Source organism: Aeromonas sp. R7-1, from assembly GCF_040908115.1.
Taxonomy (GTDB): Bacteria; Pseudomonadota; Gammaproteobacteria; order Enterobacterales; family Aeromonadaceae; genus Aeromonas; species Aeromonas caviae.
In genome coordinates this window covers 113,163-161,993 of the sequence record NZ_JBFODD010000049.1, presented here as the reverse complement: position 1 = coordinate 161,993, position 48,831 = coordinate 113,163, and the positions used below count along the sequence as shown (strand labels likewise).

The following is a 48,831-nucleotide window of genomic DNA, read 5'->3' as shown; positions in this document are numbered from 1 at the left end:
TGGGTGGCATCCGCCTGGCAGTGGGGACAGCCGCAGCATGTGGGTAACTGGGCATGGAGGGACGTAATCGGGTGTGGAGCGGCGAGCTCATGCTGAGCGACACGGCGCTGACGCAGAGTAAGTAATGGAAAGAGGGACAACAGGTGTTGGAAGGCTGGCGTATCCATGATGAAGGTCCTCGCGGTGATGACCTACTTCCAGATGAGCCTTCCAACACATAATTGGGACAGCGCCACAAAAAAGGGCCCGAAGGCCCTTGTTTCATTTCCAATGACTGTCGCGCTTATCCGCCAAAGAGATGGTTGTTCAGCAGGAAGAGACCGCCGGAGAGCAGCATGGTGAGCGGCAACGTCAGCACCCAGGCCAGCAGAATGGTCTTGATGGTCTGGCTCTGCAGGCCGGACTTGTTGGCCACCATGGTCCCCGCCACCGCGGAGGAGAGAATGTGGGTAGTGGACACCGGCATCCCGGTTAGACTCGCAATCCCGATGGACGCGGCGGCCGTGATCTGGGCTGCAATGCCCTGGCTGTAGGTCATGCCGGAGGAACCGATCTTCTCCCCTACCGTGTAGACGATACGACGCCAGCCCACCATGGTGCCGCAACCGAGCGCCAGGGCGATGGACACGATGACCCAGGTCGGCGCATATTCGGCCGTTGCGGTCAGATCCTTGCGCCATTTGGCGAGATCGGTCAGCTCCTTGGCCGGCAGTGGCAACTTGGAGACCTTGCGGGCAGTGTCGTCGATGCACAGCAGCAGACGACGCACCTCGCGGCGATCCACCAGGTTCATCTCCTCGTAGGTGCGCACCTGGCCGAGACGCTTGTCGAGGGTAGCCATGGCCTGCAGGGCCTCCCCTGCCGCACAGTGACTCATCAGCTCTTCCTGGGCTTTGGCAGGCACACTGAAGTTCACCAGATGGGAAACCTGTTCCTGGTTACGCTGGTAGATCTCCATGATGCGCTGGTTGGCATCCTGGGTTCTGTCCAGATCATAGGAGCGGCTGTTCATGTCCAGCGCAAAATAGGCAGGCGCCATGCAGATCAGCACCAGCATCACCAGACCGATGCCTTTCTGACCATCGTTGGAGCCGTGCACGAAGCTCACCCCCATTGCGGAGCAAATCAGAGTGACACGGGCCCAGAACGGTGGATGCTTCTTGCCGTCCACCAGCAGGCGCTCTTCCGGGGTCTTGTGGATCTTGCTGCCAAGCCATACGCGCTTCATGGCGAACAGCAGCAGGGCGGCAATGATGAAGCCCACGGTGGGAGAGATGATGAGAGAGAGCATGATGTCGATGGCTTTGCCGACGTTGATACCCTCTTTCAGGGGTTGATGGCTGATCAGGGCATAGGCGCCGCCTACCCCCAGGATGGAACCGATCAGGGTGTGGGAGCTGGATGCCGGAATACCGAAGTACCAGGTTCCCAGGTTCCAGACGATGGCCGAGAACAGCAGGGAGAACACCATGATCAGACCCTGGGTAGAGTCCATGCCAAGCAGCAGATCGATGGGCAGCAGGTGAACGATGGCATAGGCCACCCCCAATCCACCCAGCATGACACCGGCGAAATTGAACAGACCGGAAGCCACCACCGCCATATGAGCCGGCATCGCCTTGGTATAGATAACCGTTGCTACCGCGTTGGCGGTATCGTGAAAGCCGTTGATGAATTCATAGGCCAGCACAAAAAAAACGGCCAATACCAAACCGATTGACCACCACAAACCCAAACCACTAAACATTTCAAACATAAAAACGAACCTGTTTATGAGTTGCGGCGGATTATGCCAGAAGGCTCGATGCGCCATACCCGTTGTTGAAATATTTCAGCAAAAAAAAAAAAGGGCATTCCGTCAGAAAATGTCTTAGGGCCTGTAGGAACGGGGCTTGTCGAGGATTAATTTAAGTCCATTCCATTGCTGTGGATAGGCGTCAATCAAAGCCTAAGCATAGCTCGATGTCCCGAAAAAGGCCGCTTTCAACCCGCTCGGCACGTCCGTTTCCTTTTGTCAGATATAAAAGAGGGTGCCCTGGCACCCTCCTCGATAGACAAGCCGCACGGTGCGGGGGTCAATCCTGGTTGATCCGGCTGGCCACAGCCCCTTGCTGACTCTTGTATTTGGCATTTTCCCGTTTGTTGTACGGGCGAGCCGCGGTACCTGACAGCATCTCGAAGTTCAGGGCACCGATCTTCATCTTGGGACGCAGGGCCAGAGGCAACTTGCCGCCGTTGTAAAACTCCAGCACGATGCGACCGGACCAGCCCGGATCGATGCGGTGGGCGGTGACGTGCACCATGAGGCCCAGGCGCGCCAGGGAGGAACGACCATCCAGCCAGCCGACGATATCGGCGGGCAAGGTAACCGATTCATAGGTCACCGCCAGCGCCAGCTGACCCGGGTGCAGATAGAAGGCTTCGCCGTCCGGCACGTGGATCTCCTCGCTCATCACCCGCTCGATGGCATCGGCCATCTCGGCACTGGTACCGCCAAGGTCGATATAAGGCGCGGTATGATCGCGAAACACCCGAAACTCGTTGCCCAGCAGCACATCGACGCTGACGCCGCTGATCCGCTCAACACCGGGCCGCGGCTCGATGACGATCTTGCCTTCATCCAGGTGCCGTTCGATATCGGTATCACAAAGACGCATTCTGCGACTCTCCTGACAAAAGATTCATTAAAAAAAGCCGGGCATCACCCGGCTTGTTTTCTCTCAACCAATCAACATATGGCGGATACGCGCCTTGAGCATGTCGATGGCGATGCGGTTCTTGCCGCCACGGGGCACGATCACGTCGGCATACTGCTTGGACGGGTCGATGAACTGCATGAACATGGGACGCACAGTCTTCTGATACTGCTTGAGCACGGAGTCCATGGTACGACCGCGCTCCTGCACATCGCGCACCAGACGGCGCAGCAAACAGATGTCGAGCGGGGTATCCATGAAGATGGAGGCGTCCATCAGTTCGCGCAGGCGGCTGTCAGTCAACAGCAGTATCCCTTCGAGGATGATGACACGGCGCGGTGCAAAGGTAGTGACCTCGGTCATGCGCGTGTGCTCGGTATAGGAGTACTGTGGGATGTTGACCGCCTCCCCTTGCGTCAGCTGGGTCAGATGCTGCACCAGCAGATCGTGATCCAGGGCATTGGGGTGGTCATAGTTGGTCTTGACCCGCTCTTCCATGGTCAGGTGGGTCTGATCACGGTAGTAGCAATCCTCGGTGATCACACCAATCTGACCCGCTCCCAGCTCGGCCACCAGCTCTTCATAGATGGTTTGGGCGATAAGACTCTTGCCGGACGCGGATGCACCAGCAATACCGATGATCACGCAGGAATGTTGAGTATCAGACATTGAAAATACCTAAAGAGAAGAGCACTGGGGATTGTTTAAACCGATCCATTATATGAAAAAGGGGTGGCCATGCCCACCCCAAATCCGTCCCCCTTGGCCGAACGCCGATTATTCGTCCAGCGCCACCGTGTAGAGCGGGGTCGCAATCGGTTTTGCGCTGAAATAGAGCTCGGCCCCTACCCGGCGAGCCAGTTTCAGGTAAGTCTGTGACAGCTCGCCATCCGGCACACCGAACACGGTGGGGCAGCCGTCATCCATGTGCTGGCGAATGTCAATATGCAGCGGCAACTGACCAAGCAGCGCCACGTGATACTGCTCCGCCATCTTCTGGCCACCGCCGGTACCGAACAACGGCTCGTGATGCCCGCAGGCACTGCAGACGTGGTAACTCATGTTCTCGACGATGCCAAGCACAGGCACATTGACCTTGTTGAACATGGCAATCCCCTTGCGGGCATCTGCCAGCGCCACATCCTGGGGCGTCGTGACGATCACCGCCGCCGTGGTGGGCACCTGCTGGGCCAGCGTCAGCTGAATATCGCCGGTGCCCGGGGGCATGTCCACCACCAGGTAGTCCACCTCGCCCCAGCGGGTCTCGTGCAGGATCTGCCCGAGTGCCTTGCTCGCCATGGGACCGCGCCAGATGGTGGCATCCTGCTCGGCCACCAGATAACCGATGCTGTTGCTCTTGATGCCGCAGGCCATCACCGGCTCCATCAACTTGCCATCAAAGCTGACAGGGCGCTCCTTGAGGGTCCCCGTCATGGTCGGGATGGAGGGGCCATAGATGTCCGCATCCAGCAGGGCGACCCGCGCCCCCTCTTTTTGCAGCGCCAGCGCCAGGTTGACCGCGGTAGTGGACTTGCCCACCCCTCCCTTGCCGGAGGCAACCACCAGGATATTGCGGATCCCCTGCACCGCCGCCAGTTGCTGCGCGCGGGGCATGCTGGCCACGTCTATCTCCCCCGTCCAGTCGATGCGGGTCGCACCGGTTGCGCTGCGCAGCCGGGAATCGAACTCCTCTTTGATCTGTTCAAACAGGGACTGGCCGGCAAAGGGCAGCACCAGCGTGATAGCCAGGGTCTGTTCGTGCCGCTCGACGGTACGCACAAAACCGGCCGCGACCAGATCCTTGCCCCATTCTGCCGGCTTAAATTCGGCCAGGATCTGTTTTACTGAATCAATCACCATTAACTCCCCATTATGTTGTCGTTATGCTGAGGTGAACGGTTACCGCACATAAATCAGTGGCTTGCCGACGTCATCGTGATGCCGCCAGTCAGGGCACCGGGGGCCACAACCCTAGGCAGGCCGCCCCCAATTCGGGTAACATGCACGGCACTGTATCATCCCAACAGGCACATAAAGAACGTATTATGGCAACTGATCCTCGTAGAATGCTGGTAACCTGCGCCCTCCCCTATGCCAACGGCTCCATCCATCTCGGCCACATGCTGGAACACATCCAGGCCGATATCTGGGTTCGTTATCAGCGAATGCGTGGCCATCAGGTGCATTTCGTCTGTGCCGACGATGCCCACGGCACGCCTATCATGCTCAAGGCGCAGCAGATGGGGATCTCGCCGGAAGAGATGATTGCCGCCGTCTCCCAGGAGCACCAGGGGGATTTTGCCGGTTTCAACATCAGCTTCGACAACTACCACTCCACCCACAGCGACGAAAACCGCGAGCTGGCGGGCGTGATCTATGGCCGCCTCAAAGAGTCCGGCAAAATCAAGATCCGCACCATCTCCCAACTGTTTGATCCGGAAAAATCCATGTTCCTGCCGGATCGCTTCGTCAAGGGCACCTGCCCCAAGTGCAAGTCCCCCGATCAGTACGGTGACAACTGCGACGCTTGCGGCGCCACCTACAGCCCGACCGAGCTGATTGATCCGAAATCCGCCGTCTCCGGTGCGACCCCGGTGATGAAGGACTCAGAACACTACTTCTTCGACCTGCCTCAGTTCGAAGCCTGGCTCGCCGACTGGGTACGCGGCTCCGGCGCCATCCAGGAAGAGATGGCCAACAAGATGCAAGAGTGGTTCGAAAGCGGCCTGCAGCAGTGGGACATCACCCGTGACGCCCCCTACTTCGGCTTCGAAATTCCCGGTGCCCCCGGCAAGTACTTCTATGTCTGGCTGGACGCCCCCATCGGCTACATGGCGTCGTTCAAGAACCTGTGCAACAAGCGCGGCGACATCGACTTCGACAGCTACTGGAAAGCGGACTCCGACGCCGAGCTCTATCACTTCATCGGCAAGGACATCGCCTACTTCCACTGCCTGTTCTGGCCAGCCATGCTGGAAGGCGCGAACTTCCGCAAGCCGACCAAGGTCAACGTGCACGGCTATGTGACCGTCAACGGCGCCAAGATGTCCAAGTCCAAGGGCACCTTCATCAAGGCGTCCACCTATCTCAAGCACCTGGATCCGGAGTGCCTGCGTTACTACTACGCTGCCAAGCTCAACAGCCGCATCGACGATCTGGACTTGAACCTCGAAGACTTCGTCTCCCGCGTCAACGCCGACGTGGTCAACAAGCTGGTCAACCTGGCCTCTCGCAACGCTGGCTTTATCGCCAAGCGTTTTGACGGCAAGCTGGCCGCCACCTGCGCCGAGCCCGCACTCTACGCCGAGTTTGCCAACGCCAGCGCCAGCATCGCCGAAGCCTATGAAGCGCGCGAATTCAGCCGCGCCATCCGCGAGATCATGGCCCTGGCCGACAAGGCCAACCGCTATGTGGACGACAAGGCTCCCTGGGTCATCGCCAAGCAGGAAGGGGCGGATGCCGAGCTGCAAGCCGTCTGCTCCGTCGGCATCAACCTGTTCCGCGTGCTGATGGCCTACTTGAAGCCCGTCATGCCGCAACTGGCCGAGCGCGCCGAAGCCTTCCTTGGCGAAACCCTGACCTGGGATGGCATCGCCGCCCCTCTGGTCGACCACGGCGTCGCCCCCTTCAAGGCACTCTTCTCCCGCATCGAGTCCGCCAAGGTGGATGCCATGGTGGAAGCGTCCAAGGAAGATCTCGCCAAGGAGCAGAGCAAGAAGCCGGCAGGCCCCCTGGTGGACGATCCCATCAGCGAGACCATCACCTACGACGACTTTGCCAAGATTGACCTGCGGGTGGCGCTGATCAAGAAAGCCGAAGCGGTGCCGGAAGCCGAGAAGCTGCTGAAGTTGCAGCTGGATATCGGCGGCGAAACCCGTCAGGTCTTTGCCGGTATCAAGTCCGCCTACAACCCGGAAGATCTGGAAGGCAAGCTGACCGTGATGGTGGCCAACCTGGCCCCGCGCAAGATGCGCTTTGGCATGTCCGAAGGTATGGTGCTGGCGGCAGGTCCGGGCGGCAAGGATCTCTGGATCCTCGAGCCCCAGGAAGGTGCCCAGCCGGGCATGCGCGTGAAGTAATACGCCCCTTCCCGGACAGTCCCAATGAAAAGAGAGGCCAATGGCCTCTCTTTTTTTATCTTGTGGGGTGCTTACTGCCCGCTCTGCAGCAATGCAATGCGAAGGCCGACCAGCTCCGCCTGATGGCAATCCAGTTGCAGTAGTTGGCAGCGGATCTCTGTTTTCAGGGCTCGCCGTTGCTGGCCCCGCCCCGTTTCGCCCCCAAGGCGTCTGAGCCATTGGCGCCTGTCCTGCAATTGCCCAAGCCGCTCCTGCCAGCTCACCAGCATGGACAACCAGGCCGGATCCCCTCCCCCCTGTGCCGTCAGCAGCTCCATCCCGTAGCGCGCCTGTTTCAGCACCAGACGCAGCCGGTGCCAGCACCGAAGTTTCGCCCTGATGCCCACAGGAAGGGAGGTGGTCTTCGCCAGTGCATCCGACAGTGACAGCGCCAGATGCAGCTGAAACAGCGGCAAGAGATCGACACCGACGGGCACCTCTTCCAGTCGGGCCAGCCAACGGGCAAGCAGGCCGGTCAACAGGGGGACCCGTGGCAAGCGGTTCTGCCGAAGCGAACCACCATGATGCTGCGCATAGACCTGGGCATCGCGCAGGGCGGAGAGCGTGCCGACGGCACGGGTCAATCGCCGCTCCAGCTCGGGCTCATGAATGAGGGGTCGCCACAGGGCGAGCAGCGCCAGCAGGCGGCGGGCCGCTATCCGGTAGGCATGCACCTCTTCCATCCCCTTGTGCTCGCGCAGTGCCAGGGTCGCCCCCCGATATTGCCCAACGAGCCGGTTGGCCTGCGCAATCCCGCTCTCCCCCATGAACCCTCCCGGCTAGTTGGTATGAAAACCGGTTCCGGTGGGTGGCAACGCCTGGGTGCACTCCATTCGGGTGACGGTGGCGGTTCGGGGCCCGTGCTCAAGCCAGCCCAGCATCATCTGTACCTTCTGTTCGGGACCGGCAATCAGGATCTCCACCGAGCCATCTTCCAGGTTGTAGGCATGCCCCCGCAGCCCCAGTTGCAGCGCCCGCTCCCGGGTGAAGTAGCGAAACCCCACCCCCTGAACCTGACCCCACACCCGCACGACAAACGATTGCTCTCCCATTTATCACACCTTTCCCTTAAGTAATTTTTCCCCGGGGCGATAATGAGCGCGACACTCTCTTCCCCTTGCAGGACGCAATACCATTATGAAAGAAGTAAAGTTTCGGTGGGTTGACCGTTATCTCATTCACCTCACGATCAGCGAGAAATTTCTTATCACCTTCTGGTGCCCCCTGGTGTTCATCGCCTTCCTCACCTGGTATCTGCTGGCCGACGGCCATGATCAGGCGATGCAGCTCAGAGTGGATCAGCTAAAAGGGCGGGTCGAGACCACGGCCCAGCTGGTGAGCCAGCAGCCGACCCTTACCCTGCCCGCGGATCTCGTACTCACGCCTGGCGCCGCCACCGGCCTTAGCCAGCAGGGGGACATCTATCGCTATGGCGCCAGCGCAGGTCAGGCGGGCGTCGTCTCCGGCACCCTGGATACGAGTCACTACGCCCTCTGGGATGGCCAGGGCACTACCCTGACCATCATCGCGGTGCTGGCCGCCCTGCTGGCCCTCATCACCCACTATCTGATGACCTTCGTCTCGGGGGCGCTCTACTCCACCAACAAGGCATTGCAGACGGTAGCGAACGGCGATCTCACCTTCCGGCTCAACTTCTTCCCGGTGCGGGACGAGTTCTCCATTCTGGCGGGCAGCATCGACACCTTCACCGACCGCCAGCACAAGATAGTGCAACTGGTGGAAGAGTCCGCCGATGCCCTTACCCTGGCCGCAGACGAATTTCGCGAGCATGCCAGCGACGGCGAGCAGCTTGCCCGTGCCCAGCGCCAGCACATGGACTCCCTGGCCGCCGCCATGGAGCAGATGTCCGCCGCCATCCGGGAAGTGGCCCGCAACGCCAACGACACCCTGCTGCAAACCCGCCAGTCCAGCGACGAGGCGACTCACGGGGCACAGCGGGTGGCACGCACCATCACCGCCATCCGCACCCTGGCGGACGAAATTGGCAATGCATCGGGCGCGGTCGAGCGGCTGACTCACAACGCCAATCGCATCAACGAAGTGGTCAACGTCATTAACGCCATCTCCCAGCAAACCAACCTGCTGGCCCTCAACGCCGCCATCGAGGCCGCCCGGGCTGGTGAACAGGGACGCGGCTTTGCGGTGGTGGCCGACGAGGTGCGCACCCTCGCCAGCCGCACCCAGCAGGCCACGGTGGAAATCCAGCAGATGATCGAGGAGCTCCAAGCCGGGACCGGGGCGCTGAACGACATCATGGAGAAGACGGTGGGGCGCGCGGCCGACAGCCAGCAGCTCATCGCCGAGGTGGGCATGGACATCGAGCGGCTCAGCAACCACAGCGATGCGGTGCTGGAGATGAGCACCCAGATCGCCACCTCCAGCGAAGAGCAGAGTTCGGTGGCAGAAGAGATCACCCGCAACCTCGACAAGGTGCGCCACGAGGCGAGCCGGGTGGAGGAGTCCGCCAGCGCGGCGGTCGCCGGCACCACCGGCCTCAAGGGAACCGCCAATGAACTCGGTCAGGCGCTCACCGGCCTGCGGATCTGACCCCCTCCGGCAGGCCATCCTCCAGATGGCCTGCCATGTCTGGGCCAGGCGCTGGGGACGCGCGAAACAGCCCGTTCGACCCTGACCGCGTGTGGATGCACGGATCCCGGTAGACGCGGCTTGCGTGCCTACCCTCACAGCCCCTACTATATGCCCCCTTCTTTTCTACCATCGGCAACTACCCATGAGCGCTTCCATCTATCTCGTCAAAGGCCGCGAAAAATCCCTGCTGCGTCGCCACCCCTGGATCTTCTCCAAGGGCATTGAGCGGGTGCAGGGCAACCCCGTTGACGGCGATACCGTCGAGATCTTCACCCATGACGGCAAATGGCTCGCCCGTGGCGCCTGGTCCGGCAGCTCCCAGATCCGTGCCCGGGTCTGGACCTTCGACAAGGATGAGAGCGTCGATCTCGACTTCTTCATCCGTCGCCTCAAATATGCGCAGGAGTCCCGCGACGGGCTCATCAAGCGTCAGGGCCTCACCGGCTATCGCCTCTGCGCCGCCGAATCCGACGGTCTGCCGGGTCTGACCATCGACCGCTACGCCGACTTCCTGGTGTGCCAGATCCTCTCCGCCGGTGCCGAGTTCCAGCGCGAGCTGATCACGCAAGCGCTGCGTACCCTCTACCCCGAGTGCAGCATCTATGAGCGCTCCGACGTGGCCGTGCGCAAGAAGGAAGGGCTGAAGGAGCGCACCGGCGTCATCCATGGCGAGACCCCGACCGACCCCGTGGTGATCGAGGAGAACGGCGGCGTCAAGATCCTGGTCGATATTCGTAACGGTCACAAGACGGGTTTCTATCTGGATCAGCGGGACAACCGCCTTGCCGCAGCGAAATACACTGAAGGCAAGCGGGTGCTCAACTGCTTCTGCTACACCGGCGGTTTCGGGGTCTATGCCCTCCAGGGCGGTGCCAAGGAGGTAGTCAACGTCGATCTCTCCCAGAATGCGCTGGACATCGCCCGCCAGAACGCCGAACTGAACGGTCTCGATACCAGCAACACCCAGTTCGTGCGTCACGACGTCTTCAAGCTCTTGCGCGAATATCGCGAAAAGGGCGAGAAGTTCGATGTCATCGTGCTGGACCCGCCCAAGTTTGCCGAGAGCAAGGCCCAGCTGCTGGGCGCCTGCCGCGGCTACAAGGACATCAACATGCTGGCGTTCCAACTGCTGGCGCCGGGTGGCGTGCTCTTGACCTACTCCTGCTCCGGCCTGATGGAACAGAGCCTGTTCCAGAAAATCGTGGCCGATGCGGCCCTCGATGCCGGTCGCGATGCCCAGATCCTGGAGCTGCTCTCCCAGGCATCCGATCACCCCATCGGCACCGCCTATCCGGAAGGCTTCTACCTCAAGGGGCTGGTGGTGCGCGCCCGCTGATCCTAGCGACGACACCAATCTGCATTGCATGAATGTCGCCAATAAAAAGGCCGCCCAACAGGCGGCCTTTTCGTTATCGGTTGTGTCAACGACGGACGATCTCCCTTGCAAGGGCCTGGTCCAGCCGTTGCAACAAGACACCACCAGCATCCTCATCGATCCGCATCACTCCCAACGCCACGGCGTCGCTGGCAGAGAGACGTCCTGCCAGCAAGGCATCAATTGCCGCCTCGCTCAGCAGCACTACCCTGTCACCCTCGACGGGCCCCTGGGTGTGACTCTGCAACAATAGTGTCTGTTTGCCCCTCAACCTGGACCAGAGCCCGGAATCCACCAGCAGAATGGACACATTGCCCGGAATGCCAGTTGTTTTCAGACTTGCTCTCAGTTGATTGAGCCACTGGTAGCTGCGGGAAAACCCCTCCTTGCCCATGATGGCGGGGATGGGGCTCAGCCTGTCCGTCGAGATGGCTGCCGAGGTCGCCATTGCGATGTCCAACGAGCCAGGCCAACTGAGCTGGAAGGGATTATCCCAAGCCATGTCGTAGCCACAGGCCCTGGTCGTGGGGGAAGTCCCCAGAACCAGGGCACAGAGCAGGAGTCGAGCCAATGGCTTGATCATGGGGTAACGATGTTGAACCAGAACTCGAAGTTGTCCAGATAGCTGAGCACTTCCTTGAGTTTATCGGCATTGCCGTCGATCTTGATGTCCCCTGCGGCCACCGCCTGTTCGAAGGTGGTCTGCTTGAGCAGCAAGTTATTGAGCACATCGCGCGAGAGCGTGATGGTCGCATCGGCCTTCTCGTCCTGGGCATTGGCGGTATTGTTGAGCACACCATTTTCCAGCTCGAGCTTGTACTTCCCTCCTTGATCCCCGAAGTCGAAGTTCAGCACCGCGTGGGCATTACCCGCCTTCTCGCCATTCAAGCGAACAGCCAGATAGTCAAAGAACATATCCAGTGACATGGCACGCACCGTATCCGGGCTGGCGGTATTCGGGGTAGCCAACTGCTTGACACCACCGCGCAGCTCCTTGGCACCGGTCAGGTAGAAGTTACGCCACGGGCCGGATTCTGCCTGATAACCCAGCTGCTCGAGGGCATCGGCTTCCAGGGCGCGAGCCGCCTGGTTATCCGGATCGGCAAAGACCACTTTGCTGGTCACCTGAGCGACCCAGCGATAATTACCCTGAGCGAAGTCTTCTTTCGCTTTTTTCAGGATATGGTCGGCACCGCCCATGTAATCGACATACTTCTTGGCGGCCTCTACCGGCGGCAGCTCATCCAGGGTAGCCGGGTTACCGTCAAACCAGCCCAGATAGAGTACATAGGTCGCCTTGACGTTGTGGCTGATGGAGCCATAGTAGCCACGGCTGGACCAGGTGTTGGCCAGGTTGTCGGGCAGTTTGAAGTTGGCGGCGATTTCGTCACGGGTATAGCCGTGGTTGATCATCCGCAGGGTTTCATCGTTGATGTAGCGATAGAGGTCGCGCTGGGACTTGAGCAGTGTCGTGACCTCCTGATTCCCCCAGGTTGGCCAGTGGTGCTGGGCGAAGATGACCTCTGCCTTGTCGCCCCACATGGTCAGAGCCTGATTCAGATATTTGGACCAGGGCAGCGGCTCGCGGATCTTGGCGCCGCGCAGGGAATAGGTGTTATGCAGGGTATGGGTGGCATCTTCAGCCGCAGAGATGGCCTTCTTCTCTTCGATATACCAAAGCATCTCGGCCGGTGCTTCGGAGCCCGGCGCCATCATGAACTCATAGGTCAGGCCATCGATACTCTCTTTCTGGCCCGTCTTGGTGATGTAATTCGTTGGTGCAATCAGGGTCACTGTACCGGCGGACGTGGTAGTACCGAGCCCGGCGCCCACCTGGCCCTTGGCATCAGGCGGCAGCAGGTTGCCATACATGTAGCTGGCGCGACGGCTCATGGCGTTGCCTGCCATGATGTTTTCGGCTACAGCAGCCTCCATGAAGCCTTCGGGGGCATAGACCTTGACCTTGCCGGACTTGACGTCCTCTTCACTGACTACCCCTTTGACACCGCCATAGTGGTCGACGTGGCTGTGGGTATAGATCACGGCCTTGACCGGTTTATTGCCGCGATGCTTGTAGTAGAGCTCCATGCCGACCTTGGCCGTCTCTGCGGAAACCAAGGGATCGACGACGGTGATGCCATCCTTGCCTTCGATGATGGTCATGTTGGACAGATCGAGGTTGCGGATCTGATAAATGCCGTCGGTCACCTCAAACAAGCCACTGATATTGATCAACTGGGCCTGGCGCCAAAGACTGGGATTGACCGTCTCAGGTGACTTTTCCCCTTCCTTGATGAAGCCGTATTTGGTGGGATCCCAGATCACATTGCCTTGCTCGCCCTTGATCACCGCATCCGGCAAGGGGGCGATGAATCCTTTGTGAGCATTGGTGAAATCTGTCTTGTTGGAGAAAGGGAGCTGCTTGTAAAGGGCGTCATTGGCTGCTTTGGTCGCCGCCGTCGCCTCTTTGGGGCTCTCTTGAGCAAAGCCAGGCATGGCCACAGTGGCGAGCATACCTGCCAATGCAACACTCTTGGCAATCAGGGTCAGTCTCATACTTGGATCCTCGATTGTTAAGCTGCTTATTGTTCATACCGATACGAATTGGTAACGAAATGATAACTGCTCAACCAATATAGTAAACCGGGTTCCAATGACAACCCTTTGTTTACATTAACTTATCGCTTTTTCACTCGATGGTGCTGGGCTTTCGCCATAAAGTGACGCCAACAACCCCTACCAAGTCCATGAGGACCGCTCATGTCAATTCAATCACGGGCCGGCGCCCCCAGGGGGAAGTAGTGGCGATAGGGTCTCGCCTCGTTCACCACCCGGACGACCGAGGGGTGACCCAGCAGACGGGCGCGATAGGCACGCAGACGGCCATAGCCAGCCGGGATCTCGTGGGCCCAGTCGGCGTAGAAGAGCGAGGGGGCGGCGGCGCAATCGGCCAGCGTGAAGTCTGCGCCGGCAATCCAGTGGCGTCCTTCCAGTCGCTGATCAAGCCAGGGGTAGATCTGATTGAGCATCTCACGGGCCTCCGCTACGCCATAGCGGTCGCGATCCGCGGCCGGGCGCAGCGCATCCAGCACCACTTTTTGCATCGGCGTCATCACATAGTTGTCGAAGACGCGATCCAGCATATGCACCTCCAGACCCGCATCGCCGGGCGGGATCAGGCTGACGGGACCCGGATGGTGCGCCTGCAGATGGGCGACGATGGTGCTGCTCTCGAGGATGCAGCGACCATCATCCAGCAACACCGGGAAGCGCTTGAGTGGCCAGAGGGCGGCAAGTTCGGCGTTCGCCGCCGGCTCTTCGAGATTCCGGTACTCGAACAGGGTGGCATTCTCGTAAAGGGCGATCAGCACTTTCTGGCTGTAGGACGAAAAGGGGTGGGCATAGAGTTTCATGGGGATGTTCCTGACGCTCAGAGGGATGACTTCCCTAGTCTAGATCCCCTCTCTATTTTCGATGCGTCCCTATCCCATGCTGGTTTTGGGATGATAAACGCCCATTCATGACGGCAATCACACCCGTATGGCTCTCTTTTAGGTAGGGTGATCCCGCCTGTGGCCGCCAAGCCGGGGCAGCCGACTCATCAGGGTTGATGAGCGGCACCACAACAAAAATCGATGTCAGGCCAAGCTGAACATCATCAAGGATCCCGTCATGAATCAATCATTGCCGCTGTTGACGCCGCTGCGGGGCATCGCTGCCCTGATGGTGGTGCTGTTCCACGCCCGCTTGCTGCTCTTCCCCCAGTGGATGGAGTCGATCGCCGGCCACACCCGACTCATCGAGAACGGCTACCTCTGGGTCGATCTCTTCTTTATCTTGAGCGGGCTGGTGCTGGCCCATGTCTACGGGGAGGCTTTCGCCCGCACGCCCCGAACCATAAGTTATGGCCGCTTCCTCTGGCTGCGGCTGACCCGGGTGTATCCCCTCTACCTGGTGACCCTGCTGCTGCTGGTGGGCTGGGAGCTCTACAAGGCCCACCATGGGATTGGCTTCTACGCCGGCCCCCTGTTCAAGATGTGGGAGTGGGAGGGGATGCCTCCTTTTGGTTCCCCCTTCACCCCCGCCGAGGCGCTGCCAAGCAGCCTGTTGCTGCTGCAGGTGGTGACCGATCACGGATTGACCTGGAACTTCGCCGCCTGGTCGCTCAGCGTGGAGTGGATTAGCTATCTGCTGTTTCCGCTGCTCATTCCCCTCGCCGTCACCCGCAGCCGCTGGAGCAACCTCGCCCCCTTGCTGGCCCTGACGGTACTGGCCTTTATCGTGAACAGCCGGGGTACCCTGGATGTCACCAGCGGAGCGCTGGCCATCGGGCGCGGGGTGAGTGAATTCGTGCTCGGCCTCTGGCTGCTGCCGAAAGTGAAGGCTGCCCGCCAGTGGCCCATGATGCAGCAAGATCTGCCGCTGCTGCTCGCCTTTTTGCTCCCCTTCGCACTGATGCAGTTCACCATGACGCCGCAGCTGACCCTGCTGCTGATCAGCGCCTATGTATTGCTGATCTGGATTGCCGCTGCCCAGGGTGATCGCCAGAGCCCGCTGCTGCGCCTCCTGGACAACCACTTCACCAACTGGCTGGGGGATCTCTCCTACTCCATCTACCTGCTCCACGCCCTGGTGTTGCTCACCGGCTGCGAGCTTGTCCACTCTCTGGCGCCGGGACTCACCGCGTGGTGGTACGCCCAGACCAACCCCTTGCTGGGGGTGCTGGCCACCCTGTTGATGCTCGCCGTGCTGATCGGGCTCTCGGCGCTGAGCTACACCCTGCTGGAGCGGCCGCTGCAACGGCGACTGCGCCGGCTAGGCAAGGCTCCCCAACCAGTGATGGAGCAAGCTGGCTAGTTTCCGTCGCCACATGCTGCCCCGATGCAAGACCGACACGCCGTCGGGGCGGCTCAAAGTGGGACTAGCCTGAGCAAGGCGAAGAGTACGGCTCTTTTTGAACCCGACAATCCCCTGCGCTTTGTGTGAATTCCCGTTCGAACCAGAGCGGCCATTTGTGGCATAATGGCCCGTCCTGTGGTCCTTGGCGGGGCTTCGCCGGCGCATCCTTGCCCTCCTCCTGTCCTGCCAGGCAGCCTGACATCACTGTGTTCACAGGCCGCCAGGGCCACCCTATTTTTGCGCGCACATTTGACGGCGCCGCAGCAGTTATTGGCACACACAAGTCTGCCCACACAAGGGGAAAGCATGTCTTCCATTCGTCTGACCCAGTACAGCCACGGCGCTGGCTGCGGTTGCAAAATCTCCCCCAAGGTGCTCGACACCATCTTGAAGAGCCAGATCCCGGGCTTTGACGACCCCACCCTGGTGGTCGGCAACAGCAGCAAAGATGACGCCGCCGTGGTCGACATCGGCAACGGCCAGGGCATCGTCTCCACCACCGACTTCTTCATGCCCATCGTCGATGACCCCTTTACCTTCGGTCGCATCGCTGCCACCAATGCCATCAGCGACATCTATGCCATGGGCGGCAAGCCCATCGTCGCCATCGCCATCCTCGGCTGGCCCATCAACACGCTGGCGCCGGAAGTGGCCCAGCAGGTGATCGACGGCGGCCGCCAGGTGTGCCACGAGGCGGGTATCTCGCTCGCCGGTGGCCACAGCATCGACGCCCCCGAGCCCATCTTCGGTCTTGCGGTGACCGGTATCGTGCCACTCGACGCCATCAAGCAGAACGACACCGCCCAGGTGGGCGACACCCTCTATCTGACCAAACCCCTTGGCATCGGCATCCTCACCACCGCCCAGAAGAAGGGCAAGCTCAAGCCCGAGCATGAACAACTGGCCCCGGATGCCATGTGCACCCTCAACAAGATTGGCCAGCGCTTCGCCGCCTTACCCGGCGTACACGCCATGACCGACGTGACCGGTTTTGGACTGGCAGGCCACCTGCTGGAGATGTGCGAAGGTTCCGGCGTCAGTGCCCGTCTGGACTTCAAGGCGCTGCCGCTGCTGGACGAGGTGGATTACTACCTGAGTGAGGGCTGCGTACCGGGCGGTACCCTGCGCAACTTCGACTCCTATGGTGACAAGCTGGGCGCCATGGATGATCGCACCCGCAACATCCTGTGCGACCCGCAGACCAGCGGCGGCCTGCTGGTAGCCGTCGGTAAAGAAAGTGAAGCCGAGCTCCTTGCCATTGCCGCACAGGCAGGGCTGACCCTCTCTCCCATCGGCCAGTTGCAGGCCCGCACCGGCAACCAGTTCATCGAGGTTGTCCAATGAGTGCCCTGCCACTGGCCACGGATTACGCCCGGATCTTTCTGGATGAGGTTCCACTCATCGATCTGCGCGCCCCCGTCGAGTTCAAGGAAGGGGCCTTTCCCACCGCCGTCAGCCTGCCGCTGATGACTGACGAGGAGCGCGCCCGGGTCGGTACCTGTTACAAGCAGGAGGGACAGGCCGCAGCCATCACCCTGGGCCATCAACTGGTAGGTGGCGCGGTGCGCGCCGCGCGCATGGAAGGCTGGCTGGCCAGGTTGCGCCAGCAACCCGACGCCCTGCTCTACTGTTTTCGCGGCGGCCTGCGCTCGCAAACCGTACAACAGTGGCTGGCCGAGGCCGGCGTCACCCGCCCCCGGGTCGCGGGCGGCTACAAGGCGCTGCGCCACTTTCTCATCGACACCCAGGCGAAGGCCAGTGCAGAGTGCGACTGGACCGTGCTGACCGGCATGACCGGCTCCGGCAAGACCCACATGCTGGCGCACATCACCCAGGCGGTGGATCTGGAAGGGCACGCCCGTCACAGGGGGTCGTCGTTTGGCCAGCTGCCGGGTGGGCAACCCGGCAACATCGACTTCGAAAACCGGCTTGCCATCGAGCTGCTTCAGCGTCGCAACCGGGGGGAATCACAGTTTGTGCTGGAAGACGAGAGCCGTCTCATCGGTCGCTGCGCCCTGCCACTCAACCTTTATGAGGCCATGTGCCGGGCTCCTCTGGTGGTGGTGGAGGTGCCGCAGGAGGCACGGGCCGAGCAGATCCGCACCGATTACGTGCAGGATCTCTGGCTGCGCTATCTGGAGTTCCATGGGCCAGATGCAGGCTGGCCGCTGTTTGCCGGCTACCTCACCGACGCCATGGCCAGGCTCAAGCGCCGACTCGGTGACAAGGATTATCGCGAACTCGATGGGCTGTTGCAGGCCGCCCTCAGGGAACAGGCCCAGAGCGGGGACACCCGCGCCCATCTGGTCTGGATCAGGCTGCTGCTGACTCGCTACTATGACCCCATGTACCGCTATCAGCTGGACAACAAGCGCGAGCGGATCCTGTTTCGTGGTGACAAGGAGGCCTGCCTCGCCTTCTTCGCCAAACGCTCCCCCCTTCAGACCCCTCAGGAGAGTCCCACATGTTGAAGTTCGAGGTGATCCCGGTCACCCAGTTCGCCCAGAATTGTTCGCTTATCTGGTGTGACGAGACCCGCCAGGCTGCCCTCGTCGATCCCGGCGGCGAGGCGGACAAGCTGCTGGCCGCCATTGCCAAACTGGGGCTGACCCTCACCCATATTCTGCTGACCCACGGCCATCTGGATCACGTGGGCGCTGCCGCCGAGCTGCGCGAGAGAACCGGTATCGCCATTACCGGCCCCCACAAGGAGGATGCCTTCTGGCTCGATATCCTGCCCCAGCAGAGCCAGATGTTCGGCTTTGCCCATACTCCGGCCTTTACACCGGATAGCTGGCTCGAACAGGGTGACAAGGTACAGGTTGGCAAATGCGAGCTGGAGGTCTATTTCTGCCCGGGCCACACTCCGGGCCACATCGTGCTGCTCTGCCAGGCAGAACGCCTCGCCTGGGTGGGGGATGTGCTCTTTGCCGGCAGCATAGGCCGCACCGATTTCCCGCGCGGGGATCACGGGACGCTGATCAAGTCGATCACCGAGACCCTGCTGCCGCTCGGGGATGAGATCGTCTTTATTCCGGGCCATGGCCCGAGCTCCACCTTTGGTCACGAACGGGCCAGCAATCCCTATCTGACACAGCCCATCTGGTAATCCCCCCGCTCCTCGCGGGCATCCCATTGAGCCTTGAGGCGCAAGATCTCCGGCATGATCTCGAGAAAACGGGAGAGCAGCCGGGGATCGAAGTGCTGGCCTGCACCATCGCGCATGGTGGCCAGCACCCGGTCCAGGGGCCAGGGCTCCTTGTAGGGACGACGCACGCTCAGGGCGTCAAAGACGTCAGCGATGGCCACTATCCGCGACGCCTCGGGGATCCCCTCACCGGTCTCGCCAGCGGGGTAGCCCGAGCCGTCCCATTTCTCGTGGTGGTGCAGGGCAATCTCCGCCGCCATGCGAAAAATGGGGGCATCGGATCGCCTCAGGATCTCGTAACCGATGCGTGGATGACTTCGCATGATGACCCACTCCTCCTCGGTGAGGGGGCCGGGCTTCTTGAGGATGTGATCGGGGATACCAATCTTGCCCATGTCGTGCATGGGGGCCGCCAGCTCCAGCAGATCCGACTGCTCCGGGCTCCAGCCAGCCGCATCAGCCAGGGCCCGGGCGTATGCGGCCATGCGCCAGATATGCACCCCGGTGTCGGTGTCGTTGTAGTGGCCCGCCTCGCTCAGCATGACGATGGCAGTGCGATAGCTGCACTCGAGCTGATCGAGGCGCACCAGGGAGAGATGATTGCGCACCCGGGCACGCACCGTGCTCGGACAGACCGGCTTGTAGATATAATCCACTCCGCCCGCCTCGAACCCCTGGCTCTCGCTGTCTGCGTTGTCGCTCGCGGTGATAAAGAGCACCGGGATCCCGGCATGAGCCGGATCGGCCTTGAGCCGACGGCACACCTCGTAACCATCCATATCGGGCATGCGCACGTCCAGCAGGATAAGTGCCGGCTCGTGACGCCCCACGGCGGCCAACCCCTCCTCTCCCCCTTTGGCAAAGAAGAGGTTGTACTCCTCCTTGAGGATTTGCCGCAGCAACCCGAGGTTGCTCGGCTCGTCGTCGATGATCAGCACGCGCGGTCGACTCATGGCGCAGGTTCCTCCCGATCCTCCAGATATGCCTCCAGCTTGCGGGTGGCGAACGGGATATCGAACAGCTCCAGGGCTGCACTTATTTCGCTCACCAGCTCGCAAGGCAAGTGACTCCTTGCCTGGCTCAGCGCCGGCTCAATCAGATCCAGATCCTCGCTCACCAGGGCCTGATGCAGGGCGTGCAGGCAGACCTCCCGCGCCTCCCCCTGGGCCAGCGGGGAGCTGACCGCGCCCGGCTCGCGCCCGGCATAGGTATCGATGGAGTGTTGCGCCCGCTCCAGGGCCTCGAGGAAGGGCGCGATAAGCTGGCTGGTGTCCCCACCCTGCTCGATGGCCTCGTTCAACTCGGCACTGATACGCGCCACATCGGTGAGCGACAGGCTGCCCGCCACCCCCTTGAGCTTGTGGGTCAGGCTCGCGGCCGCATCGGTCTCGTGCTGGGCGATGTAACCCGGCAACACGGTACCGACCGTCATGTAGTCATCGCGAAAACGCCGCAGGTATTTAAGATAGACCGAGGCTTCACCCCAGTTGCGCAGTCCGGTATCGATATCGATGCCGGCCACCGGCTCGTGGGGGAGTAGTTCGTCGTTCACGGTGAGCGGCAGGACAACGTCCGGCAGATAACGCAGCAAGGTCGCGATAAGCTGCTCCACATCGAGCGGCTTGGCGATGAAGTCGTTCATGCCAGAGGCCAATGCCGCCTCCCGCTGATCCTTGAATACCCCTGCGGTGAGAGCCAGCACGGGAGTCTCCTCCCGCCCCGGCAGCAGGCGCAGGCGACGGGTCGCCTCGTAGCCATCCATCACCGGCATCTGCACATCCATGAGCACCAGATCGATGCGCCGGGCCGGATCTGCCAGGCAGGCCAGGGCTCGCTCCCCGTCGATGGCGGTGATCACCTCGGCCCCCTCCCGTTGCAGCAAGCGGGTCGCCACCTCAAGGTTGATGTCGCTGTCATCCACCAGCAGTATGTGCACGCCCGGCAGGCGCAGACGGCGCTGGCCACTCTCAAGGGGCTCCACATGCTCGCGCTTCTCGTGGATGAGACGCGCCACCGCATTGTAAAGACTGGAGCCGGTGACCGGTTTGTGCAGTACCAGATCCACCTGATCCGAGCCGGGGCGGTGCATCAGTTCATCCTGGGAATAGGCGGTCGCCATGATGATGATGGGTGAACGCTCCTGCTGCTCGAAGGCGCGGCGAATGGCCAGGCAGGTCTCGAGCCCGTCCATGCCCGGCATGATCCAGTCGAGCAGGATCACGTCGAAACGCTCCCCCTGGCGCAGCAGATGGTGCAGCGCCTGCTCACCGGACTCCACCACCCGCGACTGCCATCCGAGGGAACCCACCGTCATCGACAGGGCGTCGCGGGTCACCTGATTGTCGTCGGCGATGAGCAGCGAGATGTGCTGCAGACGCTCGTTCAAGGCCTCGGGCCGCTCCACCTGCTCCAGCCGGACGCGGAACCAGAATTCGCTCCCCTTGCCAAGCTCGCTGGTGACGCCGATGTCCCCCCCCATCAGGTTCACCAGGCGGCGACTGATGGTCAGACCAAGCCCGGTGCCCCCGAAGCGGCGACTGGTGGAGGAGTCTGCCTGGGAGAAGGCATTGAAAATGTTGGCCTGTTGCTCGGGGGGAATGCCGATCCCGGTGTCGCGCACCCGAAACAGCAAGGTGGCCATGCCGTCTTGCTCTGCTTCCAGCACGACCTTGACCTCCACCTCGCCGCGTTCGGTAAACTTGATGGCATTGCCGGTCAGGTTGAGCAGCACCTGCTCGAGGCGCAGGGCGTCCCCAATCAGATGGGAAACCGGCTCGGGGGCACTGCTCACCACCAGTTCGAGGTGCTTCTGGCCAACGCAGGTGGACATGATGGCAGCCACGTGATCGAGCACCTCTTCGAGACTGAATGGCACCCGCTCAAGCTCGAGCCGACCCGACTCAATCTTGGAGAAATCAAGGATGTCGTTGATGATCCCGAGCAGCGCCTGCCCGGCCTGGTGGATTTTGCGCACCAGGGCATGCTGACCATCGTCGAGCCCTCCCTGTTCGAGCAGGTAGGTCAGCCCCATAATGGCGTTCATGGGGGTGCGGATCTCGTGGCTCATGTTGGCGATGAAATCACCTTTGACCTGTGCCAACCTGGCCGCTTCCTGCTGGGCCAGTTGCTCCTTGTGCCTGCTGCGCACCAGTGCAGCCACACCGGCACCAAACAACAGCAGCAGCACGGCGCTGGCGGCCAAGATGATCCCCCAGATATGAGTGCGAATGGCCTGCAGCTCGCTGTGCGGCACCAGGGACGCGGCTTTCCAGATCAGCTGATCATGATTCTGTGCCGGGTACAGGGTGGTCCAGCTCCAGAGTCCGTCGGCAGACTCCATCTGGCCGTTTGATGCGTCCCAGAACGCCTGCCAGGCCTGGGGAGAAGTCTGCTTCAGAGTCAGATCCGGGCGCTCGAGCATGAAGCCCCACTCCCGGGATGGGTCCGGGCTGCGCAGCCAGTATCCATCCTGGTTGAACAGCATGATGTGATCGGCTGCCTTGCCGCGGTTGTCGGCAAACTCCTTGAGCATACGGGCAGCCTGGACGTTGATAAGCAGCAGACCAAGATCACGTCCCCCAAGGCGCAGACGCTTGGCAATGCGGATCATGGGGTTGAAGGGGCGATCGATCACCCCGTGTTCAACGTTGAGATCGAGCGGCGAGACGTAGACCCGCTCCCAGGGCAGCGCCATGGCATCGCGAAAGTAGTAACGCTCCCCCTTGTTCTGCAACTGGTCGTCCGTCACACGCCACAGACGCTGGCCCTGGCGATCGATGCGCACCCGCTCCATGCCATCCGGGGCAAGCCAGCGCACCTGGGCATAGTCGGGATTGCGGTTCAGCAGGATGGTGAACTGGACGGCCAGGGTCTCACGGTCATTGCGAGCCGCCGCTTCGAGCAGGATGGGTTCTTCCGACATGCTGCGCACATGGCGCAGCGGCACCGCCAGCTCGCCGTCAAGGCGGCCGCTGGCAAGCGCCAGGAAGGTGCTCTCATCGCTGCGAACGCGATAGAGCTCGCGCTCGATCAGTGCATTGCCCAGCAGATAGCCACCCGCCAGGACCAACAGCAGAATAGGTGAAAACAGCAGGATATATGTCCGTACGATTCCTTTCATAACGGTCAACATCGCCCCGAAGAATGGACTTACCCGAGTACCTTTTGGACATCAGAGCACCACAACACGTGTCCTGCTGTCAATCATGCCTACAAGTAAAGACCAATAGTGCTGTTTGAGTATTTTATTTTCCCGGAAAAAATGCTGTAAAAACAAAGAGGCCACCCGATTGGGTGGCCTCTTCACAGGAAAGTTCGTTGTCGATTAGACGCGAACGAAATCCAGGTGAACCAGCTTGTAGCGAACCGGGTGACGCTGGATAGCCTTCACGTTCACTTTGACTTCTTCACCGTTGATGACCAGGGTCAGCTCGGAGGAGTAGAACTCCGGCTTCTCTTGGGCCAGGATCAGCTTTTTGTGGTCCAGGGTAACGGACACGGCTTCTTTGCCTGCACCGTAAACGATGGCAGGAACCAGGTCAGCATGACGCAGGCGGCGGCTCGCACCTTTCCCCAGGTCAGAACGGACTTCAGCTTGGAATACGAAAGACATAGTGATTATCTCTTTTAAGATGAATGTATGGTGTTGACTGCGACCGGTCAGCACCTCGCAAAACGAGCGCGAATACTAGCACGGGCCCGGAGGGGATACAAGGAAAGAACCCGCGGCACTCTTCTCTAGGCAAAAGGCACTCCACCACGCCTCTCACCATCCCCTAACGCCCCTGCTCCAGACGGGCAAACTGCTGCTGTCGCTGGGCCGGGCTCAGGGCATCGAATTGCGCCAGAGTCTGCGCTGTGGGGCAATAGAGGCGCTGCCCGGCCTGCACCTGGATCCCTTTGGCCATCCTGTCACGATTTTCCTGTACCAGCGCCAGCAGATAGCTGTAAGTATCCGAACCGCCGGTCTCCTTTGACTGAAGCTGGCTTGCGATACGCCACAGGGTCTCTCCCGCCGCCACCTGATGACAAACCCGCGAGGCCTCCCCTGCCGCCGTGGCGGAAAGAGTCAAGGTCGCCTGCTCAGGGGCAGAATCTGCGGTGGCCATGGGCTGTGCATCTCCCTGTCTTGCCAAGGCCTGGGTGGGGACCTGCCCCCCAAGCCGTGCGAGCAAGGGCTCCCCCAGGGGCATCCGCGCCTTCCTCTCCCGAGGCAGGGAGAACTCGGCGACAAAGGCGACAGCGCCCGGGACTTCGAACGAGAGGGCCGAGGAGGCGGCTTGCTGTACTGATTGGTGGGGCGCCATGCCATAGGCCATCTCATCGATGCGCTTTAGCCTGGCCAGGTAAGCCTTGGAGAGCTGGGCCTCCCCTTCGAACAGATCGAAGGGGGGCACCAGCCGGGCAGGAAAGAGGATCTGCCAGCGGCCATTCTTCTTTCTCTGTTCAAGAGGGGGAAACTGATTGCCCCGCCAGGCCGCAAAAATGGGCGGCACGGGGCGCTGCACCGGATAGTACTCCGGGTTGAGCTGCACCCAGGTTTGTTCCGCAATGGGTTGATACCCGCTGATGTTGACCAGTGCCACCCCCAACCAGATCCCCAGCATATGACGGCCTCCCTTCCCTTTGGCGTCCCGTTGCTTTCACACTATGGCTCAGAAAACAGATAGATAGCAGCTTAGCACTGGGCAATGGCGCTCTGCACCCGTTTATCCGAGATGGGGTATGGCGTCCCCAGTTGCTGGGCGAAGAAGGAGACTCGCAGCTCCTCGATCATCCAGCGGATATTGGCCACCTCGGTGGGAATAAGCTGGGATTTGGGGATCTTGGCGAGCAGTGCCTTGTACTCCGACTCCACGCTGTGCACCTTGAGCATGTAGACCCGATCCCGGTTGGGATCGATGGCCAGCTTCTCGAGGCGCCGCTCGATGGCCCGCAGGTAGCGCAGCAAGTCAGGCAACCGCTGCCAGCCGGTCTCGGTGACAAAGCCCTTGTGGATGAGGTTGCCGAGCTGCTGCTGGATGTCCGACATGGCAAAGGCGGTGTCGAGCTGCATCTTGCCCTTGAGCCGTTTCTTGATCTCATGGGAGAGGGTCAGCACGGCTTCCACCTGCTTGGCCACCTCCACCACCGCATCGTTGAGCTCGGCGCGGACATACTCCTTGAGCGCCTCGAAGCCGGCTTCGTCCCACGCCATGCCGCCGTGCTGCTCAATCAGCTTGTCACAGCCACAGGCGATGCAGTCGTCAATCAGCTCGGCCACCTTGCCAAACGGGTTGAAATAGAGCCCGAGCTTGGCCTTGTTGGGCAGCTTTTCCTGCAGGTACTTGATGGGAGATGGCACGTTGAGCAGCACCAGCCGACGCTGGCCAGCCCACATCAGCTGCTGCTGCACCACAGGACTTTCCACCAGCTGGATGGCGACCGAATCCTTCTGATCCACCAGGGCCGGATAGGCTTTCACCTCGAAACCGCCCCGCTTCTGACTGTACTCCTGGGGCAGCTCGCCAAAGCTCCACAGGGTGAGGCCAGACTGCTCGATATCGTCGTCCGCCACTTGCGACAGGGTCTCCTGCACCTTGCCGCGCAGCGACTCTTTCAATGCCTCCAGATCCTTGCCTTCCGCCACCTTCTTGTGCTTGTCGTCCACCACACGGAAGGTGAGTTTCAGGTGATCGGGCACCGCAGACCAGTCCCAGGATTCACGGGGCACGGTCACACCGGTCATGCGGCGCAGCTGACGCTCCATTTCGTCCAAGAGCGGCCCCTGTTCAGGGTTGATGCTGGCGAGCAGCGCATCGGCATAATTGGGGGCCGGCACGAAGTTCTTGCGCATCGGCTTTGGCATCGACTTGATGAGGGCCACCAACAACTCGTGACGCAGCCCGGGGATCAACCACTCGAACCCCTTCACCTCCACCTGATTCAGGAGCGGCAGCGGAATATGCAGGGTCACGCCATCGGCGGCCTCCCCCGGCTCAAACTGGTAGGTCAATTTCAGCTTGAGGCGCCCCTGCTGCCAGAAGTTGGGGTAGTCGAGATCGCTGATGTGGGCCGCGTCCCCCTTCATCAGCATCTCTTTCTCGAAGTTGAGCAGCTCGGCGTCCTGCTTTTGCGCCTCTTTCCACCACTTGTCGAAGTGGCGGCTTGATATCACCTCCTCCGGCAAACGGGCATCGTAGAAGCGGAACAGGTCCTCATCATCTACCAGAATGTCGCGCCGGCGGGACTTGTGCTCCAGCGCCTCTACTTCGGCCAGGAGCTTGCGGTTATCGCTGAAGAAACGGTGGCGGGTCTCGAAATCCCCCTCCACCAGCGCGCGGCGGATAAACAGCTCGCGGCACAGCGCCGGATCGATGCGGCTGAAGTTGATGGTGCGCTCGTTGACCAGGGTCAGACCATAGAGGGTCACCTTCTCCTTGGCCATCACGGCGCCGTTTTTCTTCGACCAGTGGGGGTCGCTGTGGTGCAGCTTGATAAGGTGCCCCGCCAGCGGCTCCACCCACTCGGGTTCAATCTTGGCGTTGATGCGGGCGTAGAGGCGCGAGGTTTCCACCAATTCTGCGGCCATCACCCACTTGGGTGGCTTTTTAAACAAGCCCGAAGCCGGGAAGAGGTGGAAGCGGCCATTGCGGGCGCCGAGGAATTCGGGCTTTTCCAGATCCTTGTTGCCGATATGGCTCAAGAGGCCGGTCAAGAGCGCACAGTGCACCGTCTTGAAGTCTGCCGGTTCCTGGTTTGCTTTAAAACCCAGCTCCTTGACCGTCTGACGCAGCTGGAAGTGAATGTCCTGCCACTCGCGCACCCGCAGATAGGAGAGAAACTCCTTCTGGCACATGCGGCGAAACGGGTTGCTGCCAAGGAGATCCTGCTGCTCTTTCAGGTAATTCCACAGATTGACGAAGGCGAGGAAGTCGGAATCCTTGTCTTCAAAGCGTCTGTGCTGCTCGTCGGCGGCCTGCTTTTTCTCCATGGGCCGCTCGCGGGGATCCTGAATGCTGAGGGCGGCGGTGATCACCATCACCTCACTCAGGCAGCCGGTCTGCGCTGCGCTGATCACCATCTTCGCCAGACGCGGATCAAGGGGGATGCGCGAGAGCTGGCGACCGATCTCGGTCAGCTGCAGTTTGGCTTCGCGATCGCCGGTGGCGGGCAATTCCCTCACCGCCTCCAGCTCTTTCAAGAGAGTCAAACCGTCCTTGATATGGCGCGACTCCGGCGGCTCGACAAAGGGGAACGCCTCCATATTGCCAAGGCCGAGCGCCAGCATCTGCAGGATGACCGAGGCCAGATTGGTGCGCAGGATCTCGGGGTCGGTAAAGGCGGGGCGGCTATTGAAATCCTCCTCAGAGTAGAGACGGATACAGATACCATCCGCCACCCGACCGCAGCGGCCTTTACGCTGATTGGCGCTGGCTTGGGAGACCGGCTCGATGGGCAGGCGCTGCACCTTGGTACGCCAGGAGTAGCGGCTGATGCGGGCGGTGCCCGGATCGATGACGTAGCGAATGCCCGGCACCGTCAGCGAGGTCTCCGCCACGTTGGTGGCGAGCACGATGCGCCGCCCGGCATGTTGCTGGAACACCTTGTTCTGCTCGGCATTGGAGAGGCGGGCGTAGAGCGGCAGTACTTCGGTATCGCGCAGGTTGAGCTTGCGCAGAGCATCGGCGGTATCGCGGATCTCCCGCTCGCCGTTCATGAAGATGAGGATGTCCCCGAGCCCTTCGCGTGCCAGCTCTTCCACCGCATCGAAGATCCCCTGCAGCTCGTCACGCTCTTCCAGCCCTTCGCTTTTATCACTGACGAGAGGGCGGTAGCGCACCTCCACCGGGTAGGTGCGGCCAGAGACCTCGATCACCGGCGCCTTGTTGAAATGGCGGGAGAAACGTTGCGGGTCGATAGTGGCCGAGGTGATGATCACCTTGAGATCGGGGCGTTTGGGCAGCAGTTGCTTGAGATAGCCCAGGATGAAGTCGATGTTGAGGCTGCGCTCGTGGGCCTCATCGATGATGATGGTGTCGTACTGGGTGAGCATCCGGTCGTTCTGGATCTCGGCCAGCAGGATACCGTCGGTCATCAGCTTGATGTGGGTCTGCTCGCTCACCTGATCGGTAAAGCGCACCTTGTAACCCACGTAGTGGCCGAGTTCGGACTCCATCTCCTCGGCGATGCGGGCTGCGACGGTACGGGCCGCCAGACGGCGCGGCTGGGTGTGGCCGATAAAGCCCTTGATCCCACGCCCGAGCGCCAGACAGATCTTGGGGATCTGGGTGGTTTTGCCCGAACCGGTTTCGCCGGCGATGATCACCACTTGATGCTCTTGAATGGCTTTGGCGATCTCCCCCTGCTTCTGGCTGACTGGCAGATTGTCCGGATAGGTGACCTTGGGCACGCCCGCCAGACGGGACTGGTAGCGCGCCTGTGCCACATCCAGGTCAGCGGCGATGGTCTCGAGCACGGCAGCCTGCTTGGCTTCCGGCAGCTTCTTGACCCCGTGCAGTCGACTGGAGAGACGGCGGGCGTCGAGATTCATGCAGGCGGTAAGACGGCGGCGCAGCGCCTCGATAGAGAGAGACAAGGTACGAATTCCTTAAAAGAGTGCCCATCAAGGGCCATATCGATAGCTGGGGGAGATCCTAAAGAGCGAGGCTGGGCGGTGCAAGCCTTAAAGCGCCGCGCCAGCACATCAAGCCGGAGGCGTCATGACCGTCACGGATGAAAAGAGCAGGCCGGAGCCTGCTCTTTGAAAACAACCAGACAACACCGTTCAGACTCTGGCCTGATGCACGAAACAGGTGCCAAGCTGGGCGTGGATGGCCTGCATCACATTGTGGCGGTTGATGACCCCGAGCAGGCGCCCCTCCTCCACCACAGGATAGATCTTGGGCTTTTGACCCATCATCATCTCCGCCAGATCCAGGATGCTGGTGTCGGGGCCGACTGCCAGCACCTCCTTGCGCATCACATCCCTGACCTGGGCCACCTGTTCACAGTGGTAGGCCTCCTTGAGCATGACGGCGATGCAATCCTGCTCGGAGACCCAGCCAATCAGATGTCCCTGGCTGTCCACTACGGGGCCGCCCAACTGATGACTGTTGAGAAATTTTTCCACCGCCGCCTGTACCATCATCTCTGCGCTGAAGGTGATGGGCTTGGTCTGCATGTAGTCCTTTGCCTTGAGTGATTCCATGACGCTTTCCCCCAACGAGCCTCCCGAGGGGAGGCAAGAGCCGGGCACTATGTCCGGCTCACTCCAAGCATAGTCCGCATGGATCAGGAGATGGATTGCAGCAAGAGCAAGAGCTCGTTCTGGCTGTGGCAGTCGGTCTTCTTGAACACCCCTTTCAGGGTGGAGCGCACGGTTTCCACCTTGACACCGCGCAGCTCCGCGATGTCGTTGCTGCTGTAACCCTTGCTCATCAGTACCAGCAGCTCCTTCTCACCAATCGTGAGGGGATAGAGGCTGGCCAGCGCTTCGATGTCGGGGTTGAAGGCGTGCTCGGGGTCACGCAGCACCACTTCCACATAGCGTTCAAAGCGGCTGAGTCCGCTCATCAGGGTGCATTGGACCAGCAGCGGGCGCAGGTTAGGCTGACGGGGAATGGACATATAGGCGCTGGCGCCGGGCAGCAAATAGGCAAAGCCATTGAGGATCTCCTTGAGCTGACGTTGCTGCTCCTTATTCTGCAAAGAGAAAATGCCATTGATGGCCCGCAATTCCACATTTTCATCGGCGATACGGTTGAAGGCCACATTGGAATAATGAATATGCCCCTTGTCGTCTATGATGGCGCTGGGCTTATTATGGTTTTTCACCAGCTGTTGCAACTGATAGTTCTGGGTTTCCAGGGCCAGCAAGTTCCAATAATGGTGGCTCCAGGCCGCCAGTCCGGAATAGATTTCCGAGAGCGAGGTGAGGTCGCGACTGCTGAAATCATCTTGCGCTGCACCACGGTAACTGCACAGGCTGCTCAGCCCACGCCCTTTGACCTGGCAGACGCCGCCGGCGGCGAATTGGGCGCCGAAACTTGCCAGCAGGCCCACCGAGCTTGAAATGCTGTTGGCGCTGACGATCCCCTTGCACCCTTTATCCAGGTAATGGTTGAACCACACATCCTGGCGATGATGTTGCAGGTAAAACTGCTGCTGGGCCTCGGTCAGACCGCTGGAAAAAAGCTTTATTCCGTCGCTCTTGTCATCATCCCGCAATAAAAACAGGGATGAACTGCAGGAAACGTCGGCGCGAAATTGGTCCACGACGAGCTTAATGTCAGAATCATTAATACCGCACTCGTATAACTGGCTGATATAGGGCGATATCCTTTCTTTCTCTAATGCCTTCACACCCGAACTCCTAATTCTTATTTTTATTGAAGAGGCATCTTACTCTGCAATGGGATAGCCGAAAAGTAGTCAAATGAACAAAGGGTTTATGATTTATTCATAAATAGTCATGAATATAGGCCCATGAATGAATATGACCAGAAAGGGTAAATAGCCGCTCATGTTTTTCCTGGCGCTGGTCGCTTTCCTCCCTGTTTTGCCTCTTGATGCCTCACCACCCACTCGCCGTCCCGGCCCCTCTTCCCCCCAAGATCACGCTTTTCAACCTTGGGGTCATCTGCATCCACATCGATTCACATGTTGCATTTTGGTGACTTTGGTGTTTCCATTTTGAGCGCCGGACGATATTGTATATACAAATCATCCGCTCAATGGAATTGAACCATGCGGATCACAAGGAGAGAAAATGGAACCTGAACACACGCTCACTGCACCGGCAGGATCAGGGGCCGGCATCAAGCTGCTGCTGGCCAGCCTGCTTGGCATCGCCATCTTTTTTGTTCCCTTCGAGCTTGGCGGGCGCAGCACCATAGTGGTGGATCACCTGGCCGGCTTTCTGATTGCCCAGCGCCCCCTTGCCCTGACCCTCATTCTCTTGCTCATCGCCTATGGCGCCATCACCCCCTTGCTGGATGGCCGCTGGCGCGCCCGTCCCATCGACAGGGTATTGAGCCTGTTCAAGCTGCTCGGGCTGGCCCTGGCCATTTTGTATGTCACAGACTGGGGCCCTGCCTGGTTGATGACCCCGGATCGCCTCCCCTTCCTGTTCGATAAGCTGGCCATGTCTGTGGGTCTCATCGTGCCTATCGGCGCCATGGCCCTGACCTTCCTGCTCGGTTTCGGCCTGCTGGAATTCATCGGGGTGCTGATGCAACCCGTGATGCGCCCCCTGTGGCGCACGCCGGGTCACTCCGCCATCGATGCGGTCGCCTCTTTCGTCGGCAGCTACTCGGTGGGCCTGCTCATCACCAACCGGGTCTTCCTCGCGGGCAAGTACACGGTGCGAGAAGCCGTCATCATCGCCACCGGCTTCTCCACCGTCTCGGCCGCCTTCATGATCATCGTGGCCAAGACCCTCAACCTGATGGGACACTGGAACTTCTACTTCTGGTCCACCCTGGTGATCACTTTCGTCATCACCGCCATCCTGGCGCGTGTTCCTCCCATCAGTCGCCTGGCTCACCATGGGGAGACCGACGAGCCGCTACCGGCTGGCATGAGCCGCTGGCAGGCGGCCCTCACCTGCGGCCTGACCCAGTCCCACCAGGCAGATCCCCTGCTGCGGCAATTGAAGGACAACCTCAGGGACGGTCTTCACATGGCCGCTGCCGTGGTGCCCACCATACTGTCCGTCGGTCTGCTGGGCCTGCTGCTGGCAAAGCACACTCCCCTGTTCGATCTGCTGGGCTGGCTGCTCTGGCCACTGACCTGGCTGCTGGATCTCGGCGAGCCGCTCGCCACCGCCAAGGCCCTCTCGGCCGGTCTGGCCGAGATGTTCCTGCCCGCCATCCTGCTCAAGGATGCCGACCTGCTGGTGCGCTATGTCGCGGCCGTGGTTTCGGTCAGCTCGGTGCTCTTCTTCTCTGCCTCCATCCCCTGCATTCTGGCCACCCGGATCCCGGTGAGCGTGGGACAGCTGGTGGTGATCTGGCTGCTGCGCACCCTGCTTGGCATCCTGCTGGCTGCCTTGTGCGGCAGGCTGGCGCTGGCCCTCGGCTGGCTCGGTTGACCAGGGCTCATAAAAAAACAAAGCGCCATCAGGCGCTTTGTTTTTATCGGGATTGTCTCAGGGGGCGATGACGGCGAACCGGCCGCTGTTGAAATCATCTATCGCCTGATGGATCTCTGCCTCGCTGTTCATGACAAAGGGGCCATAACCCACGATGGGTTCATCGATGGGCTCGCCACTCAGCAGCAACAAGCTGGCCTCGCCCTCCGCCTCCAGCATGAACTCCTCCCCGTTGGGATCGAGCAGCACCAGTTGTGCTTCGCCCGCGCGCTCCTGACCGTTGATAATGAGAGAGCCCTTGAGCACCACCAAGGCGCTGTTCCATCCCGCTACCGCTGGCAGCACCACGCTGGCCCCGCCTTTGAGCCGCAGATCCCAGATGTTCATGGGCGAGAAGGTGCGGGCTGGCCCCACTACCTCGCCTTGTTGCAACCCGGCATCGTTCCCGGCGATGATGCGTACCCGCACATCGCCCTCCTTGAGGCTCAGTTGCGGGATGCTGTCGCTGGTGATGCCCTGATAACCGGGCGTCGACATCTTGTGTTTGGCGGGCAGGTTGACCCAGAGCTGCACCATGTCGAGGGTACCACCACGACGGGTGAACCCCTGGGAGTGGAATTCGTCGTGCATGATGCCGGCGGCGGCCGTCATCCACTGCACGTCTCCCGGACCGATGATCCCCCCCTGGCCGGTCGAGTCGCGATGGGCGACCTCCCCTTCATAGACGATGGTGACCGTCTCAAAACCACGGTGCGGGTGTTCCCCCACGCCCCTGGCATGATCGGCGGGCTCGAAATGTGCCGGGCCAGCCCTGTCCAGCAGCAGGAAGGGGCTCAAGGCGCGGCCATGGGTCTGATACGAGAACAGCGAGCGAACCGGGAATCCGTCACCGACCCAGTGTTGTCGAGGGGCGCTGTAAATACCGATGACTCTTTTCATGATGCTCTCCTGGGTGATCGTCACGGGATGTGTCGTGGCTCGCATTGTGAGTCTGGAACGCTGCGTCCGGTAGACGTAAAATTGGCCATCAGCGTCCTATTTTGTGAACGATAACCCCATGCAACAGGATCTCAACGACCTCTATTTCTATGTCCAGGTGGTGGATCACGGGGGCTTTGCCCAGGCCGGCAGGGCCCTCGGCATGCCCAAATCCAGGCTCAGCCGCCGCATCGCCATGCTGGAGGAGCGACTCGGGGTGCGTCTTATCCAGCGTTCCACCCGCAGCTTCACCGTCACCGAACTCGGGCAGGCTTATTACACCCGTTGCCGGGCCATGCTGGTGGAAGCCGATGCGGCGCAGGATCTCATCGCCGCGACCCAGAGCGAGCCTTGCGGTCTGGTGCGCATCGCCTGCCCCATCGATCTGCTGCACGCCCACGTAGGGAGGATGCTGGTCTCTTTCGCCCTGGCCCATCCCAGCGTCAAGGTGCAGCTCGTCGGGGTCAACCGGGCGGTGGATCTGGTCGCGGAGGGGTTGGACATGGCGCTCAGGGTGCGACCACTGCCCCTGGAGGACAGCGATCTCGCCATGCGGGTGCTGGGTTATGCGACCCAGTGTCTGGTGGCAAGTCCGGCCCTTGTCGCGTCACTCGGCATGCCCCGGGCCCCCGCAGATCTGCTGTCATGGCCGAGCCTCGGTCACGGCGCCAGCCTGGAAGGCCATCACTGGACCCTGCTGGGCCCCGATGATGCCAGAGTCAAACAGCACCACAGCCCCCGCTTTGCCACCACCGACATGCAGACATTGCGTCAGGGGGCGATCGACGGGCTCGGGGTCGTGCAACTGCCCACCATGATGATGAATGAGCCCCTGGCCGATGGCCGGCTGGTGCGTCTGCTCCCCGACTGGGCACCGCGCCAGGAGGTGATCCACGCGGTCTTCCCCTCACGCCGCGGTCTGCTGCCTGCCATCCGCGCCCTCATCGATCATCTGGTCGAGGGCTTCTCCCCCCTGGGGCAGGCAAGTACGCAGCTCCCGCCATGATCTGTTCATGGCCGTTCCCGGGTGTGCCGACATGCAAAAGGCCAGAGCTTGGCTCTGGCCTTTTCATTTTTCCCCTTCTCAGAGGAGGGGAAACAGATACGGGCAGTATCCTCAGAAGGGCATCTTGAAGCCCGGGGGCAGTTGCATACCGCCGGTCAGCTCGCCCATCTTGGCCTTGTTCTGCTCTTCCACGCGGCGCACGGCGTCATTGACGGCGGCGGCGACCAGATCTTCCAGCATCTCCTTGTCATCTTCCATCAGGCTGGGATCGATCTCGATACGACGCACGCTGTGGCTGCCGGCCATGGTCACCTTGACCATGCCTGCGCCCGCCTCGCCGACCACTTCCATCTGGGCCAGCTGCTCTTGCATCTTCTGCATGCGCTCTTGCATCTGTTGGGCCTGTTTCATCAGGTTACCCATTCCACCTTTACCAAACATAGATCGTCTCTCGTCTTGAAATCCGGCATCCAGCGCCGGGCTGTGGGTTCATCTACCCTAAGTGGGGGCAGCCAAAAGTCTTTTCAACCGGGGACAAACCCCGGCACGGTTTTTTCACCGCAATTCAGCGACTCAGTGGTTCAATGCTCTCGGGATGGAGCACGGCGCCGAAACGCTGCTGCAAGAATTGTACGTTGGGATCCGCCGCCAGATCCCGGCTCACCTGTTCACGCACCCCGAGATAGAGACGATGCTCTATCTCGAGCGGCGTCTCCCGCGCGGGATCCGAGCCCAGGGTCACATCGATGTGAACCGGGCCGCCCAGCTCGGGACCGATGAGCTCGGCCAGATCGGCGCGGGCCTTGTCGCTCACCAGATGGCGCTGCTCGGGTTTGAGCATCAGGGAGACCCGTTTGCCGTCCCGGGTCATCACCGCGTTGATGGCCAGTTGACGCAGCCGACCCCCCACCCCGGTGCGGGCGATGAGCTCGGCCCAGGCGTCCCCGCAATTGACCAGCAAGGACGAGGGGATCAGACGGGCGACCTCCCCCTCCTCCTCGGGCTGGGCGTCGCTCTCCAGCGCATCCCAGTCGATGGTCTCCATCAACGCAATGGCGGGCTGAGGCTCGCTGGCAGCCACTGGAGGCGCGGCAGGCACCATAGCGGCAACCACAGGTGCCGCCGCATCCGCGCTGCCGGCGTCAGCGCCCAGATCCCAGGGCGGCAGATCCTCCTGCGAAGGAGGTGCCATGGTGGCGGGAGCTGGCTGGGCGGAAGTCACTGCCCGCGTGGGCAACGGGGCACTGGCAAACCCCTCGTCAAACCCCTGATTCAGATACTCTTCGTAGTCACTGGCCCCCTCTTCATAGGCATCCAGAGGAGGCAGGTCGTCATACCCTGTTTGCAAGGCAGGTCCCTGCCCCGGCATCTCGGGCCGCGCCGCTGGTTGCACCTCGGTCTGGGGTGAAGTTGCGACGGCAGGCATCGCAGGGGCCGGTTTGGTCGCGGCCACCGGTTTGACGGGAGTGACCCGGGCAGGCGCGGCGTTTGCACTCTGCTCGCCACGCAGGCGGCTTCGCAGCAGATTGCGCTTGCCAAGCAGGCTCTGCATGCTGGAGGTCGAAGAGATGGCGACGTCTTCCCCTTGGACCTCAACCTGCTGCGTCTGCCCGGTGTCATCCGCCGCCAACGGCGCAGAGGCTGGCTCTGCAGGCGGACTGGTGGGCACCGCGGCCTCGTAGCCCATCCGTTCGGCCTCGCGCAGCAGCTCATCCTGCTCGGCAAAGAGCGGATCCAGCACTGCGCCCTCCTCCGCCTTGAGTGCGGGGGCGACGTGCTCGGCCTCAAGGACCGATGCTGGCGCGGCGGGAGCCTGTGGTGCTGCGCTGGCAGCCGGGGCCGGCTCAGCCCCCTGAGGCTTTCCCGGCAGGAGCGGCGCGTTTTCCCTCGCAGCCGCCATCACGCCGGTGTGCCCTGTCATGAGAGGCTGGGCCGCCAGGTTGGCGGGATGGACCACCTCGCGCCGGGGAGAGAAGGCCAGCATCCGCAGACAGGTCATTTCCAGTGCGGTGCGTCCGTCAGGGGCCCAGGGCAGATCCTTGCGCCCCCCCAGCACGATTTGATAGCAGAGCTGCACCTCTTCCGGGCTCATGGCTCCGGCTAGCTGCAGCAAGGCATCGGCATCCGCCCCCTGCTCCTGCACGCTCGCAGGCAGCAGTTGCGCCATGGCCACCCGATGGAGCAAGGCTTCCAGCTCGGCGTGAAGCTGGTCGAAATCCGGCCCCAGGGTAGCAATCTCGGTGATCTTGGCCATGGTGGCCGGGGCATCCTGGCGCAGCACCGCCTCCAGCAACTGATGCAGGTGGTGATGATCGAGGGTCCCCAGCATGGCGAGCACGCTCTCCAGGCGCACGCTGCCGTTGCCGTGGGCCAACGCCTGATCGGTGAGGCTCAGGGCATCGCGCATGCTGCCGTCGGCCGCCTTGGCCAGGGCCAGCAGGGCGCGAGGCTCGAAGGGTTGACCCTCCTGGTCCAGTACCCATTCGAGCTGCCTGGCAATCTGGGTCTGATCCAGACTCTTGAGATGAAACTGTAGGCAGCGCGAGAGGATGGTGATGGGGAGCTTCTGCGGATCCGTGGTGGCCAGCAGGAATTTCACATAGGGGGGCGGCTCTTCCAGGGTTTTGAGCAGCGCATTGAAGCTGTGGCGCGACAGCATGTGCACTTCATCGATGAGGTACACCTTGAAACGACCACGGGCCGGACGGTACTGCACGTTGTCGAGCAGTTCGCGGGTGTCTTCCACCTTGGTGCGGGACGCCGCATCGATTTCCAGCAGATCGACGAAATTGCCCTGATCGATCTCGCGGCAGGTATCGCACACACCGCACGGATGGCTGCTGATCCCCTGCTCGCAGTTGAGACTCTTGGCCAGAATGCGGGCGATGGTGGTCTTGCCCACCCCGCGGGTCCCGCTCAGCAGGTAGGCATGGTGAAGCCGTCCCTGATCCAGGGCATTGGTCAGGGCAGTCAGCACATGTTGCTGGCCGACCACTTGTTCAAACGTATGGGGGCGCCATTTGCGCGCCAAAACCTGATAGCTCATAGATCTCGATGCTGGGAAACGAGGCATTGAGGCTGGATGCTAACACAAATGGAGGGCTGGCTGTATGGGGGATGCGCCGCCTTGGGAGGGATCGCTTGAATTTCAAACCGGTGCCCGTTCAGGCACCGGTTTGCGGCAGAAAGCAGGGTGACGAGGCCTGCCGCGCGAAGGGGCGATTTACGCCCCCGCGAGTTCCACCAGAGAGACCACCTTGACGCCGGCGGCGGTCAGGCGGGCATCACCGCCCAGGGACGGCAGGGAGATGATGAAGGCAGCATCCGCTACCTCACCGCCGGCGCGGCGGATGAGCTTGACGGTGGCATCGACGGTGCCGCCGGTGGCCAGCAGATCGTCCACCACCAGCACCTTGTCACCGGGCACGATGGCATCGGTGTGCAGTTGCAGGGTGTCGGTGCCGTACTCCAGTGCGTAGGACTCCTCGATGACGGCGCGGGGCAGCTTGCCCGGCTTGCGCACCGGCACGAACCCCAGCCCCATGGCGTAGGCAACCGGGGCGCCGAAGATGAAGCCACGGGCCTCGGTGCCGACAATCTTGGTGATGCCTTGATCACGGTAATGATCGGCCAGCAGATCGATGGTGGCCTTGAAGGCCTCGGCATTCTCGATCAGGCTGGTGATGTCGCGAAACAGAATGCCCGGCTTCGGATAGTCGGGAATGGTCTTGATGCTCGCTTCGATAAACTTCAGGGTTTCCGGATTCATTATTTGACCGCTTATTTTTTGAGCCCTGCCATGGCGGCGCACGGGGTCTCCGCCTGGGGGCAATAAAAAGGCCCGTCACGCAAAAATGACGAGCCGACTCCATAGCATTATTGCCGCGATAGCTTAGGGATTTCACTTCTTCATTGCAACCGGCTCCAGCACCGGCAGACGCATCAACCAGGTGAGCAGGATCACCATTATGACAACCAGCAGCCACCTCACCCAGGGCAACGGCACCACCAGCAGCGATACCGAGAACGAGATCAGGATGAAGATGATGGCGCGGCGTCTCGCGTGACGGCGAATGCCGCGATACTGCTGCCAGTCGAGGATGGGGGGGCCAAACCAGGGATGCGCCAGCAACCAGCCATGAAAGCGGGGGGAGGAGCGCGCAAACAGCGCCGCCGCCAGCAACATGAAGGGGGTGGTCGGCAGCAGGGGCAGGACTATCCCGACTATCCCGGTGGCGAAGGCAAGCCAGCCCAGGGCCATCAGACACCAGCGTTTCATGGGTACTCCTCTGCATGTATCACTGCCTTTAGCCTAACAGAGTTGGCCCGGAAGCTGACAGCCTGGCCCAGTCTGCGGCCGTCGATGGGGGCCATCGAGTGGGCTGACGGCTGACAATCCCGGCCATTGCCACTACAATCTGCGCTCTTTTTTCTCCCCTTGTCTTCGGAAGCAGCTATGCGCGTTATTTTGGCCCCCATGCAGGGGGTGCTGGATCACCTGATGCGGGAGGTCCTCACCTCCGTCAATGATTACGACCTCTGCGTCAGTGAATTCATCCGGGTGGTCGATCAACTGCTGCCCGCCAAGGTCTTCCATCGCCTCTGCCCCGAGCTGAAACAGGATGGCAAGACCCGCGCAGGGACCCCGGTACGAGTGCAACTGCTGGGACAACATCCGGAGTGGCTGGCAGAAAATGCCATCCGGGCCATCGAGCTCGGCTCTCCCGGGGTCGACCTCAACTTCGGCTGCCCTGCCCCCACGGTCAACAAGAGCAAGGGGGGCGCCGTGCTGCTCAAGGAGCCCGAGACCGTCTATCGCATCGTCAAGGCGGTGCGGGAGGCCGTGCCTGCCCACCTGCCGGTGAGCGCCAAGATCCGCCTGGGATACGATGACAAGGATCTCTATCTGGACAACGCCCAGGCCGTCTATCAGGGGGGCGCCAACGAGCTGGCGGTGCATGCCCGCACCAAGCGCGAAGGCTACAAGGCGCCGGCCCACTGGGAGTACGTGGACGCCATCCGCCGCGCCCTGCCCATCCCCGTCACCGCCAACGGCGAGATCTGGAACCATGCCGATGCCCTGACCTGTGCCCGGGTGTCCGGTTGCGATGCCCTCATGGTTGGCCGGGGCGCAATTTCCCTCCCCAACCTCGCCAACGTGATGAAGACGGGGTGTGCCCACATGAGCTGGGCCGAGGTACTGCAATTGATGGTGACCTATACCGAGCAGGATCTGGCGAGCGACAAGGCCGACTACTACCCGAGCCGCATCAAGCAGTGGTTCTCCTACATAGTGCGGGAATACCCCCAGGCCGACGAGCTGTTTCGTCGCATCCGCACCATCAAGACCGCAGAGGAGATCCGCTCCGCCCTCGAGCGCGAGTGCGAGTGCGCCTCACAGGCCTAGACTTGGCCGCCACCCCGCGGCGCCCTATGATGAAGGCTCATTGACAGGAGGTCAGGATGCAGGGAGTACCGGTCAACTTTACCCATCAGCACGACAGGGCCGATTTTCGCTCCCTGCCGGGGCAGCCTGCGACCGAGCTCTATCGCGCCCACATCCAGCACCACATCTTCGATCCCCATAGTCACGAGGGGTTTGGCCTCGGTGTCATCGAGTGCGGTGCCGAGCGCTTTCGCTATCGCGGCAGCCAGCTCCTGGCCGGTCCCGGCAGCCTGGTGCTGATGAACCCCGATGAGCTGCACACGGGCGAGTCAGCCTGCGAGCAAGGGTGGCGCTATCGCATGCTCTACCTGCCCGCCGATCGGCTCGAGGCCATCAGCGGCGAGCGCGACTGGCATTTCACCGATGCCGTGCGAAGCGATCCGCGCACTGCCCCCGTCCTGCAAGCGGCCCTGGATGCCCTCTGGCACTGTGACAGCGAGCTCGCCGCCGACGGCCTGCTGCTAAGGGTGTGCGAGACCCTGCGCCCCCATGCCCGGGCCCTGGCTGCCCCGCGCGAAGCGACCCACCCTCTGGGCCGCGCCATCGACTATATGCAGGCCTGTTTCGCCCGCCCCATGACCCTGGCCGAGCTGGCCGGTGCAGTGAACCTCAGCCCCTACCACTTCCAGCGCAGCTTCAAGGCCCGCTTTCACGTCACCCCCCAGCAGATGTTGATGGCCATCCGCCTGCAGCGCGCCAAGGGGTGGCTGGCTGCCGGCCTGCCCGCTGCCGAGGTGGCCGCCGCCTGTGGTCTGGCCGATCAGTCCCACCTCAACCGGGCCTTCCTGCGCCGCTATGGCACCACCCCGGTCCGCTACCAGAAACAGGTGCAGGCTGGCCGCTAAAGCGCAATCTGGTTCAATACGCCCCCCTTCCCCCCTGCTAGGCTGGCCTCCTTCTTCTTTACCGGATATGAAACATGTTGATCGGAGTCCTGTTTGCCCTGCTGGCCGGCCTGATGTGGGGGCTCATCTTCGTCGCCCCCCTCTTGGTAGACGGCTATCCCCCCGCCCTGCTCGCGAGCGGCCGCTACCTCGCCTTCGGCCTCATCGTACTGCCGCTCGCCTGGCAGGCCCGCAAACACCTGGCGGCCCTCTCGGCCAGCGACTGGCGAGAGGCCCTCACCCTCACTCTGGTGGGGAACCTCCTCTACTACTTCTGCCTGTCGGGGGCCATCTTGCGCATCGGCTCGCCCCTGGCGGCCATGTTTATCGGCACCCTGCCGGTGGTGACGGCCCTGGCCGCCAACCGCCTCTATGGCGCACGGGACGGTCGCCTCTCCCGCACCCGGCTCTACCCGTCCCTGGTGCTGATGGGGGCCGGCCTTTATCTGGTCAACAGCGCCGAGCTGACCTGGCACACCGAGGCGCGCACCGAACAACTGCTTGGGCTCGCCCTGGCGGTGGGCGCCGTGCTGTGCTGGACTTGGTATCCCCTGCGCAACGCCCGCTGGCTGCGCGAGCACCCGGGCCGCAGTCCGGCCGTCTGGGCCACCGCCCAGGGGCTGGTGACCCTGCCGGTGGCGCTCATTGCCTATCTCGGCAGCCTCGGCCATCTTGCCCTGAGCGCACCGGACTTTCCCCTGCCCTTCGGGCCGACGCCCCTGCGCTTCGTGCTGCTGATGGGGGCAGTGGGGCTCTTCTGCTCCTGGCTCGGCACCCTGTGCTGGAACGAGGCGAGCCAGCGCCTGCCGACCGTGCTGGTCGGGCCGCTCATCGTGTTCGAGACTCTGGCGGGGCTCTTGTACGCCTTTATGCTGCGCGGGATCATGCCCCCCATGAGTACCCTGGTGGGTGTCGTCTGTCTGGTGGCGGGGGTGCTCTACGTCATCACCGGCAAGCCGCAGCACCTGCCGGAAAAACCCGTCAAAGCACGGTTAACTTGACTCATGTCATCTTGATAAACCGCGGGTTTCCCTATACTGGCCGAGTTTTATCACTCGTTTTTGGGGGCTGCTGTGTGTGAAGTGACGCAAGCCCGGTTGGCCGAATGGCATCAGCGCCTTCTGACCGACTGGGCGCAAACAAGAGAGGAGCTGATCCGTCAGCTCAATGCCTGTCGACAAGATGACTGGGCACAGAAGGTGGAGCGCTGCGAGCGGGATCAACTGGTTGATCTGACAAGCCGTCTCGATCTGCCCGGGGTGGAACACAGCGTGGCACGCCTCAAGCGGCTCGACGCGGCGCTCTGCCAGATGGATCTGGGGCTCTATGGCTTCTGCTCCGATTGTGAGGAGCCGCTGCTCCCTGAACAGCTGGAACAGGATCCGACCCTGCAACGCTGCCCGCGCTGCGAGGCCCGCTACCGCAAGGGATTCCACGCTCACGAACTCTGATGGGGGCACCCTTTGTGCCCGCCATTTTCCTCCTCCACCCCTTCTCGCTTCCCATCATGACCAACCCCCTGGTGCGACGATCCCGGCAACCCCCGGGGCAGCCGCACAGGCATGAAAAAAGGGAGTCATGGACTCCCCTTCTCGTACTGCGTACTCGTCACTGGGCCAGCAGGTGGCCTACCAGCTCATGACGCCACCCTTGCAGCAGCATGGGCTTGTCCGCCCTGGCCCGCTCCTCGGCACTCATGCGCCAGCTCCAGGTGAAGTACTGGTGGATGATCTTCTTGCTCGCCACCAGCTCCGGCGGAATGTTGCTGGCCTTGGCCTTCTCCTCCACCATGGCCTTGATGCGCTTGAGCTCGGCCTTGTACTGGGGGAAGTCCACCAGACGGCGGATGGGATCGGGCCAGCTCGCAGGGTCGCTCTGCTGGGCGGCGGCGACGATGTCCAGCATCCGCTTGCCGTGGATCTTGATCTCGATGGGCGAGAGGCCCAGCTCGTTGAGCTCCCGAAGGGAAGCGGGACGACGCTCCGCCACCTTGAACAGGTGCAGCTCTTTCACCACGAAGTTGAGGGCGAGATCCCGGCGTACCGCTTCCTGCTGGCGCCAGGCGGCCAGCTCGCGCAGGATGGCCAGCTCACGGCGACCCAGTTGCCAGGCGTTGACTATCTCGAGGTAGGCCTGACGGGGATCGCTGCCCTGGGTCTTGCGGGCGGAGTGGTTCTGGCACTCCTGCTCGAACCAGGGGAACTTGCCGCTCTCGCGCAGTCTGGCCATCACCTTCTCGTAGAGGGGCATGAGGTAGAAGACATCCGCCGCGGCATATTCCAGCTGACGAGGGGTAAGGGGGCGCGCCAGCCAGTCGGTACGGGCCTGATCCTTCTCAAGCTCGACCCCGAGGAATTCGTTGACCAGGGCGCCAAACCCCACCGACACGCCATGGCCCAGGAAGGCTGCCGCCAGCTGGGTATCGTGCATCTGGTTGGGCAGGTGACCCGCCTGATGCTGGATGAGTTCCAGATCCTCACCGGAGGCGTGCAGGATGGCAATCTGTCCGGCCCGACCGAGGCGCTGCCACAAACCGGAGAGATCCAGGGTCAGGGGATCGAGCAGGGCAAGCTGCTTGCCATCGTAGATCTGGAACAGACCGAGCTGGGGATAGTAGGTACGGGTGCGAACGAATTCGGTATCGATGGCCAGGGGAACGTCGGCCAGAGAAGCGAGATACTGATCCAGTTCGGCTTGCTGTGAAATGAGTTGATATTGCATCGTTGCCTGCACGTTGGTCGGATCCAGAAAGAAAAAACCGTGGATGTCCCACGGTTTTGCATAACGACAGCGCTGGACTGCAAAGCAGTGCATGCCGGTTACTGCTTGGCAATCTCCTCGTCGCGCAGCACGCGGCGCAGGATCTTGCCCACGTTGGTCTTGGGAAGTTCGTCGCGAAATTCTACCAGTTTCGGCACCTTATAGGCAGTCAGATGTTTGCGGCAGTGGGCAATTATCTCCTCTTCCGCCAGCTTTGCATCTTTCTTGACCACGAAGATCTTCACCTGCTCGCCGGACACCGGGTTGGGTACGCCGACGGCGGCCACCTCCAGCACCTTGGGATGCAGGGCCACCACGTCTTCTATCTCGTTCGGGTAGACGTTGAAGCCGGAGACCAGGATCATGTCCTTCTTGCGATCGACAATCTTGAAGAAACCCTGCTCGTCGCATACCGCGATGTCGCCGGTGCAGAGCCAGCCATCCTGCATCACCTCGGCGGTCGCCTCCGGGCGCTGCCAGTAGCCGGTCATCACCTGAGGACCGCGCACCTGCATCTCGCCGGGGGCACCCCGTTCGGTGACCTGGTTCCCCTCGTCATCCACCAGACGGATCTCGGTGGAACAGACCGGCAGACCGATGGAGCCGTTGTAATCCACCAGATCATAGGGGCAGACGCTCACCAGGGGCGAGCACTCGGTCAGGCCATAGCCCTCCAGCAGCGGGGTGCCGGTCAGCCCCTTCCACTGCTCGGCCACCGCCCGTTGCACCGCCATGCCGCCACCGATGGTGAGCTTGAGCTTGGCAAAATCCATGCCCTTGAACTCGTCGTTGTTGACCAGGGCGTTGAACAGGGTGTTCACCCCGGTGATGCAGGTGAAAGGATACTTCTTGATCTCTTTGACAAAACCCGGGATGTCGCGGGGGTTGCTGATGAGCAGGTTGTAGCCCCCCAGACGCATGAACAGCAGGCAGTTCACCGTCAGGGCGAAGACGTGATAGAGCGGCAGCGCCGTGACCACAAACTCCTTGCCGCGCTCCAGCACGGGGCCATAGACACCGAGGCACTGCTCGACGTTGGCGATCATGTTGCGATGAGTCAGCATGGCCCCCTTGGAGAGGCCGGTGGTCCCGCCGGTGTATTGCAGGAAGGCGATGTCCTGGTTGCTGATCTCGGGTTTGATGTACTGCAGGTAGCGCCCCTTGGCGAGGGCCTGGCGCATGGTGCTGGCATGGGGCAGGTTGTACTTGGGCACCAGCTTCTTGACGTATTTGACCACGAAGTTGACCAGGGTCCCCTTGGCCAGCCCCAGGTTGTCCCCCATCCGGGTCAGGATCACATGCTTGACCGGGGTGTCATACACCACTTTTTCCAGGGTGTGGGCAAAGTTGGAGACGATGACGATGGCCTTGGCGCCGGAGTCTTTCAACTGATGCTCCAGCTCGCGCGGGGTATAGAGGGGGTTGACGTTCACCACCGTCATGCCGGCCCGCAGGATGCCGAATACCGCAATGGGGTATTGCAGCAGGTTAGGCATCATCACGGCCACCCTGTCCCCCTTGCCGAGCTTGAGCTCGTTTTGCAGGTAGGCGGCGAAGGCTCGGGACTGCTCCTCCAGCCGACGGTAGGTAATGGTCTGCCCCATGTTGACGAAGGCGGGTTGATCGGCGAACTGGTTCACCGACTCTTCAAACATCTCGACCAGAGAGCCGTATTGGTCTGGATTGATCTCGGCGGGCACCCCTTCTGGATAACGCTTCAGCCAGACTCTTTCCACGAACTTCTCCTGCATAACTCGCACCTGTGCGCTCACTGTGTTGCCTCCGTCCCTGTCACATCCATTTCAATCAATTGTTTTAAGTTCATGCTCTAATGCCGCACATATTTACATAAGGCAACATCAATTAACAGTGAATTAACAACGGGAAATGTGAGGGAGAAAGCAAACCTGACATGATTCAAAGCCGCCGATCCTACCGGATTTGAGCGAAGTTTTCGATATAAACGGCGGTTTCTGATGAATTTTCCATATGAAAATGATGGCCTCCTGCCACTGTCACCCGTTCAATGTGGCCAAAGGCCGCCTCCCGCAACTGCCACTGTGCCAGGAACCCGGGGAAGCCCTGCTCTCCCCGGATAAAGAGCACCGGACAGACGATGGCCCGGATCAGGGCCTGGGCCTGCCCCTCGCTCATGCGCAGGGGCGAGAGATCGCGAAGACGGGGATCACTGCGCCAATACCAGCGCCCTGTCCGCGCCTCCAGTTGTCGCTCGCAGATAAGGCGTGCCGCACTCGGGGGGATGTCTGCCACCTTGCAGCGGGCAGCCACCGCCTCCTCGAGGGTGGCAAATCCACTGGTTGCACGCTCACGGGTACGAGTGCGGTTGAGGATGGCGCGGCGCAGCTGCCCCGGTACCTCCTCGTCGGGCTGGCTCAAGGGGCCGAGCCCCTCCAGCAGAATGAGCCGCTCGATTTGTTCGGGAAAAACGCCGGCATAGGCAGAGGCAATCAGCGCCCCCAGGGAGTGACCAAGCAGGATGAAACGCTGCCAGCCCGCGGCCTGGGTGATCTGGTAGAGATCATCCAGCCAGTCCACGAAGACATAGGGAGTCGACTTGTGATCGGAGTGACCATGGCCCGGCAGATCGACGCAGACCAGATGAAACGCTCCCAGCCAGGGGGCCAGAGGCAAAAAGCTGGCACCGTTGTCGAGCCAGCCATGGAGGGCCACCAGCAGCGGTCTGCCCTCCTGACCATTGTCCAGCAGGGCGATGTGCCGCCCGTCCGCCAGGCGCAGCCTGCGCTCCTGCAATGTCGCCGTCATCCGGGCTCCTCAGCGGCGCAGGGGCCGTCTGGGCCAGAAGGGATCATAGAAAGGATCGTAAAAGTAGGGATCCATGTAGCGGATCTCCACCTCCTTCACCGGTGGCCACAGCTTGCTCCCCGTCACCTTGAGTACCGAGAAGCGATACTTGTGCTCGCCAATCTGGCTGTCCACCGGCTTGTCGAGGGTGCCGAGCACCGTCAGGCTGCGACCCTTGGCATAGAGGGTCGGGTCGACAAACCCCTGCATGATGGCGAGAAAACGACCGGGGCTCTGCTCGGTCTGCTCCGGCACCCCATTGGACTTGAGGGGCAGATAGACCACCTCGATGACACTCTGATCCGCCTTGTTGTGGACCGCCGAGATGACACCGCTCCAGCGGGCCGGCTTGCCTTCCATCCCCTGCAGAGCGGGTTGATAGGCCACCAGCTGATCCGCAGGCTCATAGGCAAGCTCTTTGGGCACCGTGCTGCAACCGCCCAGCAGCAGCCCCACCAATCCCAGCATGATCACGGATTTTCTCATTCGTCTCTCCTTCATCGTCCGACAAAGCAGCCCGGGGCAGCCGCTGCCGTTTATTCGCGACCCGGCAGTTTCTTCCAGGTCACCTTGTCACGCAGATAGACAGGGGTGGCTTGCTCAACCGGCACCGCCTCACCCGCAAACCAGGCCTGGCGTGCCAGAGGCAGCATGTCGGCGGCCGCCGGGAAACGCACCTGGCTTGGCATCAGCACATCTGCCAGGCCGCCCAGAGTCTCGCCATAGGTTTCAAAACCGGTGCCAACGCAGCTCACCGCGCCAGTCAGCTTGTCACGGGCCTGCACCAGTGCGGCTGGCTCGCTCACCACCTCCTCGCCCACCAGCGTCATCACTCCGTCCACCAGGGCGTAGTGGCCGAAATAGACCTCGTCCATGCGCGCATCGATGGCGGCAAGCACCTGCTCGGCCCCTTCCAGCTTATGGGCCCCCTGGGCCATGGCCGCCAGGGTGGAGACACCGATCATCGGCACGCCGGCACCAAAGGCGAGCCCCTGGGCCACGCTGATCCCGATCCGTACCCCGGTGAAGGAGCCAGGCCCACGACCGAAGGCGATGGCGTCGAGCTCATCCAACGATAGACCGGCTTCATCCAACAGAGCCTGAACCATGGGCAGGATCTTGCGGGTATGGTCACGGGGCGCCTCTTCCCAGCGGGAAAAGAGGGTATCGCCCACCAAGAGGGCTGCGGAGCAGGCTTCGGTGGCGGTATCCACGGCCAGGATCTTCAACTCATCCATTCTTTTTATTCTCTTCACATCAGTCAGTTAAATCGTCAGCATGGCCAAGGCCTGCCGTCATGCATGGCCGGGGGCAATCAGCCCCGGCGCGGCGGACTCACTCCCGTGGTCCGAAAAATTCTCCCAGGGTCGCCAGCTCCCGGGTCCGTGGAATGGCAGGCAGGCTCTTGATGAAGGTGGCGCCATAGGGCTTGTTGACCACCCGGGGATCACAAATAACCAGTACGCCGTGATCACTGCGATCACGGATGAGCCGCCCCACCCCCTGCTTGAGGGCAATCACCGCCTTGGGCAACTGCAGCTCGGCAAAGGGATCCCCCCCCTTGAGCTTGCAATCCTCCACCCGTGCCTTGAGCTGGGGATCGTCCGGGCTCGCAAAGGGCAGCTTGTCGATGATAACACAGGACAATGCCGCCCCCCGCACGTCTATCCCCTCCCAGAAACTGCTAGTGGCCACCAGCACGGCCCGACCGTTCTCCACGAAGGTCTTGAGCAGCCGCTGCTTGTTGTCTTCCCCTTGCAGCAGGACGGTGCGGCCGATTTCCCGGCGCAGCACCTCGGCCACCTGGCGCATCACCTGATGGCTGGTGCAGAGGAAGAAGCACCCCCCCGGCGTCTTGTTGATGAGGGGGATCATCAGGGTCGCCAGCTGCTCCCCGCGCCCGAAGGCATTGGGCTCTGGCAAGAAACGGGGTACGCACAGGCGCGCCTGCTCGGCGTAATCGAACGGACTGTCGAGAATGAGTTCGGCGCTGCCGGCCAGCCCCATCTCGGCGACGAAGTGGGCGAAGCGATTGTCCACCGTCAAGGTGGCCGAGGTGAAGATCCAGGCCACCTCGGGGCGCTGCACCTCGACACCGAAGCGCTCGGCGACCGACAGCGGCGTCAGGTTGAGGGTAAAGTGCAGACGCGAACAGTCATACCAGTAGGAGAAACCGGTCTGGTTGACCGCCAGCACCTCCCCAAGGCGAGTACGCAGCTCGCTGATGCGCTCGAAACAGTGATCCAGCTGCTCCCCTCGCCCGAGCGCCAGTTTCAGCACTTCATAACAGAGCCCGATGGCATCATTGAGGCGGGCCAGCGCCTGGGCCCAGAGGGATTGTCTCAGCAGATCCCGGGTGTTGCCGCGCCCCCCCTCCACGCCGAAGGCAAGGCGCAGATCCTGACTGGCAATGGCGAGCCTGTCCGCCGCCTTGCCAAGCTGGGCCATGTCATGAGCCTCTGCCCGGTAGGCGAGCTGGATATCCTGCGCCAAATCCTGGATGGTGCGGCTGCCCACGGACTTGCCGAAGTAGTGGCTGGCGATCTCGGGCAGCTGGTGCGCCTCGTCGAATACATAGACCTGCGCCTCGGGCACCAGCTCGCCAAAGCCGGTGTCTTTGACCGCCATGTCAGCGAAAAAGAGGTGGTGGTTGATCACCACCACCTGGGCGTCCATGGCACGGCGCCGGGCGATGACCAGGTGACAATCATCGTAATAGGGGCAGTCGCGACCCAGGCAGTTGTCGTTGGTGCTGGTGACGTGGGCAAGGATCTCGGCGTTCTCCTGTAGCCCCGGGATATCCCCCACATCGCCGTTGTCGGTGGCGGTCGACCAGGATTTGACCTTCACGAGATCGCTCAGGATCTCGGGCTTTTGCAGATGGGATTCACTCAACAGCCGGTTCATCCGCTCGATGCAGAGGTAATTGCTGCGCCCCTTGAGCAGTGCCACCGGCGGGGTGTAGTGAAGCGCCCCCGTGATGGTGGGCAGATCCCGATAGAAGAGCTGCTCTTGC

40 protein-coding genes and 1 pseudogene (1 of these 41 cut by a window edge) are annotated in these 48,831 nt (G+C 61.6%); 13 read left to right on the top strand and 28 right to left on the bottom strand.

The features are described 5' to 3' along the window. The 5 genes and pseudogenes from AB5Y51_RS13675 to apbC all read right to left on the bottom strand — a co-directional run. A pseudogene (locus tag AB5Y51_RS13675) lies at positions 1 to 167 on the bottom strand (IS1595 family transposase); the annotation flags it as partial. Positions 168 to 283: 116 nt separating this feature from the next. Continuing rightward, positions 284 to 1,756, bottom strand: coding sequence for an inorganic phosphate transporter (locus tag AB5Y51_RS13670; RefSeq protein ID WP_041211421.1), 1,473 nt, complete (start codon positions 1,754 to 1,756; stop codon positions 284 to 286). Positions 1,757 to 2,075: 319 nt separating this feature from the next. Continuing rightward, positions 2,076 to 2,657, bottom strand: a complete 582-nt coding sequence (gene dcd, locus AB5Y51_RS13665; protein WP_010674732.1) for a dCTP deaminase — start codon at positions 2,655 to 2,657, stop codon at positions 2,076 to 2,078. A gap of 63 nt (positions 2,658 to 2,720) precedes the next feature. Further along, entirely contained in the window at positions 2,721 to 3,365 is a 645-nt protein-coding gene (gene udk, locus AB5Y51_RS13660; protein ID WP_010674731.1) for a uridine kinase, read from the bottom strand. Between the two features lie 108 nt (positions 3,366 to 3,473). Beyond that, positions 3,474 to 4,556: an iron-sulfur cluster carrier protein ApbC gene (gene apbC, locus AB5Y51_RS13655; protein WP_368178593.1), complete on the bottom strand. Its 1,083-nt coding sequence runs from the start codon at positions 4,554 to 4,556 to the stop codon at positions 3,474 to 3,476. Between the two features lie 185 nt (positions 4,557 to 4,741). Between apbC and metG the strand changes: the two genes are divergently transcribed. After that, positions 4,742 to 6,775, top strand: coding sequence for a methionine--tRNA ligase (gene metG / locus AB5Y51_RS13650; RefSeq protein WP_041215171.1), 2,034 nt, complete (start codon positions 4,742 to 4,744; stop codon positions 6,773 to 6,775). Between the two features lie 71 nt (positions 6,776 to 6,846). Here metG and AB5Y51_RS13645 read toward each other — a convergent pair whose 3' ends face one another. Next, a complete protein-coding gene (locus AB5Y51_RS13645) occupies positions 6,847 to 7,581 on the bottom strand; it encodes a CHAD domain-containing protein (RefSeq protein WP_368178592.1) in 735 nt (244 codons plus the stop codon). Between the two features lie 12 nt (positions 7,582 to 7,593). Next, on the bottom strand, positions 7,594 to 7,866 hold the full coding sequence (locus tag AB5Y51_RS13640) for an acylphosphatase (RefSeq protein WP_010674727.1): 273 nt from the start codon (positions 7,864 to 7,866) through the stop codon (positions 7,594 to 7,596). 85 nt (positions 7,867 to 7,951) lie between these two features. Between AB5Y51_RS13640 and AB5Y51_RS13635 the strand changes: the two genes are divergently transcribed. Both AB5Y51_RS13635 and AB5Y51_RS13630 read left to right on the top strand, forming a co-directional pair. Further along, the gene (locus AB5Y51_RS13635) at positions 7,952 to 9,382 is read left to right on the top strand and encodes a methyl-accepting chemotaxis protein (RefSeq protein WP_368178591.1); all 1,431 of its coding nucleotides are present in this window, start codon (positions 7,952 to 7,954) and stop codon (positions 9,380 to 9,382) included. A gap of 184 nt (positions 9,383 to 9,566) precedes the next feature. Next, positions 9,567 to 10,760: a class I SAM-dependent methyltransferase gene (locus AB5Y51_RS13630; protein WP_039039155.1), complete on the top strand. Its 1,194-nt coding sequence runs from the start codon at positions 9,567 to 9,569 to the stop codon at positions 10,758 to 10,760. 85 nt (positions 10,761 to 10,845) lie between these two features. Here the strand turns inward: AB5Y51_RS13630 and AB5Y51_RS13625 are convergent, their stop codons facing one another. The 3 genes from AB5Y51_RS13625 to AB5Y51_RS13615 form a co-directional block, all read right to left on the bottom strand. Further along, complete coding sequence (locus AB5Y51_RS13625) at positions 10,846 to 11,247, bottom strand: hypothetical protein (RefSeq protein WP_223302553.1); 402 nt, start codon at positions 11,245 to 11,247, stop codon at positions 10,846 to 10,848. A gap of 131 nt (positions 11,248 to 11,378) precedes the next feature. After that, complete coding sequence (locus AB5Y51_RS13620) at positions 11,379 to 13,355, bottom strand: alkyl/aryl-sulfatase (RefSeq protein WP_266142051.1); 1,977 nt, start codon at positions 13,353 to 13,355, stop codon at positions 11,379 to 11,381. 212 nt (positions 13,356 to 13,567) lie between these two features. After that, positions 13,568 to 14,212, bottom strand: a complete 645-nt coding sequence (locus AB5Y51_RS13615) for a glutathione S-transferase family protein (RefSeq protein ID WP_042863855.1) — start codon at positions 14,210 to 14,212, stop codon at positions 13,568 to 13,570. Positions 14,213 to 14,471: 259 nt separating this feature from the next. On the opposite strand from AB5Y51_RS13615, the gene AB5Y51_RS13610 reads away from it, so the two are divergent. The 4 genes from AB5Y51_RS13610 to AB5Y51_RS13595 all read left to right on the top strand — a co-directional run bounded on the left by AB5Y51_RS13610 (position 14,472) and on the right by AB5Y51_RS13595 (position 18,807). Continuing rightward, positions 14,472 to 15,656: an acyltransferase family protein gene (locus tag AB5Y51_RS13610; protein WP_368178590.1), complete on the top strand. Its 1,185-nt coding sequence runs from the start codon at positions 14,472 to 14,474 to the stop codon at positions 15,654 to 15,656. Positions 15,657 to 16,004: 348 nt separating this feature from the next. After that, positions 16,005 to 17,042 carry a selenide, water dikinase SelD gene (gene selD / locus AB5Y51_RS13605; RefSeq protein ID WP_045524852.1) on the top strand — a complete coding sequence of 346 codons (1,038 nt, stop codon included), beginning with the start codon at positions 16,005 to 16,007 and terminating at the stop codon, positions 17,040 to 17,042. Beyond that, on the top strand, positions 17,039 to 18,169 hold the full coding sequence (gene mnmH / locus AB5Y51_RS13600) for a tRNA 2-selenouridine(34) synthase MnmH (protein ID WP_041211414.1): 1,131 nt from the start codon (positions 17,039 to 17,041) through the stop codon (positions 18,167 to 18,169). The genes selD and mnmH overlap by 4 nt, the downstream gene beginning before the upstream one ends. Beyond that, a complete protein-coding gene (locus AB5Y51_RS13595) occupies positions 18,163 to 18,807 on the top strand; it encodes an MBL fold metallo-hydrolase (RefSeq protein WP_323918906.1) in 645 nt (214 codons plus the stop codon). Before mnmH ends, AB5Y51_RS13595 begins: the two co-directional genes overlap by 7 nt. On the opposite strand, the gene AB5Y51_RS13590 is transcribed toward AB5Y51_RS13595, so the two are convergent. The 7 genes from AB5Y51_RS13590 to AB5Y51_RS13560 all read right to left on the bottom strand — a co-directional run bounded on the left by AB5Y51_RS13590 (position 18,783) and on the right by AB5Y51_RS13560 (position 30,189). Continuing rightward, on the bottom strand, positions 18,783 to 19,799 hold the full coding sequence (locus AB5Y51_RS13590; RefSeq protein WP_039039149.1) for an HD domain-containing phosphohydrolase: 1,017 nt from the start codon (positions 19,797 to 19,799) through the stop codon (positions 18,783 to 18,785). The genes AB5Y51_RS13595 and AB5Y51_RS13590 overlap by 25 nt on opposite strands. Beyond that, positions 19,796 to 22,966, bottom strand: a complete 3,171-nt coding sequence (locus AB5Y51_RS13585; RefSeq protein ID WP_368178589.1) for a response regulator — start codon at positions 22,964 to 22,966, stop codon at positions 19,796 to 19,798. Before AB5Y51_RS13585 ends, AB5Y51_RS13590 begins: the two co-directional genes overlap by 4 nt. A 204-nt stretch (positions 22,967 to 23,170) precedes the next feature. Beyond that, positions 23,171 to 23,458: a 50S ribosomal protein L25 gene (gene rplY / locus AB5Y51_RS13580; protein WP_010674717.1), complete on the bottom strand. Its 288-nt coding sequence runs from the start codon at positions 23,456 to 23,458 to the stop codon at positions 23,171 to 23,173. 163 nt (positions 23,459 to 23,621) lie between these two features. Further along, complete coding sequence (locus tag AB5Y51_RS13575; RefSeq protein WP_368178588.1) at positions 23,622 to 24,452, bottom strand: hypothetical protein; 831 nt, start codon at positions 24,450 to 24,452, stop codon at positions 23,622 to 23,624. A gap of 71 nt (positions 24,453 to 24,523) precedes the next feature. Continuing rightward, the gene (hrpA, locus tag AB5Y51_RS13570; RefSeq protein WP_368178587.1) at positions 24,524 to 28,423 is read right to left on the bottom strand and encodes an ATP-dependent RNA helicase HrpA; all 3,900 of its coding nucleotides are present in this window, start codon (positions 28,421 to 28,423) and stop codon (positions 24,524 to 24,526) included. A 189-nt stretch (positions 28,424 to 28,612) separates the two neighbouring features. Then, complete coding sequence (locus AB5Y51_RS13565) at positions 28,613 to 29,035, bottom strand: CBS domain-containing protein (protein WP_010674714.1); 423 nt, start codon at positions 29,033 to 29,035, stop codon at positions 28,613 to 28,615. Between the two features lie 83 nt (positions 29,036 to 29,118). Then, positions 29,119 to 30,189: a transcriptional regulator gene (locus AB5Y51_RS13560; RefSeq protein ID WP_041215183.1), complete on the bottom strand. Its 1,071-nt coding sequence runs from the start codon at positions 30,187 to 30,189 to the stop codon at positions 29,119 to 29,121. 406 nt (positions 30,190 to 30,595) lie between these two features. Here AB5Y51_RS13560 and AB5Y51_RS13555 point away from each other — a divergent pair, with 406 nt between their 5' ends. Continuing rightward, on the top strand, positions 30,596 to 31,918 hold the full coding sequence (locus AB5Y51_RS13555) for a YjiH family protein (RefSeq protein ID WP_010674712.1): 1,323 nt from the start codon (positions 30,596 to 30,598) through the stop codon (positions 31,916 to 31,918). A 57-nt stretch (positions 31,919 to 31,975) separates the two neighbouring features. On the opposite strand, the gene AB5Y51_RS13550 is transcribed toward AB5Y51_RS13555, so the two are convergent. Continuing rightward, positions 31,976 to 32,857: a pirin family protein gene (locus AB5Y51_RS13550; RefSeq protein ID WP_368178586.1), complete on the bottom strand. Its 882-nt coding sequence runs from the start codon at positions 32,855 to 32,857 to the stop codon at positions 31,976 to 31,978. Positions 32,858 to 32,975: 118 nt separating this feature from the next. Between AB5Y51_RS13550 and AB5Y51_RS13545 the strand changes: the two genes are divergently transcribed. After that, positions 32,976 to 33,902 (top strand): LysR family transcriptional regulator, encoded by a 927-nt coding sequence (locus tag AB5Y51_RS13545; RefSeq protein ID WP_368178585.1) that lies wholly within the window; start codon positions 32,976 to 32,978, stop codon positions 33,900 to 33,902. Between the two features lie 111 nt (positions 33,903 to 34,013). On the opposite strand, the gene AB5Y51_RS13540 is transcribed toward AB5Y51_RS13545, so the two are convergent. The 4 genes from AB5Y51_RS13540 to AB5Y51_RS13525 all read right to left on the bottom strand — a co-directional run bounded on the left by AB5Y51_RS13540 (position 34,014) and on the right by AB5Y51_RS13525 (position 38,181). Then, positions 34,014 to 34,343, bottom strand: coding sequence for a YbaB/EbfC family nucleoid-associated protein (locus AB5Y51_RS13540; RefSeq protein ID WP_005301028.1), 330 nt, complete (start codon positions 34,341 to 34,343; stop codon positions 34,014 to 34,016). Between the two features lie 124 nt (positions 34,344 to 34,467). Further along, complete coding sequence (gene dnaX / locus AB5Y51_RS13535) at positions 34,468 to 36,948, bottom strand: DNA polymerase III subunit gamma/tau (RefSeq protein ID WP_324038016.1); 2,481 nt, start codon at positions 36,946 to 36,948, stop codon at positions 34,468 to 34,470. A 177-nt stretch (positions 36,949 to 37,125) separates the two neighbouring features. Beyond that, entirely contained in the window at positions 37,126 to 37,671 is a 546-nt protein-coding gene (apt, locus tag AB5Y51_RS13530; RefSeq protein ID WP_010674707.1) for an adenine phosphoribosyltransferase, read from the bottom strand. 132 nt (positions 37,672 to 37,803) lie between these two features. Next, a complete protein-coding gene (locus AB5Y51_RS13525; RefSeq protein ID WP_039039141.1) occupies positions 37,804 to 38,181 on the bottom strand; it encodes a YbaN family protein in 378 nt (125 codons plus the stop codon). A gap of 177 nt (positions 38,182 to 38,358) precedes the next feature. On the opposite strand from AB5Y51_RS13525, the gene dusC reads away from it, so the two are divergent. The 4 genes from dusC (at position 38,359) to AB5Y51_RS13505 (ending at position 41,683) form a co-directional block, all read left to right on the top strand. After that, complete coding sequence (gene dusC / locus AB5Y51_RS13520) at positions 38,359 to 39,309, top strand: tRNA dihydrouridine(16) synthase DusC (RefSeq protein WP_041215188.1); 951 nt, start codon at positions 38,359 to 38,361, stop codon at positions 39,307 to 39,309. Positions 39,310 to 39,365: 56 nt separating this feature from the next. Next, entirely contained in the window at positions 39,366 to 40,193 is an 828-nt protein-coding gene (locus AB5Y51_RS13515; protein WP_221437033.1) for an AraC family transcriptional regulator, read from the top strand. 74 nt (positions 40,194 to 40,267) lie between these two features. Beyond that, the gene (locus AB5Y51_RS13510; protein ID WP_221437031.1) at positions 40,268 to 41,233 is read left to right on the top strand and encodes a DMT family transporter; all 966 of its coding nucleotides are present in this window, start codon (positions 40,268 to 40,270) and stop codon (positions 41,231 to 41,233) included. Positions 41,234 to 41,314: 81 nt separating this feature from the next. Continuing rightward, positions 41,315 to 41,683, top strand: a complete 369-nt coding sequence (locus AB5Y51_RS13505) for a TraR/DksA C4-type zinc finger protein (protein ID WP_052815020.1) — start codon at positions 41,315 to 41,317, stop codon at positions 41,681 to 41,683. Between the two features lie 157 nt (positions 41,684 to 41,840). On the opposite strand, the gene rnd is transcribed toward AB5Y51_RS13505, so the two are convergent. From rnd to AB5Y51_RS13475, 6 genes are all read right to left on the bottom strand, one after another. Next, positions 41,841 to 42,953 (bottom strand): ribonuclease D, encoded by a 1,113-nt coding sequence (rnd, locus tag AB5Y51_RS13500; protein WP_048208697.1) that lies wholly within the window; start codon positions 42,951 to 42,953, stop codon positions 41,841 to 41,843. A gap of 98 nt (positions 42,954 to 43,051) precedes the next feature. Then, on the bottom strand, positions 43,052 to 44,728 hold the full coding sequence (gene fadD / locus AB5Y51_RS13495; protein ID WP_010674700.1) for a long-chain-fatty-acid--CoA ligase FadD: 1,677 nt from the start codon (positions 44,726 to 44,728) through the stop codon (positions 43,052 to 43,054). Positions 44,729 to 44,924: 196 nt separating this feature from the next. Then, positions 44,925 to 45,776, bottom strand: a complete 852-nt coding sequence (locus tag AB5Y51_RS13490) for an alpha/beta fold hydrolase (protein ID WP_103260103.1) — start codon at positions 45,774 to 45,776, stop codon at positions 44,925 to 44,927. Positions 45,777 to 45,785: 9 nt separating this feature from the next. Next, on the bottom strand, positions 45,786 to 46,301 hold the full coding sequence (locus AB5Y51_RS13485; RefSeq protein WP_039039136.1) for a Slp family lipoprotein: 516 nt from the start codon (positions 46,299 to 46,301) through the stop codon (positions 45,786 to 45,788). Positions 46,302 to 46,351: 50 nt separating this feature from the next. Next, the gene (gene tsaB / locus AB5Y51_RS13480; RefSeq protein WP_010674697.1) at positions 46,352 to 47,053 is read right to left on the bottom strand and encodes a tRNA (adenosine(37)-N6)-threonylcarbamoyltransferase complex dimerization subunit type 1 TsaB; all 702 of its coding nucleotides are present in this window, start codon (positions 47,051 to 47,053) and stop codon (positions 46,352 to 46,354) included. Between the two features lie 97 nt (positions 47,054 to 47,150). Continuing rightward, on the bottom strand, positions 47,151 to 48,831 hold the 3' portion of the coding sequence (locus AB5Y51_RS13475; RefSeq protein WP_368178584.1) for an ATP-dependent DNA helicase. Its footprint extends 239 nt past the window's final position; the window shows 1,681 of its 1,920 coding nt (coding positions 240–1,920); the start codon falls outside the window, past its right edge — the gene reads right to left on this strand; its stop codon occupies positions 47,151 to 47,153.

Excerpts from the sequence above, each read along its gene's own strand:
- AB5Y51_RS13670 (WP_041211421.1), bottom strand. The coding sequence starts at position 1,756 with ATGTTTGAAATGTTTAGTGGTTTGGGTTTGTGGTGGTCAATCGGTTTG.
- dcd (WP_010674732.1), bottom strand. The coding sequence starts at position 2,657 with ATGCGTCTTTGTGATACCGATATCGAACGGCACCTGGATGAAGGCAAG.
- udk (WP_010674731.1), bottom strand. The coding sequence starts at position 3,365 with ATGTCTGATACTCAACATTCCTGCGTGATCATCGGTATTGCTGGTGCA.
- apbC (WP_368178593.1), bottom strand. The coding sequence starts at position 4,556 with ATGGTGATTGATTCAGTAAAACAGATCCTGGCCGAATTTAAGCCGGCA.
- metG (WP_041215171.1), top strand. The coding sequence starts at position 4,742 with ATGGCAACTGATCCTCGTAGAATGCTGGTAACCTGCGCCCTCCCCTAT.
- AB5Y51_RS13645 (WP_368178592.1), bottom strand. The coding sequence starts at position 7,581 with ATGGGGGAGAGCGGGATTGCGCAGGCCAACCGGCTCGTTGGGCAATAT.
- AB5Y51_RS13640 (WP_010674727.1), bottom strand. The coding sequence starts at position 7,866 with ATGGGAGAGCAATCGTTTGTCGTGCGGGTGTGGGGTCAGGTTCAGGGG.
- AB5Y51_RS13635 (WP_368178591.1), top strand. The coding sequence starts at position 7,952 with ATGAAAGAAGTAAAGTTTCGGTGGGTTGACCGTTATCTCATTCACCTC.
- AB5Y51_RS13630 (WP_039039155.1), top strand. The coding sequence starts at position 9,567 with ATGAGCGCTTCCATCTATCTCGTCAAAGGCCGCGAAAAATCCCTGCTG.
- AB5Y51_RS13625 (WP_223302553.1), bottom strand. The coding sequence starts at position 11,247 with ATGGCGACCTCGGCAGCCATCTCGACGGACAGGCTGAGCCCCATCCCC.
- AB5Y51_RS13620 (WP_266142051.1), bottom strand. The coding sequence starts at position 13,355 with ATGAGACTGACCCTGATTGCCAAGAGTGTTGCATTGGCAGGTATGCTC.
- AB5Y51_RS13615 (WP_042863855.1), bottom strand. The coding sequence starts at position 14,212 with ATGAAACTCTATGCCCACCCCTTTTCGTCCTACAGCCAGAAAGTGCTG.
- AB5Y51_RS13610 (WP_368178590.1), top strand. The coding sequence starts at position 14,472 with ATGAATCAATCATTGCCGCTGTTGACGCCGCTGCGGGGCATCGCTGCC.
- selD (WP_045524852.1), top strand. The coding sequence starts at position 16,005 with ATGTCTTCCATTCGTCTGACCCAGTACAGCCACGGCGCTGGCTGCGGT.
- mnmH (WP_041211414.1), top strand. The coding sequence starts at position 17,039 with ATGAGTGCCCTGCCACTGGCCACGGATTACGCCCGGATCTTTCTGGAT.
- AB5Y51_RS13595 (WP_323918906.1), top strand. The coding sequence starts at position 18,163 with ATGTTGAAGTTCGAGGTGATCCCGGTCACCCAGTTCGCCCAGAATTGT.
- AB5Y51_RS13590 (WP_039039149.1), bottom strand. The coding sequence starts at position 19,799 with ATGAGTCGACCGCGCGTGCTGATCATCGACGACGAGCCGAGCAACCTC.
- AB5Y51_RS13585 (WP_368178589.1), bottom strand. The coding sequence starts at position 22,966 with ATGAAAGGAATCGTACGGACATATATCCTGCTGTTTTCACCTATTCTG.
- rplY (WP_010674717.1), bottom strand. The coding sequence starts at position 23,458 with ATGTCTTTCGTATTCCAAGCTGAAGTCCGTTCTGACCTGGGGAAAGGT.
- AB5Y51_RS13575 (WP_368178588.1), bottom strand. The coding sequence starts at position 24,452 with ATGCTGGGGATCTGGTTGGGGGTGGCACTGGTCAACATCAGCGGGTAT.
- AB5Y51_RS13565 (WP_010674714.1), bottom strand. The coding sequence starts at position 29,035 with ATGGAATCACTCAAGGCAAAGGACTACATGCAGACCAAGCCCATCACC.
- AB5Y51_RS13555 (WP_010674712.1), top strand. The coding sequence starts at position 30,596 with ATGGAACCTGAACACACGCTCACTGCACCGGCAGGATCAGGGGCCGGC.
- AB5Y51_RS13550 (WP_368178586.1), bottom strand. The coding sequence starts at position 32,857 with ATGAAAAGAGTCATCGGTATTTACAGCGCCCCTCGACAACACTGGGTC.
- AB5Y51_RS13545 (WP_368178585.1), top strand. The coding sequence starts at position 32,976 with ATGCAACAGGATCTCAACGACCTCTATTTCTATGTCCAGGTGGTGGAT.
- AB5Y51_RS13540 (WP_005301028.1), bottom strand. The coding sequence starts at position 34,343 with ATGTTTGGTAAAGGTGGAATGGGTAACCTGATGAAACAGGCCCAACAG.
- dnaX (WP_324038016.1), bottom strand. The coding sequence starts at position 36,948 with ATGAGCTATCAGGTTTTGGCGCGCAAATGGCGCCCCCATACGTTTGAA.
- apt (WP_010674707.1), bottom strand. The coding sequence starts at position 37,671 with ATGAATCCGGAAACCCTGAAGTTTATCGAAGCGAGCATCAAGACCATT.
- AB5Y51_RS13525 (WP_039039141.1), bottom strand. The coding sequence starts at position 38,181 with ATGAAACGCTGGTGTCTGATGGCCCTGGGCTGGCTTGCCTTCGCCACC.
- dusC (WP_041215188.1), top strand. The coding sequence starts at position 38,359 with ATGCGCGTTATTTTGGCCCCCATGCAGGGGGTGCTGGATCACCTGATG.
- AB5Y51_RS13515 (WP_221437033.1), top strand. The coding sequence starts at position 39,366 with ATGCAGGGAGTACCGGTCAACTTTACCCATCAGCACGACAGGGCCGAT.
- AB5Y51_RS13510 (WP_221437031.1), top strand. The coding sequence starts at position 40,268 with ATGTTGATCGGAGTCCTGTTTGCCCTGCTGGCCGGCCTGATGTGGGGG.
- rnd (WP_048208697.1), bottom strand. The coding sequence starts at position 42,953 with ATGCAATATCAACTCATTTCACAGCAAGCCGAACTGGATCAGTATCTC.
- AB5Y51_RS13490 (WP_103260103.1), bottom strand. The coding sequence starts at position 45,776 with ATGACGGCGACATTGCAGGAGCGCAGGCTGCGCCTGGCGGACGGGCGG.
- AB5Y51_RS13485 (WP_039039136.1), bottom strand. The coding sequence starts at position 46,301 with ATGAGAAAATCCGTGATCATGCTGGGATTGGTGGGGCTGCTGCTGGGC.
- tsaB (WP_010674697.1), bottom strand. The coding sequence starts at position 47,053 with ATGGATGAGTTGAAGATCCTGGCCGTGGATACCGCCACCGAAGCCTGC.